The 43,712-nt window shown below is 40.1% G+C and carries 40 protein-coding genes, 3 pseudogenes and 1 other annotated feature; of the genes and pseudogenes, 11 read left to right on the forward strand and 32 right to left on the reverse strand.

Annotated elements, in window-relative coordinates:
* Both HT701_RS11200 and eno read right to left on the reverse strand, forming a co-directional pair.
* Window positions 1–540 (reverse strand): annotated as a pseudogene (locus HT701_RS11200) (reverse transcriptase domain-containing protein); the annotation flags it as partial.
* Between the two features lie 795 nt (window positions 541–1,335).
* The gene (gene eno / locus HT701_RS07200) at window positions 1,336–2,640 is read right to left on the reverse strand and encodes a surface-displayed alpha-enolase (RefSeq protein WP_000022821.1); all 1,305 of its coding nucleotides are present in this window, start codon (window positions 2,638–2,640) and stop codon (window positions 1,336–1,338) included.
* A gap of 163 nt (window positions 2,641–2,803) precedes the next feature.
* On the opposite strand from eno, the gene HT701_RS07205 reads away from it, so the two are divergent.
* Window positions 2,804–3,250, forward strand: coding sequence for a DUF1694 domain-containing protein (locus HT701_RS07205; RefSeq protein ID WP_023940144.1), 447 nt, complete (start codon window positions 2,804–2,806; stop codon window positions 3,248–3,250).
* Here the strand turns inward: HT701_RS07205 and HT701_RS07210 are convergent.
* From HT701_RS07210 to HT701_RS07280, 15 genes and pseudogenes are all read right to left on the reverse strand, one after another.
* Window positions 3,247–4,362 (reverse strand): annotated as a pseudogene (locus HT701_RS07210) (glycerate kinase). The gene HT701_RS07205 and the pseudogene HT701_RS07210 overlap by 4 nt on opposite strands.
* Before the next feature lie 8 nt (window positions 4,363–4,370).
* Window positions 4,371–4,700, reverse strand: coding sequence for an HAD hydrolase family protein (locus tag HT701_RS07215; RefSeq protein WP_001810206.1), 330 nt, complete (start codon window positions 4,698–4,700; stop codon window positions 4,371–4,373).
* On the reverse strand, window positions 4,645–5,016 hold the full coding sequence (locus tag HT701_RS07220; RefSeq protein ID WP_172931372.1) for an HAD-IB family phosphatase: 372 nt from the start codon (window positions 5,014–5,016) through the stop codon (window positions 4,645–4,647). Before HT701_RS07220 ends, HT701_RS07215 begins: the two co-directional genes overlap by 56 nt.
* Window positions 5,017–5,074: 58 nt before the next feature.
* A complete protein-coding gene (gene glgA / locus HT701_RS07225) occupies window positions 5,075–6,508 on the reverse strand; it encodes a glycogen synthase GlgA (RefSeq protein WP_172931373.1) in 1,434 nt (477 codons plus the stop codon).
* Window positions 6,505–7,644, reverse strand: coding sequence for a glucose-1-phosphate adenylyltransferase subunit GlgD (gene glgD / locus HT701_RS07230; protein WP_000687036.1), 1,140 nt, complete (start codon window positions 7,642–7,644; stop codon window positions 6,505–6,507). The genes glgA and glgD overlap by 4 nt, the downstream gene beginning before the upstream one ends.
* Window positions 7,634–8,776, reverse strand: a complete 1,143-nt coding sequence (locus HT701_RS07235) for a glucose-1-phosphate adenylyltransferase (protein WP_000787253.1) — start codon at window positions 8,774–8,776, stop codon at window positions 7,634–7,636. The genes glgD and HT701_RS07235 overlap by 11 nt, the downstream gene beginning before the upstream one ends.
* On the reverse strand, window positions 8,766–10,694 hold the full coding sequence (gene glgB, locus HT701_RS07240) for a 1,4-alpha-glucan branching protein GlgB (RefSeq protein ID WP_172931374.1): 1,929 nt from the start codon (window positions 10,692–10,694) through the stop codon (window positions 8,766–8,768). Before glgB ends, HT701_RS07235 begins: the two co-directional genes overlap by 11 nt.
* Window positions 10,695–11,075: 381 nt before the next feature.
* Complete coding sequence (gene pulA / locus HT701_RS07245) at window positions 11,076–13,355, reverse strand: type I pullulanase (RefSeq protein ID WP_138703537.1); 2,280 nt, start codon at window positions 13,353–13,355, stop codon at window positions 11,076–11,078.
* Window positions 13,356–13,377: 22 nt separating this feature from the next.
* Window positions 13,378–14,337: a diacylglycerol kinase family lipid kinase gene (locus HT701_RS07250; protein WP_000134182.1), complete on the reverse strand. Its 960-nt coding sequence runs from the start codon at window positions 14,335–14,337 to the stop codon at window positions 13,378–13,380.
* Between the two features lie 2 nt (window positions 14,338–14,339).
* Window positions 14,340–16,298 (reverse strand): NAD-dependent DNA ligase LigA, encoded by a 1,959-nt coding sequence (ligA, locus tag HT701_RS07255; RefSeq protein ID WP_172931375.1) that lies wholly within the window; start codon window positions 16,296–16,298, stop codon window positions 14,340–14,342.
* Window positions 16,299–16,390: 92 nt separating this feature from the next.
* Complete coding sequence (locus HT701_RS07260) at window positions 16,391–17,569, reverse strand: MFS transporter (RefSeq protein ID WP_172931376.1); 1,179 nt, start codon at window positions 17,567–17,569, stop codon at window positions 16,391–16,393.
* A 79-nt stretch (window positions 17,570–17,648) separates the two neighbouring features.
* The gene (locus tag HT701_RS07265; RefSeq protein ID WP_172931377.1) at window positions 17,649–18,512 is read right to left on the reverse strand and encodes a MutR family transcriptional regulator; all 864 of its coding nucleotides are present in this window, start codon (window positions 18,510–18,512) and stop codon (window positions 17,649–17,651) included.
* 2 nt (window positions 18,513–18,514) lie between these two features.
* On the reverse strand, window positions 18,515–20,416 hold the full coding sequence (locus HT701_RS07270) for an ABC-F family ATP-binding cassette domain-containing protein (protein ID WP_172931378.1): 1,902 nt from the start codon (window positions 20,414–20,416) through the stop codon (window positions 18,515–18,517).
* A gap of 422 nt (window positions 20,417–20,838) precedes the next feature.
* On the reverse strand, window positions 20,839–21,114 hold the full coding sequence (locus HT701_RS07275; protein ID WP_001284639.1) for an HU family DNA-binding protein: 276 nt from the start codon (window positions 21,112–21,114) through the stop codon (window positions 20,839–20,841).
* A 105-nt stretch (window positions 21,115–21,219) separates the two neighbouring features.
* Window positions 21,220–22,059 carry a DegV family protein gene (locus HT701_RS07280; protein ID WP_172931379.1) on the reverse strand — a complete coding sequence of 280 codons (840 nt, stop codon included), beginning with the start codon at window positions 22,057–22,059 and terminating at the stop codon, window positions 21,220–21,222.
* Between the two features lie 141 nt (window positions 22,060–22,200).
* On the opposite strand from HT701_RS07280, the gene HT701_RS07285 reads away from it, so the two are divergent.
* Window positions 22,201–23,049: a YitT family protein gene (locus tag HT701_RS07285; protein ID WP_000592055.1), complete on the forward strand. Its 849-nt coding sequence runs from the start codon at window positions 22,201–22,203 to the stop codon at window positions 23,047–23,049.
* Window positions 23,050–23,141: 92 nt separating this feature from the next.
* Here HT701_RS07285 and HT701_RS07290 read toward each other — a convergent pair whose 3' ends face one another.
* On the reverse strand, window positions 23,142–24,059 hold the full coding sequence (locus tag HT701_RS07290; RefSeq protein WP_172931380.1) for a bifunctional riboflavin kinase/FAD synthetase: 918 nt from the start codon (window positions 24,057–24,059) through the stop codon (window positions 23,142–23,144).
* Between the two features lie 478 nt (window positions 24,060–24,537).
* Here HT701_RS07290 and HT701_RS07295 point away from each other — a divergent pair.
* Window positions 24,538–24,678 (forward strand): annotated as a pseudogene (locus HT701_RS07295) (TIGR03943 family protein); the annotation flags it as partial.
* A gap of 138 nt (window positions 24,679–24,816) precedes the next feature.
* Here the strand turns inward: HT701_RS07295 and rpmA are convergent.
* From rpmA to HT701_RS07315, 4 genes are all read right to left on the reverse strand, one after another.
* Window positions 24,817–25,110: a 50S ribosomal protein L27 gene (gene rpmA, locus HT701_RS07300; protein ID WP_000916509.1), complete on the reverse strand. Its 294-nt coding sequence runs from the start codon at window positions 25,108–25,110 to the stop codon at window positions 24,817–24,819.
* Between the two features lie 16 nt (window positions 25,111–25,126).
* On the reverse strand, window positions 25,127–25,471 hold the full coding sequence (locus HT701_RS07305) for a ribosomal-processing cysteine protease Prp (protein WP_000613692.1): 345 nt from the start codon (window positions 25,469–25,471) through the stop codon (window positions 25,127–25,129).
* 15 nt (window positions 25,472–25,486) lie between these two features.
* Entirely contained in the window at window positions 25,487–25,801 is a 315-nt protein-coding gene (rplU, locus tag HT701_RS07310; protein WP_000109141.1) for a 50S ribosomal protein L21, read from the reverse strand.
* Window positions 25,802–25,836: 35 nt separating this feature from the next.
* Window positions 25,837–25,956, reverse strand: a sequence feature (ribosomal protein L21 leader region).
* Between the two features lie 64 nt (window positions 25,957–26,020).
* On the reverse strand, window positions 26,021–26,719 hold the full coding sequence (locus HT701_RS07315) for a YoaK family protein (protein WP_000509046.1): 699 nt from the start codon (window positions 26,717–26,719) through the stop codon (window positions 26,021–26,023).
* A gap of 396 nt (window positions 26,720–27,115) precedes the next feature.
* Between HT701_RS07315 and HT701_RS07320 the strand changes: the two genes are divergently transcribed.
* A complete protein-coding gene (locus HT701_RS07320) occupies window positions 27,116–27,415 on the forward strand; it encodes a YbaB/EbfC family nucleoid-associated protein (protein WP_023936829.1) in 300 nt (99 codons plus the stop codon).
* 341 nt (window positions 27,416–27,756) lie between these two features.
* On the opposite strand, the gene pta is transcribed toward HT701_RS07320, so the two are convergent.
* From pta to HT701_RS07340, 4 genes are read right to left on the reverse strand one after another with little or no spacing between them, the layout of a single operon-like run.
* Window positions 27,757–28,731, reverse strand: a complete 975-nt coding sequence (gene pta, locus HT701_RS07325) for a phosphate acetyltransferase (protein ID WP_000451580.1) — start codon at window positions 28,729–28,731, stop codon at window positions 27,757–27,759.
* 43 nt (window positions 28,732–28,774) lie between these two features.
* Complete coding sequence (locus tag HT701_RS07330; RefSeq protein ID WP_119919499.1) at window positions 28,775–29,671, reverse strand: RluA family pseudouridine synthase; 897 nt, start codon at window positions 29,669–29,671, stop codon at window positions 28,775–28,777.
* Window positions 29,668–30,486 (reverse strand): NAD kinase, encoded by an 819-nt coding sequence (locus HT701_RS07335; protein ID WP_050261575.1) that lies wholly within the window; start codon window positions 30,484–30,486, stop codon window positions 29,668–29,670. Before HT701_RS07335 ends, HT701_RS07330 begins: the two co-directional genes overlap by 4 nt.
* Window positions 30,470–31,141 carry a GTP pyrophosphokinase family protein gene (locus tag HT701_RS07340; protein WP_050390734.1) on the reverse strand — a complete coding sequence of 224 codons (672 nt, stop codon included), beginning with the start codon at window positions 31,139–31,141 and terminating at the stop codon, window positions 30,470–30,472. The genes HT701_RS07335 and HT701_RS07340 overlap by 17 nt, the downstream gene beginning before the upstream one ends.
* A 127-nt stretch (window positions 31,142–31,268) precedes the next feature.
* Between HT701_RS07340 and HT701_RS07345 the strand changes: the two genes are divergently transcribed.
* The 7 genes from HT701_RS07345 (at window position 31,269) to HT701_RS07375 (ending at window position 36,041) form a co-directional block, all read left to right on the forward strand.
* On the forward strand, window positions 31,269–31,838 hold the full coding sequence (locus HT701_RS07345; protein ID WP_000681274.1) for a CYTH domain-containing protein: 570 nt from the start codon (window positions 31,269–31,271) through the stop codon (window positions 31,836–31,838).
* Window positions 31,839–31,950: 112 nt separating this feature from the next.
* Window positions 31,951–32,910, forward strand: coding sequence for a ribose-phosphate diphosphokinase (locus HT701_RS07350; protein WP_172930650.1), 960 nt, complete (start codon window positions 31,951–31,953; stop codon window positions 32,908–32,910).
* 9 nt (window positions 32,911–32,919) lie between these two features.
* A complete protein-coding gene (locus tag HT701_RS07355; protein WP_172931381.1) occupies window positions 32,920–34,035 on the forward strand; it encodes a cysteine desulfurase family protein in 1,116 nt (371 codons plus the stop codon).
* A 4-nt stretch (window positions 34,036–34,039) separates the two neighbouring features.
* Window positions 34,040–34,387 carry a DUF1831 domain-containing protein gene (locus HT701_RS07360; protein WP_000863540.1) on the forward strand — a complete coding sequence of 116 codons (348 nt, stop codon included), beginning with the start codon at window positions 34,040–34,042 and terminating at the stop codon, window positions 34,385–34,387.
* Window positions 34,388–34,394: 7 nt separating this feature from the next.
* Window positions 34,395–34,610 carry a DUF4649 family protein gene (locus HT701_RS07365; protein ID WP_000462493.1) on the forward strand — a complete coding sequence of 72 codons (216 nt, stop codon included), beginning with the start codon at window positions 34,395–34,397 and terminating at the stop codon, window positions 34,608–34,610.
* 82 nt (window positions 34,611–34,692) lie between these two features.
* Entirely contained in the window at window positions 34,693–35,334 is a 642-nt protein-coding gene (locus HT701_RS07370; protein WP_000653403.1) for a redox-sensing transcriptional repressor Rex, read from the forward strand.
* Between the two features lie 17 nt (window positions 35,335–35,351).
* A complete protein-coding gene (locus tag HT701_RS07375) occupies window positions 35,352–36,041 on the forward strand; it encodes a gamma-glutamyl-gamma-aminobutyrate hydrolase family protein (protein ID WP_172931382.1) in 690 nt (229 codons plus the stop codon).
* Here the strand turns inward: HT701_RS07375 and radC are convergent.
* The 6 genes from radC to HT701_RS07405 all read right to left on the reverse strand — a co-directional run bounded on the left by radC (window position 36,038) and on the right by HT701_RS07405 (window position 43,541).
* The gene (gene radC, locus HT701_RS07380; protein WP_000286927.1) at window positions 36,038–36,718 is read right to left on the reverse strand and encodes a DNA repair protein RadC; all 681 of its coding nucleotides are present in this window, start codon (window positions 36,716–36,718) and stop codon (window positions 36,038–36,040) included. The two genes, HT701_RS07375 and radC, sit on opposite strands and share 4 nt — an antisense overlap.
* 42 nt (window positions 36,719–36,760) lie before the next feature.
* Window positions 36,761–39,052, reverse strand: a complete 2,292-nt coding sequence (gene pcrA / locus HT701_RS07385; RefSeq protein ID WP_000992883.1) for a DNA helicase PcrA — start codon at window positions 39,050–39,052, stop codon at window positions 36,761–36,763.
* Between the two features lie 516 nt (window positions 39,053–39,568).
* Complete coding sequence (locus tag HT701_RS07390; protein ID WP_000631540.1) at window positions 39,569–40,429, reverse strand: methionyl aminopeptidase; 861 nt, start codon at window positions 40,427–40,429, stop codon at window positions 39,569–39,571.
* Window positions 40,430–40,444: 15 nt separating this feature from the next.
* On the reverse strand, window positions 40,445–41,722 hold the full coding sequence (gene spxR / locus HT701_RS07395) for a CBS-HotDog domain-containing transcription factor SpxR (protein ID WP_000033818.1): 1,278 nt from the start codon (window positions 41,720–41,722) through the stop codon (window positions 40,445–40,447).
* The gene (locus HT701_RS07400; RefSeq protein ID WP_001028719.1) at window positions 41,715–42,266 is read right to left on the reverse strand and encodes a GNAT family N-acetyltransferase; all 552 of its coding nucleotides are present in this window, start codon (window positions 42,264–42,266) and stop codon (window positions 41,715–41,717) included. The genes spxR and HT701_RS07400 overlap by 8 nt, the downstream gene beginning before the upstream one ends.
* A 15-nt stretch (window positions 42,267–42,281) precedes the next feature.
* Window positions 42,282–43,541, reverse strand: coding sequence for a UDP-N-acetylglucosamine 1-carboxyvinyltransferase (locus tag HT701_RS07405; RefSeq protein WP_001227095.1), 1,260 nt, complete (start codon window positions 43,539–43,541; stop codon window positions 42,282–42,284).
* Between the last annotated feature and the right edge of the window lie 171 nt (window positions 43,542–43,712).

Here is a 43,712-nt window from a genome sequence, read left to right on the forward strand (position 1 = left end):
TCCAATTCATTAAGCATGATATTGGATAAGAGAGGAGATACATTTCCTCCCTGTGGTGTGCCAACTAGCGTTTTATGACGCTGACCATTAATGATAACACCTGAATGAAGATACTTACGAATCAAGGATTCCCTATCTCCGTCTTCGATAATGTTATGTACTAAGGACATCAATCTATCTTGAGGAACCCTATCGAAAAATTTCTCTAGGTCTATATCCACTATCCACTCATAGCCGTCATTTAAGTACTCTAAGAGCTTGGACAATGGCTTGTTGGATTATCCTATCCATCACTGTCGGAATCCCAAGCTGAAGGACACCTCCATTGGGTTGGGGGATTTCAACTCGCAGGACTGATTGAGGTTTGTATTTCCTCTGTTTTATCAGTTCTTTAGTCAGGCGCCAGTTTTGTCTGAGATAATTATCCATCTCTTCGATAGTCATTCCATCAATCCCAGCTGAGCCCTTATTGGATTTTCCTTGATTGTAGGCTTCCAGCATATTTTCGCGTGATACTATCTTATCTAGCAATTTTGACATGTGCCTATTCCTTTCTTGTTTTGGTGCCTGAGGGATATCTTATATTGGTGAACCTTCATCTAGTCAATACGTGACAGAGTCCAGTTCTATCAGACCGTTCGTTTTACAGACACAAGTAAAGTAGGATTACTTCGATCTGTCGTTTTCTCTTTCTAGCGACAGACCTCAAACAGTCTCTCCCCAGACTGTTTGAGTATTCACCCCTTCGCTCCACTTCCATTACAGAAGTTTCCTCACTACTATGGGCTCGGCTGACTTCTCATGATTCCTTGTTACTACGCTTTCAGCGCTCATGAGATCTCACGGGATAAGTCGTACATCTTTCCTCGTTTATACAAGATATGAGGACGTTAAAAGGTTAGAGTGGAAAAAGATAAATCTTAGTTCGAATTCAATTACTCTCGTGATTTACGCATATAGGTTACGACTACCTTTTTGGACTTTAGAGTTTCTGACCCCCTTATCCGCTATATACGCCTTACTATCACGTTCCTGTTCGTAGAGCCACGATTTCGCTATCCCTTCCTCTGACGATTCTTATTTCCAGTGTCAGACTTAAAACGGTCTATCCCCAGACCGTTTTAATCCGCTACCTCACGATAGTCAGGCTTGGGAATCGCTATTGGGTTCACCGGTAGCAGGTGCCCACCGAGGACTTACACCTCAGATGCACGACATGCCCGTCGTACCAAAAATAGCCCTTCGGATAAAATCCGAGGGGCTAGAAACGTTGTTAAATCAACGGCCGAACTTTTGAATTTCAAGGTTCGGGATAAAATAGTTTACTGAACTACTTTATTTTTTCAAGTTGTAGAATGATTTCAATCCACGGTATTCTGCTACTTCACCAAGTTGGTCTTCGATGCGAAGCAATTGGTTGTATTTAGCGATACGGTCTGTACGTGAAAGTGAACCAGTCTTGATTTGTCCTGCGTTAGTTGCAACTGCGATGTCAGCGATTGTTGAATCTTCAGTTTCACCTGAACGGTGTGATACAACGGCAGTGTAACCAGCTTCTTTTGCCATTTCGATAGCGTCGAATGTTTCAGTAAGAGTACCGATTTGGTTAACTTTGATAAGGATTGAGTTAGCAGCACCTTCTGCAATACCTTTTTCAAGGTAAGAAGTGTTTGTTACGAAGAAGTCATCACCAACCAATTGAACTTTACCACCAAGACGTTCAGTAAGAGCTTTCCAACCGTCCCAGTCATTTTCATCCATACCATCTTCGATAGTGATGATTGGGTATTTGTTTACCAATTCTTCAAGGTAGTCGATTTGTTCTGCAGCAGTACGTACAGCTGCTCCTTCACCTTCGAATTTAGTGTAGTCGTAAACTTTACGTTCTTTATCGTAGAATTCTGATGAAGCACAGTCAAATCCGATAAATACGTCTTTACCAGGAACATATCCAGCAGCTTCGATAGCAGCAAGGATAGTTTCAACTCCGTCTTCAGTTCCTTCGAAACGAGGAGCGAATCCACCTTCGTCACCTACGGCTGTTTCCAAACCACGAGATTTAAGGATTTTCTTAAGAGCATGGAAGATTTCAGCACCCCAACGAAGAGCTTCTTTGAATGATGGCGCACCAGCAGGTACAATCATGAATTCTTGGAAAGCGATTGGAGCGTCAGAGTGAGAACCACCGTTGATGATGTTCATCATTGGAGTTGGAAGAACTTTAGTGTTGAATCCACCAAGGTAGCTGTAAAGTGGGATTTCAAGGTAGTCAGCGGCAGCACGAGCTACAGCGATAGACACACCAAGGATTGCGTTTGCACCCAATTTACCTTTGTTAGGAGTACCGTCAAGAGCGATCATAGCACGGTCGATAGCTTGTTGATCACGTACATCGTAGCCAATGATCGCTTCAGCAATGATGTTGTTTACGTTGTCAACAGCTTTTTGTGTACCAAGACCACCGTAACGAGATTTGTCACCGTCGCGAAGTTCAACTGCTTCGTGTTCACCAGTAGAAGCTCCTGATGGAACCATACCACGTCCGAAAGCACCTGATTCAGTGTAAACTTCTACTTCAAGTGTTGGGTTACCGCGTGAGTCTAGGACTTCGCGAGCGTAAACATCAGTAATAATTGACATTTTTTACTCTCCTTATGAGTTAAATTTTTTACACCTCTATAATACCTTAAAAGCCCTCCTTTTTCAAGAAAAAACGTTATCTTTGTGCAAATTTTCCTTAACTTTATAAAGTAATCGCTTTCTTTTGTCTGTTTTATTCTAACTTTTATGATATACTGTTTTCATGACAGATTTATCAAAACAATTACTTGAAAAAGCTCATGGTGGAGCAAAATTAAATCCAGATGAGCAAAGACGCTATCTTGGTACCTTTGAGGAAAGAGTTCTTGGATATGCAGATATTGACACAGCAAATAGCCCTCAGTTAGAAAAAGGTTTTTTATCTATTTTAGAAAATCTTCAGGAAAAAGCAGAGCCACTATTTGTAAAGATTTCACCAACTATCGAATTTGACAAACAAGTTTTCTACTTAAAAGAAGCTAAAGAAACTGATAGTCAAGCTACCATAGTATCTGAAGAGCATACTACTTCTCCCTTCGGTCTGGTTATCCATAGCAATGCACCAGTACAAGTAGAAGAAAAGAACCTTCGACTTGCTTTTCCAAAACTTTGGGAAGGTAAAAAGGAAGAACCTGCCAAAACATCCATCTGGAAGAAATGGTTTAGCTAAATCTTACTCAGACTTAATAAACGCCCAATATTGGCAGCCGTGTGCTCCAAATAGAGACTGGCATTTTTCAAACTATCTTCTAGAGGTTCACTTTTCTCTAAAATAGAAAAAGCAGCTTGGATATTTTCAAATGGTAAGGGAGATAAATCCTCAGCAAGACTACCGCAAATAGCAATAACAGGAACTCCGACAGGGGTTCTTTTTGCAACACCTATAGGTGCTTTACCTGCTAAACTTTGACAATCTAGCCTTCCTTCTCCTACAACAACCAAGTCAGCATGTAAAACTTTCTTATCAAAGTTGATTAAGTTCAAGCAGGTATCAATTCCAGACACGATATTTGCCTGAGCAAAGGCACACAAACCGCCAGCAATGCCTCCACCAGCTCCTGCTCCTTTAATTTGCAATATTGCAGGTGAGACTTTTTCATAAAAGTCTTGGATTGCTTGATCTAGGACTGGAAACATAGTAAGATTTAGGCCTTTTTGCTTGCCAAAAGTGTAAGTCGCACCTTGATGACCACATAAGGGACTCACGACATCTGATAAAATATGAATTTGAACACCTTCAGGAATTTTATAGCGATTTTCTGTTGAAACAGAAGCTAAGTTTAATAAGGATTGACCGGAAGCAGGCAAGACATTTCCGTCCCTATCATAAAATTGATAACCTAAACCAGCAGCAATCCCCAGTCCTCCATCATTACTGGCCGTGCCACCAACACCGATATAAATATCTTTAATCCCTTTAGAAATGAGATGGAGAATCAACTCTCCGATACCACAAGTTTGGATTTGAAGTGGATTTCGTTTCTCTAGCGGAATTTTTCCAAGACTAACCAAGTCAGCTACTTCAAATAGTGCCAGTTCCTCTTTTTGAAAATAGCGCATGGCTTCTTTTTGTCCAAAAGGGTCTGTCACTTGGATCCATTTTTCTTTTAGGTCAAGAGAATGTCGGATAGCATCTACAGTACCTTCTCCCCCATCACCAACAGGGCAGAGGAGACATTCTACATCTGCTATCGATTACTGGAAGCCTCTTTTTATTGCTTCAGCTACCTGTTGAGCTGTCAAGCTTTCCTTAAACGAATCCGGTGCAATTACAATCTTCATATTTTCCCTCATTCTAAACAGTCAATCAAAGGAAGAACTTCTAAAAAATCCCTCTTGTCAACATGATGTGGTATTTCTTTTTTGAGCACTTCTTTGGCACAAAAGGCGATTCCTAACTCCGCCGACTTCAACATTAATAGATTATTGACCCCATCACCGATTGCCACCGTTCTTTCTTTAGAAAGTTTTAGTTTCTTTCTCCATTTTTCCAGAGTTTCTTTTTTGACCTGGGGACTTATAATTTGTCCAACTAATTTTCCTGTTAAAAGACCTTCTTTGACTTCAAGCTGGTTGGCAGTGAAATAGGCAATACCAAGGGATTTTGCTAATCTCTCCAACTATTGGTGTAAATCCACCAGACACCAGAGCAACTAGGATGCCATTCTTTTGGAGAATAGAGATGAACTCTGGGACATTTAGCGATAGATGATTTGAGTTGAAGACGTTATCAAAGACCAAAATAGGAAGACCTTCCAACAAGGACACTCTTTTTCTTAAACTGCTTTCAAAGACCAACTCTCCTCGCATTGCCCGACTTGTAATCTGCGAAATTTCCGCCTCATGACCTGCCTCTCTCCCTAAAAGATTAATCACTTCTTCTAGGATTAAGGTTCCATCTACATCCAAAACACACAAGCCTTTTACTTGAGACATCAGTTCTCCTCTCTAAATAGCCTAAAAATCGTATGAAGTCATCATACGATTTTATCTATTAATTAACTAAACTATGGTACAAGTCAAGGTATGACTTGCAGGCTGTATCCCATGAGAAGTCACTCTCCATAGCTTGTTTTTGTAGGTTTCTCCAAATGTCTGGATGGTTTCTATACAAGTCCAATGCTGTTTGGAAAGTCCAATTTAACCAATAAGGTGATAGATTGTCAAAGCTAAAGCCAGTACCGCTTCCTTCGATTGGATTAAATGCTTTAACGGTATCTCGCAAGCCTCCAACTTCATGGACCAATGGCAAGGTTCCGTAACGCATAGCCATCATTTGAGACAAGCCACATGGTTCAAAACGACTTGGCATGAGGAAGAGGTCACAAGCAGCGTAGATTTCTTGAGCAAGTTTGACATCAAAAGTGATATTTGCTGATAGCTTGTCTGGGTATATCTGAGCAAACCATGAGAAAGCTCCTTCAAAGCCTGGATCTCCAGTTCCCAAAAGAACAATCTGAACATCATTTTGCAAGATATGGTGAAGACTTTCGACCACCACATCAAAACCTTTTTGACGTGTCAAACGAGAAACAATTCCCACCAGTGGAACGTCAGCTCTAACTGGCAAGCCAACTCTTTCTTGCAATTTTGCCTTGTTTTTGGCTTTCCCAGACAAATCTTCCTGATTGAAATGATAGTCTAAAAGAGCATCCGTCTGAGGATTATAAAGATCAGCATCAATCCCATTCACGATACCAGATACTTTACCAGACTCCATTCTAAGAATCTGATCCAAGTTACATCCGAATTTACTGGTCATAATTTCCTGAGCATAACTAGGTGAGACGGTTGAAACACAATCCGCATAGAGAATACTTGCCTTCATCCAGTTCAGACAGTTGTTCCAGCGAAGGGTACCATCAGCATAACGTTCAAAGCCAACTCCAAACAAGTCCCATAACATTCCTTCTGAAAATTGTCCTTGGAATTCCAAATTATGAATGGTTAAAACAGTTTTTATTCCTTGATAGGCTTGAATCCAACGGTATTTTTCCTTTAACAAGAAAGGAATCATGGCTGTATGGTAATCATGAACATGGAGAAGGTCAGGAATAAAGTCAATCCTTTCCATAGCCTCAATGGCAGCAAGTTGGAAAAAGGCAAAGCGCTCTCCGTCGTCAAAATCACCGTAAACATGACCACGGAAGAAATAATATTGGCTGTCAACAAAGTAGAAGGTTACACCATTTAATACTGTTTTCTTAATTCCACAATACTGTCTGCGCCAACCGACGCTCACCTCAAAATGAAGAACATCTTCAATCTGATTTCCAAATTTAGCCTCTACCATGTCATAGTAGGGTAAAATCACTGCAACTTCATGTCCCGCTTTTACAAGTGATTTAGGAAGAGCGCCAATGACGTCTCCCAAACCACCTGTTTTTGAAAAGGGTGCACCCTCTGCTGCTACAAATAAAATTTTCATGAATGAATATCCTCTGTTACTTTGCTACCTTTCTTAACGACAACTGGATGTTCTGCAGTTCCTCGAATCACAACACCAGGCTCAACTTCAACACCCTTGTCCAAGATAGCATATTCTACCTGAGCTCCTTCTCCAATCACAACACGAGGGAAGAGTAGGCTATCTTTAACCAGGCTATCCTTATGGATATGAATATTACGTGATAGAACAGAATTAGCCACTTGACCTTCAATGATACTACCAGACGCAAACTGAGAAGTACTTACCTTAGATGTATTAGCATAGTAAGTTGGTTCTTCGTTCTTAACCTTTGTATAAATCTTTTGGTTTGGTGAGAAGAGAGAATAGAATTTCTGTGATTCAAGCATATCTTTATTAGCTTGGTAATAAGACTCTACAGAGTGAATATTGGCTAGGTAGCCTGTGTACTCGTAGGCGAAAGCTCCCTCTTTTGCAGCCAAATCACGTAAAACATAACGCAATTTCTCTGGATGTTCTTTTTTAGCTTCTTCTTCCAAGCGTTCAATCAACCACGGTGTATCAACGACAAAGATATCTGTAGACATATTGAACGTTTCAGCTGTTGACTTGCTATCAAAGAGTTTATGAGAAAGAACATGGTCTGTTTCATCCACTTCTAAGATTGCATTTACTTCTGAAATATCTTTCTTAGCTAGTTTTTTATAAACTACAGTGATAGGCCCTTTTGTTGTACTATGTAGATGGAAAACTTGGTTCAAATCAATGTTAATCAAGACATCGCAGTTGAGGGCAACCGTTTGGTTTGATCCAGAGCGTTTTAAATAAGTAAGAAGCTGTTGGTAGTATTCTTTTCCTACTGTGCTACTCTCCACACGAGTATTGTAAATACCTAGATAATAGTGACTGAGAAGGGTTGATAAGCCCCACTCGCGTCCTGAACGAATATGGTCAAAGACTGAGCTGATATTATCCTGCTGGAAAATACCAAAGACACTACGAACACCTGCATTAGCAAGGCTTGAAAGTGGGAAGTCAATCAAACGATATTTCCCACCAAATGGCAAACTTGCTACTGGACGGTGGTCTGTCAATGTCGACATATCGTGAAAACCAACTGTGTTTCCTAAAATGGCAGAATATTTATCAATCTTCATCTGTTGCTACCCCCACTACTTCATTATATCCTACAACTTGTACTTCATCTGTTCCATCAATTTCGACACCGTCAGAAATAATCGCACCTTCACCAATAATGGCACGTTTAATCTTAGCTCCTTGACCAATGATAGCTCCACTCATGATAACTGAATCAACAACTTCCGCTCCTTCGCGAACTTGCGCGCCTGTTGAAAGGATAGAATGTTTAACAGTTCCATCAACGAAACATCCGTCTACAACTAATGAGTCTTCCACATCAGCATTTGCTCCGAGGAAGTTTGGTGGTGAAATCAAGTTTCTTGAGTAAATCTTCCATTGACGGTTACGACTATCCAAGGCATTCTCTGGAGAAATGTACTCCATGTTCGCTTCCCAAAGAGACTCAATCGTACCAACATCTTTCCAGTAACCGCTAAATTCGTAAGCATAAACACTTTCACCTGACTCAAGGTAATTTGGAATGACATTTTTACCAAAATCTGACATATCTACATTGCTCTTTTCAGCAGCAACGAGCATATTGCGGAGACGTTGCCAATCAAAGATGTAAATACCCATAGAAGCCTTTGTAGATTTAGGTTGAGCTGGTTTTTCTTCAAATTCAACAATGCGATTATTGGCATCTGTGTTCATAATACCAAAACGGCTAGCTTCCTTTAGGGGAACATCAAGAACTGCGACTGTCAAACTAGCATTATTATCCTTGTGAGACTGGAGCATATCATCATAATCCATTTTGTAGATATGGTCCCCAGACAGAATCAAGACATACTCAGGATTGACACTGTCGATATAGTCGATATTTTGGTAAATAGCATGACTAGTCCCTTCGAACCAACGATTTCCTTCACTTGCAGAATAAGGTTGAAGAATAGAGACACCAGAATTGATACCGTCTAGTCCCCAGCTTGAACCATTCCCAATATGGTTATTGAGAGCAAGAGGTTGGTACTGTGTAATGACTCCAACATTGTGAATCCCTGAGTTGGCACAGTTTGAAAGAGCAAAGTCAATGATACGGTAGCGCCCACCAAATTGCACAGCTGGTTTTGCGATGCTTTGAGTGAGTTTACCGAGACGAGTTCCTTGCCCACCAGCAAGAATCAAAGCTAACATTTCATTCTTCATTTTCTACTCCTTTTTGGTTTTTACTTGTGACGGTTTTTGCAGATTTCAAGCGGCGTTTGATTTTCCAAACACTTGCTCCCATAGCCGGTAGGGTAAAGGTCAAGGTCTGCTCATAATCTTTCCATAGTCCTTCTTGCGTTTGAACAGTTTGATTATGTTCTTTCCAAACGCCTCCCCACTCTTCTAACTCAGTATTCCAGACTTCTTCATAAATCCCTGCAACAGGCAGACCGATTGTAAAATCTTTTCGTTCAACAGGTGCCATATTAAAGACGCAGACTAGCATGTCGCCCTTCTTACCCTTACGGATGAAGGAAAGAACACTCTGGTCTCGATTATCCGCATCAATGATTTCAATACCATCATAGCTGGTATCGATTTCCCACAGACAGCGATGATCTTTGTAAAACTGGTTTAGCTGAGAAGTGAAATACTTCATCTTAGCATTCATAGGGTCTTCTAGATTAGACCATTCCAACTGCTCTTCAGATCTCCATTCTAGGAATTGGCCGTATTCACTACCCATGAAGAGCAATTTCTTACCAGGGTGACAAATTTGGTACGTATAGAGATTGCGCAAGCCTGCGAATTGATTATAGCGATCTCCCCACATCTTGTGCATCATACTCTTCTTGCCATGAACAACTTCATCGTGTGAGAATGGTAGGAGATAATTCTCCTTGAAGACATACATAAAGCTGAAAGTCACTAGGTTAAAGTCGTATGTACGATAAATCGGATCTTCTTCATAGAAACGGAGAATATCATTCATCCAGCCCATATTCCATTTGTAGTCAAAGCCAAGACCATCTGAATCCTTTGTATCAGTAATCTGAGTAGCTGATGAACTTTCCTCAGCTATCATCATCACATCTGGATGAGCTAGTTTAATGACATCATTCAAGCGTTGAAGGAAATAATATCCTTCATAGTTGAGATTACCGCCATCTTTATTCGGTGTCCATGGGGCATCATCGTAATCTAGATAGAGCATGTTGCTAACCGCATCCACACGAATACCGTCCAAATGGTAAAAGTCAATCCAAAACTTAATGCTAGAAATCAAGAAGGACTGGACTTCATTCTTCCCAAGGTCGAAATTGAGTGCTCCCCAACCATAGTTATGAGCCTTATTATGGTCCTGATACTCAAAAGTCGGTGTCCCATCGTAATAGGCTAAGGCATCATCATTAATAGTGAAGTGACCAGGTACCCAGTCCACAATAATCCCAATATTGTTTAAGTGACATTCCTCAACAAAATCTTGAAACTCTTCAGGACGACCATAGGCATGCTCTAAAGCAAAGTAACCCATAAGCTGATAGCCCCAACTCAAACCGAGAGGGTGAGACATCAAGGGCATAAACTCAATGTGAGTATAGTTCATCTCAACTAGGTAAGGAATGAGTTCATCTTTCAATTGAGCAAAACTATAGGGACTACCGTCTGGATTTCTCTTCCAAGAGCCAGCATGAACCTCGTAAATATTGACAGGACGCTCTTCAAAGCTTAAGCGTTTTCTACGGGCTAGCCAGAGTCTATCCTTCCATTTTTTCTCTGGAATCTCTGTTAAAATCGCTCCAGTACCAGGTCGTGCCTCATACCGTACAGCCAAAGGATCAATCTTCATAAGCTGATGACCATTTGCACATGTGATATGGTACTTGTAAATTTGGCCTTCTTGAGCAAAACTGGTAAAGACTTCCCAGACTCCAAATTCATTCCGTTCCATCGGAATTTGATTTTCAACCCAATTGGTGAAATCCCCTACCAAGTGAACTGCCTGAGCATTGGGTGCCCAAACTCGGAAAGTATAGCCAGACTCACCATCTTTTTCTTCCCTATGCGCTCCCAGATAATGCTGGAGGTGAAAATTCTCACCTGTCATAAAGGTGCGCAATGCTTCTCTTCTATCCATATACTCCCTTTCTGCTGTAAGCGTTTTCTGTGTTTTTATTATACTACTTTTTTAGAGAAGATTCAAGTAAATTACTATACTTCTTTAAAATTATTTTGAAAATCTACAAAAAGTTCACTTAGTTGTTCAATTGTAAATTAATATTTTTTCAAAAAAATTGCGAAAATGCATTTCTTTTTCTACTACAATACCAAAAAGTTCGTATTTTTTCTATGATTATTATTATTTTATAGCAAAAAAATAAAACCAGGAAAACAATTTCCTGATTTTACACGTTTGATGAAAATATATATCAAATTTTCTATACGAGTGAGTTATCAACTAAGTTCTTTCTATTCGTTCACTTCCAATGATCTGTTAGAATAGCGAGATAGATGGTCTTTATAAAACACTCAAGACAGCTAGACTAATATCATCTAACACATTGTCTTCTTTTGAGCGACTGTTGGTTACCAACATAGCTAAATTTCCTGCATTTTCAAATGGATAGGGTTCTGATTTAGCATTCACAACAACCAAGAGGTGTTCTTTCCCATGAACTTCATAGATAAGGCAGCCGCTATGTTCAATCGCAGAATGCACAAAGACATGATGGTAAATTTCATCATAGCTAGAGTAAGAAAAGGCATCAGTTTTTGTCTTCAATCGGATGACTTGACGAATAAATTCAATACTGTCTTGACGCTCATTAATCGAGTCCCAGTTCACTTGGTTCACACTGTCTGGAGCATTATAGCTATTCATAGCACGCTCTCTATCATCATGGGTCAACTCACCATTTTCACCAGTCGCAACTAGTTTGGTCCGACCAAATTCTTGACCGATTTCCATAAAGGCCATCCCTTGCATGAGTAGGTTCATAGCTGTGGCTGTCTCGACCTTGCGCATGATTTGTTCTGAACTTTGGTCTGGATGTAGGGTTGCCAATAAATCGTGAAGATTGTAATTGTCATGGGCTTCCACATAGTTAAGCACTTGATTTGGATGTGTATAGGTTCCTAATTCACGACTGCCTAGGATTGCTTTAGCAAGAATTGGCTCTGTCGCAGCACCGCTGACAAAACCTGACTTGATAGCACCATAAACTTCTCCACCTTTGACAGCATCACGCTGATTGTCATTAAAGAAACCAATATTTGGCATTTCGTAGGCGTTGTCTTTCTTAGCCTTATCATAAGGTGCAAGACCTGTTCCCATGTCCCAACCTTCTCCATAGAGGATAATGTTAGGGTCGATTTCATCTAAGCTTTGACGAATCATCTGCATAGTCTTGACATCATGAATCCCCATTAAGTCAAAACGGAAGCCGTCAATATTGTATTCCTGAACCCAGTATAGAAGAGAATCAATCATATACTTGCGGAACATTTCGTGTTCACTGGCTGTTTCATTTCCAACGCCTGTTCCATTCTGGAAGGTACCGTCTGGATTCATACGATAATAGTAATCAGGGACAGTTGTTTGGAAAGGTGCATCAACAACTGAGAAGGTATGGTTATAGACCACATCCATAATAACACCAATACCCGCATCGTGGTAAGCTTGAACCATGGTCTTCAAATCACGAATAACCTGAGCTGGGTCGTCTGGATTAGTTGAAAAACTAGTTTCTGGCGCGTTATAGTTTTGTGGGTCATAACCCCAGTTGTAGGTTACATTCCCATCCTCATCGTATTCTTTGTGACGGTCTGCAATTGGTTGCAACTGAACATAATTGTAGCCCAGCTTCTTGATGTAATCAAAAGCAGTTGCTTGGCCGTACTGGTTAACTGTTCCAGTCTGTGCAGCACCTAAGAAAGTTCCTCGAAGATGTTCATCCACACCTGAGGTCGGTGATTTGGTCAAATCACGAATGTGCATTTCACAAATAACTGCCTTACATGGATTTGCCAAGCGCCAAGTAGCCTCTGAACCGTGCTTGACCTCGAAGTTTGCAACTTGCTTTTCTTCATGGCTCAGGATAGCTGAACGTTTGCCATCAGGACTGGTCGCGATGGTATAGGGATCGCGTGTCACTGTTTGGTGGTGAGGGAATTGGACTTGATACTGATAAGCCTTACCAGTCAAATCTTCCTCAACATCCAAACTCCAGACACCGATTGTATTGTCCTTGTGATTATAAGAGTAGCTATTGCCTCTCTCCATCTCAAAGGTCTTCCAAACAGGAGCATCATTAGCAGCTGATTCATAAACGACAACCTGCACTTCTGTCGCTGTTGGAGCCCAGAGAGCAAAACGAGCCTGATTGTCCTCTACACGGCAACCCAATTCCCCTTGGTAGCCCCAGTGGTGGTCGAAACTAGCGCTATTGATAGCCTTGTCAAAAGCAAAAGGATTTTGATTTTTATAGAAAGGACTTGCAATTGCAGGATTTTCAGAATAATAAATTCTATCATCGCCTTCCAAAATCCAGACCTCTGTTAAGAGGGGATAGTGATTAAAACGGATAGCATATTCTTTACTAGTTTGGCCTGTGTGAACCACAAAATTCAAGCTTTCTAAGGGATGAGCACTTGGGTGTTCAAAGCTAAATAAGGCTCCAAAATAATCTTCTTGGTAAGTTAGTAAATCAATTCGTTGATCCTTACTCTTTACAAAAGAGCAAGTGTCGTATTCACCATTCTTGCGATGGTAATGAATGCGCATAGGGTAGTTATACATTTTTATTTTTCCTTTTTACTTTTTAATTCGTTTCTATTTCACTAATAAATTCTTGACTAATCTCGTCTCGATTGACAAAAAATTCGATGTGATGATGGCAGACTTGAAGTTCAACTGGGGTATCTCCTCCATATTCCCCATCTAGGTTCAGCATAAATGGTTCTTGGTCATCTAAAACTTCTAAACGTAGTTTGCTAGTTTTAAGGTATTCGATATTGACGTCTGAGACATGCTGACCACCATTAATGGCCTGTATCAATAAGCCCAACATATCAAATAGCTTGTCTGTCTTGACCAAAATCAGAGTAAAATTACCATCGTCTAACTTGGTATCAGGCGCTAACTGCTCAAACCCTCCAATGGAATTGGTCAAGGCAACAAAAATCAAGGACACCTCTCCTTCAAAGACCCCCTGATCGTGTGTGATTCTCACTGGACGAACCTTGGTCTTTGGAAACATTTCAATGCCTTTAGCAACATAGGCAAAATAACCAAGACGCGTCTTGACTTCACTTGGAACACTGTAAGTCAATTCGGTTAAGGTTCCAGCAGCGGCAATATTAATAAAATATTTGTCGCCAAAAGCTCGTCCAATATCCATATGAATGGTCTCATTTTTAGCAATAATCTGAGCAGCCGCAACAGGATCACCCATTGGAATTTTTAGGGCACGCGCATAATCATTAGTCGTACCTGTTGGGATGATAGCAAGCCGAGGTCTCTTATCGAGCGAGGCAACCCCATTGACTACCTCATTAATTGTTCCATCACCACCTGCAGCAATAATCAAATCAAAACCAGCTTTGGCTGCTCTCTCAGCTTCTTTTTGTGCCGAAAGAGGTTCTGGAGTCGTTTGAAAGGCACTGGTTTCATAGCCAATATTTTCCAAAACATCCAGCACTTCTGCTATATTTTTCTTGATAATTTCCTGCCCTGAGGTTGGGTTATAAATTAAACGCGCACGTTTTCTTTCTTCTGTCATTGTTACAAACTTTCTAGCCAAGCTTCATCTCGAACCTCGATTCCAAGTTCTTGTGCCTTTTGAAGTTTACTTCCTGCATCCGCTCCTGCTACGACTAAATCTGTTTTCTTGGATACACTGCCTGTTACCTTAGCACCCAGACTTTCAAGTTTACTTTTAGCTTCTGAGCGCTTGATCCGTTCCAATTTTCCAGTCAATACCACTGTCAAACCTGACAAGGCTGCGTCTGCTACTACAGTCTGACCTTTATAAGTCAAATTGACCCCAGCTTCTTTTAATTCTCTTAGGAGAATTTCAGAGCCTTCTGTCGCAAAGTAAGTCTGAAGACTCTTGGCAATCACACCACCCAGACTTTCAATACTAGCCACTTCCTCTGGATCTGCCTGAGCCAGATTTTCAATCGAGTGGAAATGTCGAAGTAAAAGCTGACTGGCTTTGCTTCCGACATGACGAATTCCCAAACCAAACAAGAGTTTCTCGGCAGAATTTTCCTTAGATGCTTGAATGGCTTGATACAGTTTAGAAGCAGACTTTTCCTTGACCCCCTCTAAAAGGAGGAAATCCTCTTCTTGCAAACGATAAATATCCGCCACATCCTTGACTAAATTAGCAGCAAAGAGCTTCTCAACAATAGATGGACCAAGGCCTGTAATATTCATAGCATCACGAGAAGCAAAATGAATCAAACCTTCCATGATTTGGGCAGGACAACGTGGATTGATACAACGGAGGGCCACTTCATCTTCAAAGTGCAACAAGCCAGAGTCACAACTTGGACAGTTTGTAGGGATATCTAGTTTTTCTTCAGAAACCCGTTTGGACTCTACTACACGTAAAACGGCAGGGATGATGTCACCAGCCTTATAAACGATAACCGTATCATCTTTTCGGATATCTTTTTCAGCAATATAATCCACATTGTGCAGAGTCGCACGGCTAACAGTTGTACCAGCTAGTTGTACTGGTGTTAGATTCGCAGTTGGGGTTACAACACCCGTACGGCCAACTGTCCAATCAACTGATAAGAGTTGAGCTTCTTTTTCTTCAGCTGGGAACTTGTAGGCTACTGCCCACTTTGGAGCTTTAACGGTAAAGCCAAGTTCTTCTTGGCCTGCTAGGTCGTTGACCTTGATTACCACTCCATCAATATCGTAAGGCAGATTTTCTCGTTCTTGTCCAACTTCTTGGATAAAATTCCAGATTTCATCCATGCTTTCAGCCAGAATTCGCTTAGGATTAACCACAAAACCTAGTTGTTCTAGGTGCTTCAAAACCTTTTCTTGACTATCACGAGTTGACGGGCTGGCTTCTTGATAGAGGAAGGTAGCAAGATTGCGCTTGGCAACTACTGCTGTATCCAACTGTCGCAGGGTGCCTGCTGCCGCATTACGAGGATTGGCAAATTCAGGCTCTCCATTTTCTTGTCGTGCTTGGTTGACCTGGTCAAAAGAAGCGCGTGGCATATAACATTCCCCACGAACTGTGATATCTAGTTCTTCTGGCAAAGTCAAAGGAATGTCCTTAACACGTTTGAGATTTTCTGTGATATTTTCTCCAATAGAACCGTCTCCACGTGTTGCACCAACAACTAAAATCCCCTTTTCATAAGTCAGCGAGATAGATAAGCCATCGATTTTCAGCTCACAAATATAGGTCGGATAAGCCACTTCCTTACGAACACGCGCATCAAAAGCTTCAAGCTCCTCACGTGAAAAAGCATCCTGCAAACTATAAAGAGGATACTGATGACTGTATTTTTCAAAACCATCTAAGACTTTGCCACCAACACGATGGGTCGGACTGTCTGCTAATACTTGATCTGGATAGACAGCCTCCAACTCAACCAACTCTCGGTAAAGGCGGTCATACTCACTGTCTGAAACCGAGGGATTATCGCTGGTATAGTACTCAGCCGCATAGCGATTGAGCAAGGCGACTAACTCATTCATTCTTTTATTCATAAAACCATTTTACCATAAAACAAGCCCTCCTCACAAACGAGAAGGGCGGAAAAAACACTTAGATTGGAATTATTTTTAAAACTCAAGCAACCTTATATCAATTTTTCAAAATGAGTTCGAACATAAATAAACGATATACAAGACAAGATGATAACACCACTTCCAATTATCAGGAAAGAAGAGAGATGTACACTTGGCAGGACTGTCATAAATCCTTTTGCAATAGGCATAAATAGAATAGCTAAGGTAAAAATTGTACTTAGTACTCTCCCAAGAAATTCGCTCTCAACCTTGGTTTGTACTTGAGTAAAAAAGTGAATATTAAAAATCGTCATAAACAATTCACAAACTAAATTTCCAGAAAAGGAAAGAAAAGTTGGCAGTGGTAATCCCATCATAAAAACTCCGACACCTGTCAAAGCCAGTAAAATCAAAAGATTATAAACATTAGCTTTAATTTTACTAGCTAGAAGAGCCCCAATGATGGAACCAATAGCCCCCATAGTTAAAATACTTGCATAGGCTCCTTCTGACCCGTAAAGCTGATTCGAAAAGGGGAGGAGAAATTCAAAAGCTGCAAAAAAGAAATTAACGCTGGAAGCTACCAGCAAAAGGAAGAAAATTTCTTGCTGATGCCAGATATAGTGTAACCCATCCTTGATATCCGCAAAAATATCTTTCCCAGTAAAAGGTTTCTTATCTTGAACCATTGGTTCTTCTTTTGGAAGTAAGGCCACTAGAACAAATGCTATGAAAAAAGTCAGCGAGTCTAGCAGTAGCGTCATATGGAGACTTGCAAACTGTAAAACAAGGAAGGAAAGAACAGGAGAACTAACACCTACAATCTGCAAAACCAGCTCTAAGCGAGAGTTATAGATCACAATCTCATCTTTCTCAACAACCTCAGTTATAATGGCTTTATTGGCTGTACGAGAAAAGGCAAAAGCAATCGCCTGAACAATGTTGGCAACAATCAAAGCCCCAATCATCCAGCTATCATTCCTTATGAAAGAAATAGCCAGACAAAGAATCCCACAAACAAGGTCTGCCACCATTAAAATCTTACGACGAGAAAAACGGTCTGAAATGACTCCGCCAAATGGGTTGACGAGAATGGATGTGACGAGTTCAGAAATCTGATACATTCCTAAAACTGTCTGTCCGATAGTTCCCATGGAAGCCAACCAGACACTATTGCCATAATCATAGAGCATATTCCCTATCCTGTTAACAGCTCCACGGCTAATCAACTGTACTGCATAGCGATTCATATAAAAACTCCTCTCAAATTTTGAAACTATTGTATCAAAACCGAAAGGAGCTTTTTATTTTTTCCCTTATTTGGGAAAATTAATCTTTGACAAATTTTTCGTAGTGTTCCTGATAGTAGGCTACTTGCTCTGGAAGACCTAGCACATCAAAAATATGCATGGCCTCTTGCATTTGGCTACAACCTTCTTTACACTTTCCTTTTTGATATAAGGCAAAACCTTTTAAATAATGGAAAACATTACGCTCATAAAGCTTAATACCTTTACCAATAATCTTCTCTGTATAAGTCTCGAAATAGCTGGCATTATAAAAAGAAGAATGCTCTAAACAATGCTGGTAACAATTGAGGGCCAAAATCAACACTAATCTCTTATGGCGACCAATCTCTTGGTAAAATTCCTCCCTCTCCATGACTTCTCTACCAATCCGTGTGACATAGTCCACATCGTAGAAACTATAGAGGTTCCCGAAAAGAATCAACTCATACATGGTCCATTCTTCTGTTTTGAAGAGATAATCTGCTACCTTATCCAAATCATCCTGCTTCATATCATAACTCGCATCTCTTTGACAAATCAGACCTTGTAGCAAAATCCAGTTCAGCTCAAAATAAAGGGGAGTCGTCGAACTCTTAGCCTTTTCAAGTTGTTCTTCTTGAAGCTTTTGAAAACCTGCAATATCATTTGAGTAGTAAAGTGGGATAATCTGTGCCATCATAGCAACATGTTCATGATTTTGAAAATCCCTAGCCTTGTCCATGAAATTTTCAATGGTCACATGAATATTATCCAAAATTTCAAAAAAACGTGAGACTGCTAGGTCAGATTCCCCAAGCTCAAAGCGAGATAACTGAGAGGTTGAACAGGACTCGCCTGCTGCTTCCTTTAAAGAATAATTTCCACTTGTTCGAAATTCACGAAATACTTTTCCAAGATGTTCCATCTTTACACCTGCTCTGATAATTCTTCCCACTCAAGCATAGCTTCTTCCTGACGGTGGCTGATTTTGTCCAGCTCAGCCTGCAATTCCATCAGTTTGTCGGCATCGTTTGTTTCCAACATTTGTTCAGAAATGGCTTGGCTTTGACTTTCTAGCTCTTCAATTTCAGCTTCTAGACTTTCGATTTGTCGCATGAGCTTACGAACTTCTTTTTGACTTTCTTTCTGAGCTTGATAGTCATTGACTGGGCTTGCTTCTTTTGCTTGATTGCTGGTTGAAGCTTCCTCTGTCAGACCGACTTCCATTTCAGCCTTTTTATCGACATAATAATCGTAATCTCCCAAGTAAAGAGTCGAGCCATTCTCAGACAATTCCAGTACATGAGTTGCCACACGATTGATAAAGTAACGGTCGTGGCTGACGAAGAGAAGAGTTCCATCGAAGTCAATCAAGGCATTTTCCAACACTTCCTTGCTATCAATATCCAAGTGGTTGGTTGGCTCGTCCAGAATCAAGAAGTTGTTGTTTTCCAAAGACAATTTAGCCAAAAGCAAACGTGCTTTCTCGCCACCAGACAGCATGCCAACTGATTTTTTGACATCATCTCCTGAGAAAAGGAAGGCACCTAGACGGTTACGGATTTCAACTTCTGGTGTCAACTTAAAATCATTCCAGAGTTCATCCAGTACAGTATTACTTGGTGTCAGCTTGCTTTGGGTCTGGTCATAGTAACCAACCTCAACATTAGCGCCAAAGCGCTTTTCCCCCTTGATAAAAGGAATCTGGTCCACAATAGACTTGATAAAGGTTGACTTGCCGATACCATTTGGACCAACGATAGCGACAGCATTCATCTTACGAAGATCTAGGCTAATCGGTTGTGACAGGACTTCCCCATCATAGCCAATAGCTGCATTTTCAACAGTCAATACAACATTACCAGACGTTTTTTCAGACTGGAAGGTCATATTGGCTGATTTCTTGCCAGCTTCAGGCTTGTCCAAACGCTCCATTTTTTCTAGTTGTTTACGACGGGATTGGGCGCGTTTGGTCGTTGAAGCACGGACTAGATTGCGATTGACAAAGTCTTCCAGAGCAGCGATTTCCTTTTGTTGCTTTTCATAGTTTTTTGCTTCAGTAGCTAGCTTCTGCTCCTTCAACTCAACAAAACGAGAGTAATTCCCCACATAGCGATCCAAGGAATGCTTGGTCAAATCCAGCGTAATCGTCGCAACCTTATCCAAGAAATAACGGTCGTGGCTGACGATAATGAGGGCGCCGCTATAGTTTATCAAATAATTCTCTAGCCAGGCGATGGTTTCAATATCCAAGTGGTTGGTTGGCTCGTCCAAGACCAAGAGATTTGGCTTTTCAAGAAGCATTTTGGCCAGCGCCAGACGGGTATTTTGACCACCAGAAAGCTCAGCAATTTTCATCTGCCACATAGACTCGTCAAACTTGAATCCATTCAAAATCGCTCGAATATCAGCTTCATAAGTGAAACCACCTGCTTGGTGAAAATTTTCAGATAAGCGGTCGTAATCTGACATCAGTTTATCCAAATCCTCACCAGACTTTTCACCCATCTCCAGCTCCATCTGACGCAGTTGTTTCTCAGTCCGACGCAAATCATCAAAGACATGAAGCATTTCATCGTAGATAGTGTTTTCAGATTCAAAACGGCTATCTTGGGCTAGGTAAGACAGAGAAATATCTTTTTTCTTATTGATTTCTCCGCTAGTTAGCTCCTCTTCTCCAACTAAAATCTTCAAAAGAGTAGACTTACCTGCACCATTTTTCCCAACAAGGGCAATCCGATCTCGTTCATCAACTTGCAGGTTGATATTATCGAAAAGAACCTCTCCTGCAAAAGAACGTTCAATTTTATTAGCTTGTAAAATAATCATACAAGTAGTATAGCATGTTTCCCTAAGGCATTCAAGATAATGGTAAGTATTTTAGTGAAGGATTTGTAACATAAAGTAAATTATGTAAAATTTATGTTAGATTCCTTCGCTATCTTGTTGGACTTTCTAACCAGCTAATCTTGCTTCAAATAGTTATCGCACAAGTCTATTATTTAATTCTTTTCATTATATACGTACGTATAGCAAATTGAAATAAGATGAGAACAAATCGATTGGGAAAGTAAAATTAATTTCTATAAATGTTTTAGCAATTGTTTCGTACTATTTTAGATTCAGTCTACTATATATACAATATTTTCGGAACATTCAACTTTTTAACTCTATTTATTACTAGATTTCATAATTAAAAAGCCTACCGACCAAGCTAGAAAGCTTGATACAATAGGCTTTTTAAAGACTGATTATTTAACAGCGTCTTTAAGAGCTTTACCAGCTTTGAATGCTGGAACTTTAGAAGCTGCAATTGTCATTTCTTTACCAGTTTGTGGGTTGCGACCTTTACGTTCTGCACGCTCACGAACTTCAAAGTTACCAAAACCGATCAATTGAACTTTTTCACCAGCTGCAAGATAGTCAGCTACTGCTGCAAATACAGCTTCAACTGCTGCTGCTGAGTCTTTCTTAGTCAATTCTGTAGCTTCTGCTACTTTAGCGATCAAATCTTGTTTGTTTGCCATGTTAATGATTCCTCCAAATAATTTCTAATTAACAAATATAATCATATCCTAAAATCCCTTTTAGGTCAAGTTAAAAACGCTATTTCTTCCCATTTTATTTATTTTTTAGGAATGGTAACGTACCAAAATAGCCCACGCATTCTCACCCGTGTGAGTTTGAATAATGGAACCTGTTTCTAAAACAGAAATTGGCTTTTCAACATAAGCTTGTAAGCTTTCTTTCATCTCTTTTGCCCAATCAGCACTACCAGAATATGAAATTCCAATCTCTGCTACAGAACGTTCAGAGAGAGATGTTGTCAACTCATCTAACCATTTTTTAAAGGTTTTAGTTCCACGACCTTTAACCATTGGCTGCAATTCATGGTCTTTCATTTGCATGACAACACGGATATTGAGAAGGGAGCTCAACAATCCAGTTACACGGCCAATTCGTCCACCTTTGACAAGATTTTCCAAAGTTGAAACGCCAATATAAAGTTCTGTGTTGTTTTTAACCTCTTCTACATGAGATAAAATTGTCTCCATGTCTTTGCCTTCTTGTGCTAATTTAGCAGCTTCGACAACTTGGAATTTCAAGGCTTGGTCAGTGAAGGAACTATCGATAACTGTCACATCGGCAGTAGATAAACTAGCACCTTGGCGCGCTGCTTCTACAGTCCCCGAAAGAGCATGGGACATATGAATAGCAAGAATCTGGCTACCATCCTTGCATAGGTTTTCAAACACTTCAGCAAAGACACCTACAGGCGGCTGGCTTGTTTTCGGAAGATTCTTAGCTTCTTGCATCAACTGAAGGAATTTACCTTCTTCTTTCAAATCAGCATCAGAATAAACAACATTATCAATCATTACAGATAATGGAACAATTGTAATATCTAATTGCTTTACTAGTTCTGGTTCAATAGTAACAGATGAATCGGTTACAATCTTAATTTTTGTCATAGTATCAATCTTTCTATTTTAGGATTCAGATTGGTTTCCTTGCTTCTAATTATATCAAAAAAAAGATTAAAAATCCTAATGGAGTCAATCAAATTTTCTGTAAAATTTGATATAATCAACTTATAAGAAAAGAGGTGTCCTATGATTAAAAAAATTTACCCCATTTTTACCATTTTACTAGGTGCTGCTATTTATGCTTTTGGACTGACTTATTTTGTAGTTCCCCATCATCTCTTTGAAGGAGGGGCGACAGGCATTACCCTCATCACCTTTTATCTTTTTAAAATCCCTGTTTCCCTCATGAACCTGCTGATTAATATTCCCCTTTTCATCCTAGCTTGGAAGATTTTTGGAGCCAAATCCCTCTATTCTAGTTTACTAGGAACCTTAGCTTTGTCCGCCTGGTTAGCTTTTTTTGAGCATATTCCCCTTCATATTGATCTTCAAGGTGATTTACTAATCACAGCCCTTATAGCGGGAATCCTATTAGGAATTGGCCTTGGAATTATTTTTAATGCTGGAGGTACAACTGGCGGAACTGATATTCTAGCTCGTATTCTCAACAAATACACTCATATATCCATAGGAAAACTGCTCTTTATCTTAGATTTTTGTATTCTCATGTTGATTCTCCTAATCTTCAAGGATTTGAGATTGGTTTCCTACACGCTTTTGTTTGATTTTATTGTTTCTCGTGTTATTGATTTGATTGGTGAAGGAGGATATGCCGGCAAAGGCTTTATGATTATCACAAAACGTCCTGACCAACTTGCTAAGGCAATTAATGATGACCTCGGAAGAGGTGTTACTTTTATTTCTGGTCACGGCTACTATAGTAAAGAAAATTTGAAAATCATCTACTGTATTGTCGGTAGAAATGAGATTGTGAAAATGAAAGAAATGATTCATCGAATCGATCCTCAAGCCTTTATAACCATTACAGAAGCCCATGAAATCCTAGGAGAAGGATTCACCTTTGAAAAAGAATAAAAAGAGGTAGTGTAGTGATCTCAAAAGTTAGACTAAATCATCTATCTTTTGGGTTACAGACAACCTCTTTTTTGTTTTATTTACTCAAGCTCTTAAGACCAATTCCGAGTTACTTCTTCATCAGTCTTTAACTGATCCACTAATTGGTCAACTGAGTCAAATTTGGTCATATCTCGAATGCGATCAAGCCAATAAACCATGACGGTTTCCCCATAAATATCTTGATTAAAATCAAAAATATTGACTTCAAAACGTTCTTCTTCTCCATCAAAGGTCACATTTTTCCCGACACTAGCCATAGCACGATACTTCTGTCTTTGAATCTCAACATCAACGACATAAACGCCATCTGCTGGCATATAAGTACGGTCTAAAAGCACTAAATTCGCTGTCGGATAATCAATTGTACGACCACGAGCATTACCATGAACCACCATACCTCTTGATGGAAGCGGTGCCCCCAAAAGTTTTCCTGCTTCTTTCACATTTCCATCTAAAATAGCTTGACGGATACGAGTTGAACTAATCTTTCCTTTCTCATCTTCTACAGGTGGAACAATGATAACTTCTCCATCAAAGTAATCCTTTAAATCTTCTGCTGTTTTTTTGTCAGAACCAAATGTATAATCAAAACCTGCAACAATAATTTTGGCATTCATAGCCTTGATATAAGTTGCAAAAAATTCTTCTGCCGTGAGACTAGCGAATTGACTACTAAAATCAAGGAGATATAATTCTTCTACACCTTCGCGCTTTAATTTTCTTTCACGTTCAGCAGGGTTCAAAATATGCAAAAACAAATCTGGATGATAAGGCTCTAAAGCGATCTTTGGAGATTCATTAAAGGTCATAACGACGATAGGCAATAAATCCTTTCTCGCAGCCTTGTTGGCAACACGAAATAATTCTTGATGCCCCTTATGTATGCCATCAAAATAGCCGAGAACAACGACTGAATCAGATGGTGTGCCAATATCTTTTTGGTTTTTTATAGGAATAGTAATAATCATAAAATAATTATATCATAGCGATAGCTATTTCTGGAACAGAAAATCTGAAATGTCGTTTTTTTCACCTGAAGTGTAGCTATTTTCAAAAAGCACTTCACTCTATCATTGCTTAACTATGAACTTTGCAATATTCTTCTCAAAAACTTGTAGGACATCTTCAAAAGTTTGAAAGGAGTGATTAGACTTGTTCGGTAACCATAAAGTGTCATACTATGCTTATGTATGAAAAAGCAATGCAACTAACTCCTGAGAACTTTAAATTACTAATTGGTGCCGAAAAGGTAGAATTTAGAATCGAGGTACACCTATGGCTGTAAAATTTACAAAATGAGACAACTTGGGCAAGATGTTTGAAGAATTTCCTAAACTCCCTGATTTGAAGCAAGTCACTTTCCCTGATGACAAAGAAAAAGCCAAAGCAGCAAAGAAAAACTAGATGACTGCTTTCCAACAACTCCCATCTAATGTGCTTCAGACTGGGTTATTTTTCTCTCCATCTGTTATCTTGGATTCTCGCTAAAGAATATCTTTTTCCTTATCAGAAGGAACGGCTCAAGCCATTCAGACAAGTGAAGGGATGACAAGCCAATATTTGAAACCAGATACCAGTTCTTATTTCATTTTACTATATTAAAAAGTATGGGTACCAAACAAAAAACAGGCTCTCCGAAAACTCGGAAAGCCTTATTTAATGCTACTTCTAGCTTCCTCGCCTTTACAGTTCAAGGCGAGGGATAAAAAGGTTCACTGAACCTTTTTATTTAGCGATTGGGTAAACAGAAACTTGTTTTTTATCGCGTCCTTTACGTTCAAAGCGTACTACGCCTTCAACTTTAGCGAACAAAGTATCGTCTCCGCCACGACCAACGTTTACACCTGGATAGATGTGTGTACCACGTTGACGGTAAAGGATTGATCCACCTGTTACAGTTTGTCCGTCAGCTGCTTTAGCTCCAAGACGTTTTGCTTGTGAATCACGTCCGTTTGATGTAGAACCTCCACCTTTTTTGTGGGCGAAAAGTTGCAAGTTGTTAAGAGTCATTTTTAACATAATGTTTTCCTCCGTGTTAGTTTTCTGTGATAACTCTGGTTTGGACGAACTCAGACGAGTTCTCCGATAAGTTTGCCATACCTAAGAAAAATGATTCAAAGAATAACTGGGTCATTTCTCTCTGGTGTGAAGGAAGATCTTTTGGAATTTCAACCATCAGATAACCACCTTCATCTTCGTTTAATTCTAGGATTGGTTCATAGCCTGCAAATTTCTCAATAGAATTGATAAAGTTAATGGCAAGCGTAGAAACCGATGCACACACGACATCTAAGCCGCATTCGCCACTCTCGGCGTGTCCAGTAATTTCCGCATTCCTCAGCTCGCCATCTTCGGCTCTCTCAAAGACTGCTTGTATCATGTGTTCTCCTTAAAATTAAGCGTTGATTGCGTTGATGACAACTTTAGTATATGGTTGACGGTGACCTTGTTTACGGTGGCTACCTTTTTTAGGTTTGTACTTGTAAGTAACCACTTTCTTTTGTTTTCCTTGTTTTTCAACAGTTCCAACCACAGTAGCTCCAGCAACAAGTGGAGTTCCGACAACAGTGTTTTCACCACCAACAAGAACAACTTCGTTAAAAGTAACTTCTTGACCAGCTTCAACGTTCAATTTTTCAACGTAAACTGCTTGACCAACTTCAACTTTAACTTGTTTTCCGCCAGTTTTGATAATTGCGTATGTGCTCATTATGCACCTCCTATGATTTTTATGGGTTTCCCCGACTTTTTGTGAAGACTCGCCTAGCATCGTGGGACGAACCACTTAAAAGAAGAGCTCTATGTAGAACAAAGTTTAAATTTGTTCTACGACGAGCAACGATGTTCGTGCGGTTGCACAGGATTGTGCATAGTCAACTCTCTAAGTATAGCATATCTCCTATTTTCTTACAAGTAATAACACCTAAAATCAAGCTTTTTCTTTTACTTTTTTCCGCCACGAGGCAAAAAGCATGCTGATATAAAAAATGCTCATCATAATAGGAACACCAAGAATGGTCTTTTCATGATAGAAAATCGTCAAATAGGCTGAAAAGACAACGCCAAGGATAAAACTACTAAGCAGGCTAACAAATATGAACCCTTCACGCAAAAAAGGAGTGTGCTTAGTTCGGAAATAATTTCCAAAAGCTAGCATTGTTCGTTTGATATTCCCTGTCATAAAGGCATTATTATAAGCAATACCCGAAACCTCACCAAAGGCAGTTGTCACCAGTCCCATACAGAAGGCCAAGGGCGGCACTAGATAGATATTATCTACAGTTTGTGGCACAAAAGCAATAATTATTGATAAGATTACCAAAGGAATCAGTGACAGAATTGGCTTTTTCACAATTCTCAATTTTTCCCTATAAATGGTTAGTAAAAAAACTCCCAGCATAAACGCTATTAAGGTTAAAAGCTTATCCCTAACATCCGAAACATTATTCTGTATTAGCTCTACCGAAAGAAAGACAACATTTCCAGTTTGTCCAGCTACAAGGGTATTCCCGCGAACAATAAAAGTGTAAGCATCCACATATCCAGCACAAAACGTCAAAAAAAGTGCTAACCTTTTAGACTGACGTGATATTTTTCTTATAGGTAATAACCTCATTTTCCCTCCCATTGTATTTTCTCTTAGAAATATTGTACCATTTTCTTTCTAAAAAATCGTAGGCTACCATTTAGATTTTACTATTAGCATAATAATAGACAACTATTTATCCAAAAATAGATAGAGATAACATGTTTGTAAACAAAGCATACGAACCTTTAGTAAAATCATTTCCATGAAACTAGAATAGAGTCCCTCTTAGCAAAAATCATTATTTTAATTTATTTCTAATCACTCCTTGACATAAATAACTCTCACCAATAAAAGACTATGTCTTAAAAAAATGGTATAATAAAATCAATACTTGGGCTTGATGGCTATGCTACTAATAACAATTAGGAGAGAAAATCAGGCACTTGTTAACAACAAGGATTATCCCCTTGAGATGAAAGGAACTTTAGAAATCTTATGATGAACATGCAAAACATGATGCGTCAAGCACAAAAACTTCAAAAACAAATGGAACAAAGCCAGGCCGAACTTGCTGCCATGCAATTTGTTGGCAAATCTGCTCAAGACCTTGTCCAAGCGACCTTAACTGGAGATAAGAAAGTTATCAGCATTGATTTCAATCCAGCTATCGTTGACCCAGAGGACCTTGAAACTCTTTCTGATATGACCGTTCAAGCCATCAACTCTGCTCTTGAACAAATCGATGAAACTACCAAGAAAGAACTGGGTGCTTTCGCTGGGAAATTGCCATTCTAAAAACAAGGAGCTAGAACAATGCTTGTCGATAACAAAGGCTAAGAAAGGTGCAAAAATTATAAAAAACGCATAATAGCAGGTGTCAAAACACTCAATATTATGCGTTTTCTCATGAAAAAATTCTCTTTTCATACTCATTTAAAATCAAAAAGGGAATTTATCGTTTTACGGACATGTATATTACAGATTTCCATAGATCGTATACAGACAGGGTATCATCGCTTGGAAGTTGTCCTTTTTGACACCAACCAGTAATTTAGTTCTCAGGAGTTAATGGAAGTGCTTTTCGTACATAGTTTCATAACTACAGTACAGTATAGTATATCGCTTTATAGTTTTCACTATTGATGAACTGCTTGAGCTGCTGTGATAAGGGTCAACTTGTACACATCATCAGCATTACATCCACGAGAAAGGTCGTTAACTGGCTTGTTCAAACCTTGCAAAACAGGACCTACTGCCGCAAAACCACCAAGACGTTCAGCCATCTTGTAGCCGATATTTCCTGCCTCGATACCTGGGAAGATGAAGACATTTGCTTGACCAGCTACTGTACTTCCAGGAGCTTTCAAAGCTGCAGTTTCTGGAACAAAGGCTGCATCAAATTGCAACTCACCGTCGATTTCGAGGTCAGGACGCAAGTCGTGAGCAATTTTAGTTGCTTCAACAACCTTATCAACACTTTCACCAAAGCCTGAACCTTTAGTAGAATAACTTAGCATAGCAATTTTAGGCTCAATACCAAACATCTTAGCTGTGATTGCTGAGTTGATGGCAATTTCAGCCAAAGCTTCCGCGTCTGGATTGATGTTGATGGCACAGTCTCCAAACAGGTAACGTTCCGTACCACGAACCATGAGGAAGGCACCTGAAGTACGAGTCACATTTGGACGAGTTTTAATGATTTGTAGGGCTGGGCGAACTGTTGAAGCAGTTGAGTGAATCGCACCTGACACCATTCCATCAACCAAGCCCAAGTAAACCAACATCACACCAAAATAGTTGACATCTTCAACCAAAACCTTGCGTGCATCTTCTTCAGACATTTTGCCCTTACGACGCTCCACCAAGGCAGCAACCATTTCTTCAAATTGAGGATAATGTTGAGGGTCAATGACTTCATAACCATCCATGATCCCTTCAATTTCAAGATAAATTTTAATTTTTTCAGGATTTCCTAACAAAACAGGAATCACTTCTGTTTCTTTTACCAAACGTTTAGTCGCTTGAAGAATACGTGGCTCTTCCCCTTCAGGGAGAACGATACGAGCATTTTTACCAACAAGGTTGGCTTTGAGACTTTCAAAAACTTCCATGAGTTTTCTCCTTTAAGATAATAATTATACTCTGAAACAGTTTTTATAGAGTATTAGTTGATAACTGGGTAATAAGGTTGCTGAAATCATCCGGCAAGGGACTTTCTAACTGCAAATCTTGCTCTAAAAATGGATGATAAAAGGATAGGTAATGGCAATGCAGGGCCTGACGTTGGATGCCGTCGTCCAGACTACCACCGTACAAATCATCGCCCAACAAAGGAAAACCAATATGAGAAAAGTGGACTCGAATTTGGTGGGTTCGACCAGTGTGCAGCCGAATGTCGACCAAGTGGATATTTCCATAAGAAGCTACAATCTTGTAGGAAGTATGGGCATATTTTCCACCTTTAGCCACCCGTCTGGTAATAATGGAGTCTTCATCACGCGCAATCGGGGCAATAATTTCCCCCTCTGACTCCAAGTGTCCATCACCTTTAACCAAAGCAAAGTAGCGTTTTTCAATGGACTTCTTCTGCAACTGCTTGTCCAATCGTGCATGGGCATAGCCGTGCTTGGCAAAGAGCATCGAGCCAGAAGTATCCCTATCAAGCCTGGTCACAATGTGAACTTGCTGATTTTCGTAATTTTGCTTGACGTAGTAACCCTTGATAAAATTGGCAATGGTATTGGAGTGGTTAACACTAGGAATAGAGGCAACTCCATAGGGTTTATTCAAGACTAGAAAGTGGTCATCCTCATAGAGAATATCCAGTGGGCGCTCGATAGCTTCCAGAGTTTCAAAGCCTTCCTCAGCGGGAATATCGATAGTAACGCGGTCCCCAAGATTCAATAGATAGGTTGCATTTTGTGGTTGGTCATTGACCAGAATAGCCCCACCTCGAAACTTAATCTTGGCCAGAAGCCCCTTAGAAACCTCGTGCTTTTTTAAGAAGGTCTTAACCTTGACATGCTCATCTGCGATAAATTCAAACCTCATTCGTCCACCTCGCCGATAAAGGCATCCTTAACACGGTTCCAGAAACTAGTATGGCTAGGAGTCGCGACAAAGTGAATCTTATGATGATCGATTTGATACTCAATACGCTCAATATTACGGAAAGAATAAACGCTATTGTCAACCGAAATGGTATGGTAATCATTTCTCGTTGGAATGAGTTCAATCTTATCCTTCTTAGGAACGATAATGGAAGAGCCCAGCGTTCGATAGACACGATTATTGAGGCTGGCAATTTCCGTTAATTGCAAAGCTTCAATGGTAGGGTGTAAAACAGCACCGCCAAGAGACTTGTTATAGGCAGTACTACCAGTCGGTGTCGAAACTGTTAGCCCGTCTCCACGAAAACGTTCAAAGGGAACACCATTGATGACAATATCTGCTACCATGGTTCGATCAGACCTGCGGATGCTGGCTTCGTTGAGGGCACGAAAAATCTTGACCTCTCCATTTCCAAGAAAAACCTTCACATTTAGAACAGGGTAAGAAACCCTTGCTCCGGTATCTAGCTGCAAATTGGTCATTAACTTATCCAACTCAAAATCACGATAATCGGTATAAAAGCCCAGATGTCCTGTATGAAGACCGATAAAGCGTACCTTATCAAGTTGGTCTTCGTACTTATGAAAGGCCGACAAGAGCATACCATCCCCGCCAATGGAAATGACAATATCCGGATTGGTATCATTGAGTATAAACTGATTTCTCTTCAAACGATCTCGCAATTCATACAAAACCCTTTGACTCTGCGGTTTTCTATTGGCTATCAGATCAATTCGTTTACCTGTATTCTTCATCTGTATCGTCACTGTTTCCTACACCGTCATTTAATTTTCTACTCAAGGGATCAAAAAGAGCCTGAGCTTCTTGGATATCATCACGAATTTTACCCATTTCTTCATCCAACTGATGGGCGATTCTAGCTGTAATTTCCAGTCGCTTCTTAATCTCCTCTGGGAAATCCCCTTGGTACTTGTAGTTGAGAGAATGTTCTATCGTTGCCCAGAAATTCATGGCCAAGGTACGTATTTGAATTTCTGCCAAAATAGTCTTGGCTCCATTGATGGTATCAACCGTATATTCTACTACCACGTGATAGGAACGGTAGCCTGAAGCCTTTCGATGAGTAATGTAATCTCGCTCCTGTATGATTCGCATGTCCTGACGCTTGTGCAAAATCTCCACTACTTCCTTAACGTCATCTACAAACTGGACCATCACACGCAAACCAGCAATATCCTGCAAATCGTGCTCCAAGGTCGCATAAGTAATACCACGACGGGCCATTTTTTCTTTTATACTCTCAATTGGCTTGACTCGACCGGTCACAAATTCAATCGGAGAATGCTTATTTTGCTTACGATATTGCTTACGAATGCCACGAAGTTTAATCTTTAACTCACCAACAGCTTGAATGTAAGGATCTAGAAATTCTTCCCATTCTAAGGTCATATATTCTCCCTTATTCTCATATTATCCTTCAAAAATATCTTTGATTTTTTCTCCAGATTCATATACAATAAATACAATGCTTATTATACCATAATCCGCTTTCAACGATAAAGAAAAGGTAAGAAAAATGAAACATTTAGAAATTGAATTGAAAACACTATTGAAAAAAGATGAGTATGATCGTCTAAAAGACCAGTTCACAGGTGTCACTCCTGTTCTTCAAAAAAATTACTACATCGACACACCTGATTTTGAGCTGCGAGAAAAGAAAGTTGCTATGCGCATTCGAACTTTTGAAGACTGGGCAGAATTGACACTCAAAGTCCCGCAGAGTGTTGGAAACATGGAATACAATCAAAAATTGCAACTAAAAGATGCTGAAAACTATCTGAGCAAGAAAGAATTTCCTCAAGGGATAGTATTGGATGAATTGGCGAAACATGGTATCCAAACTAGTGAATGGCAGGTTCTTGGTTGTCTAACAACACTTCGCTATGAAATGCAAACAGCTATTGGCCTCATGGCACTGGATGAAAGTCAGTACTTTGATATGACAGATTATGAATTAGAGCTTGAAGTGGAAAATCATGAGCAAGGCAAACAGGATTTCCAGCAATTTTTAGAGGAAAATCAGAGTTCCTATCAAAAAGCTCCATCAAAATTGGTTCGATTTGTCAAAAGTATGAAAAATAGCTGAAATAATCTCCATTTTTTGGTAAAATAGAAAAGATAAAAATACACGAATCCCAGTTCATATATGTAAGGCAAATATCACTAGGATTTATAAAGTTTACAGAGGACGGTCTATAATGTCAGATAGAAAAAACATGAAACTTTTCGCACTCAACTCTAACCAAGAGATTGCACAGAAAATTGCTCAAGCTGTTGGTGTCCCACTTGGAAAACTATCATCACGTCAATTTTCAGACGGAGAAATCCAAGTGAATATTGAAGAAAGTGTCCGTGGTTATGATGTTTACATCATCCAATCAACAAGTTTCCCTGTCAACAACCACCTAATGGAATTGTTAATCATGGTCGACGCTTGTGTGCGCGCAAGTGCCCACAGTATCAACGTTGTCCTTCCATATTTTGGCTATGCACGTCAAGACCGCATTGCTTGTCCTCGTGAGCCACTTACAGCAAAACTAGTTGCCAATATGCTGGTTAAGGCTGGGGTTGATCGTATCCTGACTCTTGATTTGCATGCCGTTCAGGTTCAAGGTTTCTTTGATATTCCAGTGGATAATCTTTTCACTGTTCCCCTATTTGCAAAACATTACTGCGATAAGGGACTACTCGGTTCAGATGTTGTTGTCGTTAGCCCTAAAAATTCAGGTGTAAAGCGTGCTCGTAGCTTGGCTGAATATCTTGATGCTCCTATCGCCATTATCGACTACCCTCAGGATGATGCAACTCGCAACGAAGGTTATATTATCGGTGATGTTGAAGGTAAAAAAGCCATCTTGATTGATGATATTCTGAATACAGGACGTACCTTCTCTGAAGCTGCTAAAATCGTTGAACGTGAAGGGGCTACAGAAATTTATGCTGTTTCTAGCCACGCTCTCTTCGTCGAGGGAGCTGCTGAACTTCTTGACAATACTAAGATTAAAGAAATTCTTGTGACTGATTCAGTAGCAACAAAAGAAAAAACTCCTAAAAACGTATGCTACATCACTGCTAGTGAGTTAATTGGTGATGCTATCGTCCGTATCCACGAAAGAAAACCAGTCAGCCCACTCTTTACCTACAACAAAAAGAAATAAGGTGATTCTTTGATTTATTTGGACAATGCTGCGACAACTCCTATGTCAGCAGTTGCTATTTCAGCTATGACCAAGGTGATGCAAGAAACCCATGGAAATCCTTCTAGTATTCATGGGCATGGTCGTCAAGCTGGCAAACTCTTGCGAGAAGCCCGCCAGGAACTAGCTCAGTTACTGGGGACGAAACCTCAACATATCTTTTTCACTTCTGGTGGGACTGAGGGCAACAATACTGCTATCATTGGCTACTGCCTTCGTCACCAAGAACGAGGAAAACATATTATCACAACTGCCATCGAGCACCATGCTGTCCTTGAAACCATTGATTACTTGGTTCAACACTTTGGGTTTGAAGCAACCATTATCCAGCCAGAAAATCAAGAAATCACCGCCCAGCAAATTCAAGAGGCCTTACGTGACGATACGATTTTGATTTCTACCATGTTTGCCAATAATGAGACTGGAAACCTACTGCCCATTGCTGAAATCGGCCAAATACTCAAGCAACACCCAGCCGCCTATCATGTCGATGCAGTTCAGGCTATTGGTAAAATCCCTATTCATCCAGAAGAATTGGGCATTGATTTTCTCACTGCTTCTGCCCATAAATTCCATGGTCCTAAGGGAATCGGCTTTCTCTACGCATCTAGCATGGATTTTGATTCCTATCTACATGGTGGAGACCAAGAACAGAAAAAACGTGCAGGAACTGAAAATTTAGCTGCCATCGTGGGTATGGTTGCAGCCCTAAAAGAAGACCTAGAAAAACAGGAAGAACATTTCCAACATGTACAAAATCTAGAAACTGCCTTTCTTGCGGAGCTTGAGGGAGTTCAGTATTACCTGAATAGAGGACAAGATCATCTCCCTTATGTCCTCAATATTGGATTTCCTGATCAGAAAAATGACCTTTTACTCCTTCGGCTAGATTTGGCTGGAATTTCTATCTCTACTGGCTCAGCCTGTACGGCAGGCATTGTCCAATCCAGCCATGTTCTTGAAGCCATGTACGGGGCAAATTCAGAACGCTTGAAGGAATCCGTTCGTATCAGTTTGTCGCCACAAAATACTGTTGAAGACCTACAAACCCTCGCAAAAACCTTAAAAGAAATTATCGGAGGTTAGCCATATGGCATTTGAAAAAACCATTCAGTTAAAAAATTGTCGTTACGACTACACTCTTAGCCCTTCTGTTAAAAAATTCACCCTCAAAGATAACACCTTTTTTGAGACTAAGGTTGGTAACTATGAATTGACTCGCCTTTTGGAAAAAGTGCCAAACAGCGGTGAAGGCTTCCAACTCAAAATCATCATTAACAAGGAACTTACAGGGGCTAAAATCAATATCACTGACAAGTTTGGTCTTCGTCTAGTTGATATTTTCAAATCAGAAGACCACCACATTCATCAGGAAAAATTCTACTTCCTCATGGATAGCTTGGTAGAACGTGGTGTCTTTACAAAATCAGAAAGATAGGTCCCATATGTTTGAATTGACCTATAAGGACAGCTATCATGTAGAGCGTACACTCAAGTATGAGGATTATGAAGCTCTCATGCTGGCTTTGTCAGGATGTGTGACCCTGCCAGATACACTTTATGTAACTTCTCTGACTTTTAATAGCCAGAAAATTTATCAGGGTCTGGTCGGAGACCTCTACCGTTTTCTATCACATACAGATTTTTTACATCAAAACTAAGATTTTTCTTAGTTTTTTCTTGTTTTTGTTGATTTTTTCACAATGTTTCTATAAAATAGAAGAATAGAAAGGTTGTGATTTTGTGAAAGATAAACAGTTTGCTATTCCAAAAGCTACAGCGAAAAGACTCTCTCTCTACTATCGAATTTTTAAGAGATTTCATGCAGAAAAGATTGAACGTGCCAACTCTAAACAAATTGCAGAGGCTATCGGTATTGATTCAGCGACCGTACGTCGTGATTTTTCCTATTTTGGTGAACTTGGTCGTCGTGGTTTTGGCTATGATGTCAAAAAACTGATGACATTTTTTGCCGATTTGCTCAATGATAACTCTATTACCAATGTCATGCTGGTTGGTATTGGAAATATGGGCCATGCCCTTCTCCACTACCGCTTTCATGAGCGTAACAAGATGAAGATTATCATGGCATTTGACCTGGATGACCATCCTGAAGTCGGTACCCAAACTCCTGACGGGATTCCCATTTACGGAATTTCTCAAATCAAGGATAAAATCAAGGATGCCGATGTCAAGACTGCTATCCTGACCGTTCCCAGTGTTAAGTCACAAGAGGTTGCTAATCTCTTGGTAGATGCTGGTGTGAAAGGAATTCTTAGTTTTTCACCAGTCCATCTGCATTTACCAAAAGATGTGGTCGTTCAGTATGTCGATTTGACAAGTGAACTCCAAACCCTCCTCTACTTCATGCGAAAAGAGGATTAGAAAGCGAAAATCATTTTATGAAAAAACCAGTTATTGGGATAACAGGAAACGAAAAAACTCATCCGGATGATGACATCATGATGATCTACGCAGCAAAAGGCTTTGTGGAAGGCGTTAAAGACGCTGGAGGGATTCCCATCATCCTACCGATTGGTGATCAAGAAATGGCCTGCCACTATATCAGTATGATTGACAAGCTCATCTTGACAGGTGGGCAAAATGTTGATCCAAAATTCTATGGTGAACCAAAAACCATTGATAGCGATGACTACCACCTTCAAAGAGATATCTTCGAACTGGCCCTCATCAAGGAAGCTATCAAACAGAAAAAGCCTATTTTCTCCGTCTGTCGTGGGACTCAGCTTTTTAACGTTGCCATGGGCGGAACTCTGTACCAAGATATCGAAGATCATTGGCAGAATTGTTCTGCCGAGTACACAACTCAACGCTTGGTGACAGAACCTGATACTGTTCTCCGAGAAATCTATGGAGAAATCTCCCATATCAACTCCTTCCATCACCAGAGTATCAAGGATTTAGCACCAAATTTAAAGATTGCGGCTCATGATCCTAAAGATGGTATTATTGAAGCTGTCATGAGTACGGATGATGTTGCCTTTCTCGGTGTCCAATGGCACCCAGAATTTCTATTTGAAAATCGCCCCAAAGATAAAAACCTCTTTGACTATGTTGTTAATGAACTTTAGATTAAATCTGTCTTTTCACGGTAACTAAAGTAACTAGATTGTGAGACAATCAAATGGTCCAAGAGGACAATCCCCATCAGGTCGCAGGCTTCTTTAACAATTTTAGTGACATGATCATCATTTCGGCTAGGGGCTACCGCTCCCGAAGGGTGATTGTGGACCAAGATGAGTGAAGTCGCCATATGCTTGATAGCATAGTGAAGAATCTCTCGCGGCTCAGCGATACTACGAGTTGCAGAACCGATAAAAATGGTCTGTTGATGAATGATTTGATTTTGAGTATTGAGATAGAGCGCCACCAGGTGCTCTTGTTTTTTGTCCCCCAATTCCTGTTGCATCTTCTTGGCCAACTTTTGACTGCTGAGAATACTTTCCATCTCAAGAGTCTCGTGTTTGTGAATACGATGGCCCAGTTCAATCATAGCTTGTAATTCTATGGCCTTAACACGGCCGATACCAGACAGACTCTGCAATTCCTGCAGGGTCATTTTTTTCAAATCCGTTAGGCTTGAAAGATTGCTCAAGACTTTCTGGGCAATTTCAAAAACGCTAGCTTGACGTGTTCCTGTCCTGAGTAAAATAGCTAGCAACTCTTGATTACTGAGCGCTTCAACTCCTTCCTTGGCCAGTCTTTCTCTTGGTAATAGTGAATCTTCTTGGAATGAAATACTGTACATAAAAATCCTCCTCACTTTATTATTCGTGAGAAGGATGAAAAATTAGATTTTTTTCTCAATTGGGGCCACACTAGCCAAAAGTTTTTTCAAACCTACTTCTGGGAAATTGATTTTCAATTCCTGCGTAGCACCGCTACCTGAAACTTCCACAACAGTTCCCTCTCCCCACTTCTTGTGGAGGGCAATGTCACCAATGGACCAATTTGCCTCGCTAGAAGCTGATTTTGCTCCAGCTGTAAATTGACCAAATGGGAGACCGCTTGACTGGATAGATTTTGGGGCAGCACTGCGTTTACGGTCTTGAAGAGCCTGGGCAAGACTCATACCTTGACCGAAGGCAACCCCACCACTGCTATAAGATGCCTTAAAGCTTGTATTTGCTGGACGAGCCAGACCTTGATACTCAAGTAAGTCCGAGCTGATTTCGTTAATAAAACGAGTGGGACGGTTGTAGTTGGTACGACCAAAAAGCAGGCGCGAGTTGGCATTTGTTAGATAGAGGATTTTCTCTGCACGCGTGATACCTACATAGGCTAGACGGCGCTCTTCTTCTAATTCATCTGGATCTTCAGCCGCACGACTAAGTGGAAAGACATTTTCTTCCATCCCAATCAAAAAGACAACTGGAAACTCGAGACCTTTGGCAGCATGCAGGGTCATCAAGGTCACTTCTGATGTCTCCTGACTACCTGAATCTGTGTCCGCAATCAAGGCCAAGTCATTTAAGAAACGACTTAGTTTATCCAAACCAGTTTCTTCTTCTGGCCCATCAGAGGTGTCATCAAAGTTTTTCGTCACAGAAAGGAACTCTTCAATATTTTCAACCCGAGCCTTGCTTTCTAAAGTCGCTTGAGCATTTAGAATATCGACGTAACCTGTTTTTTCTAGGACGGCCTCAACCAACTCAGTAATGCTTAACTGGTCCAGTTGCTCCCGCAAATCCAGAATCATATTGGCAAAATCCCAGATAGATTGGGCTGCTTTCCCCTTGATACCAGACAACATGATATTAGCAGAAGAATCCAGCATAGACATGTTTTGCACATTCGCAAAGTCACGAATTTTCTCAACCGTTCCTGGCCCAATTCCTCGTTTCGGTTCGTTGATAATGCGCTCAAAACTGATATTGTCACTCAAATTGGCAATGAGGTTAAGGTAAGCGATAATATCGCGGATTTCCTTACGGCTGTAGAACTTGGTTCCACCAACCATGGTATAAGGAATATTGGACTTAAGCAAGGCTTCCTCAATAGTACGGGACTGCGCATTAGTCCGATAGAGAACTGCAAAATCCTTGTGAAGGAAGTTTTGACTCCGACCAAGTTCATCGATGGTTTTGGCTACAAATACAGCCTCATCTAGTTCATCATTGGCACGATAGTAAACGATTTGTTCCCCATCAGCATTTTGGGTCCAGAGATTCTTAGGACGGCGGTTTTTGTTGTTTTTAATGACCTCGTTGGCCGCTTGAAGAATAGTCTTCGTAGAGCGATAATTTTCTTCTAACAAAACAACCTTGGCTTGGGGATAATCTTTCTCGAAATCCAAAATATTCTGCATATCAGCACCACGCCAACCGTAGATGGACTGATCCGCATCCCCAACCACACAGATATTTTTAAAGCGTGAAGCCAAGAGTTTGACCAATTGATACTGAGCGTGGTTGGTATCTTGGTACTCATCAACATGGATGTACTGAAACTTCTGCTGATAGTAGGTCAAGACATCAGGATTTTGATCAAAGAGACGCAGGGTCAGCATAATCAAATCATCAAAGTCAACCGACTCCGACTGACGCAGTTCTTTCTGATAAGCTGTATAACACTGGGACACGATTTGCGTATACATATCGCCAGCTTGGGCAGCATAAGCTACATCATCAATCAGATCATTCTTAGCATTGGAAATGGTTCCCAAAATAGTTCGTTCATTCCATTTTTTAGGATCCAAGTTCAACTGCTTGAGAATGCGTTTCATGAGAGTTCGCTGCTCCCCTGGATCTACAATAGTAAAATTGCGATTGTAACCAATATGGTCCGCATCGCGACGCAGAATACGCACACACATGGAGTGAAAGGTCGCAATCAGACAGTCCTGAGTAGCTGGATTAAGGCTATAAGCACGCTCTTTCATCTCACGCGCAGCCTTGTTAGTGAAGGTAATAGCCAAGATATTCCAAGGATTGACCAGCTTTTCATCGATTAAATAAGCGATACGGTGGGTCAAAACTCGGGTCTTTCCAGAGCCAGCCCCCGCCATAATCAACAAGGGACCTTCTGTCGTTTGCACCGCCTCAGCCTGACGGTCATTCATTCCATTTAATAATGCGTTCATCTTCTCTTCCTTACTCTTGAAGTCAATATTTCTATTATATCAGAAATCAGGGAAAATAGAAACTTTACGGGGAGTAGCAAAATATAGCGGATTGAAACTAGAATACTACACTGTAGGTTTCTAAAACACTCGACTTTTTCACTTAATTTTTTCATGAACTAGCTCAATACATCAATATAAAAAAGGTAAATTTAAGATTGGCAATACGAACGTTAAACAGAATTCCATTTCTCTTTTTAAAACCAAAACAACGATATCGTAAAACCTCTACAGGAACAATAGATTGCGACACTAAAATATTCTCCCCTAGTTTTGCTTTACTAATAGTATATAGGAGGAGAGCCCTGAATCCTAGACCCTCTGTTATGATGTGGTTACAAACAGAGTTGGAAAAAATCTTAAAGTCAGAAAAACGCATGATATCAGCCCCTAACACTTGATACAATGCGTTTTATTATGAAAAGATCTACTGGATTTTTTATCAAAATAAACTTCCAGTAGTCTTTTCAATTTTTATTAATAAGTTCCTTCTTCACCTTGGCTAGTCAAGATAACAGGTCCATCTTTCGTAATGACAAATTGGTGTTCATACTGACATGACAATCCACCGTCAATGGTCTTATGCGCCCAACCGGTTTTCATATCTGTATCGATTTCCCAGTCACCTGTATTAATCATTGGTTCAATAGTCAAGACCATTCCTTCACGGAGACGAAGTCCACGACCAGCAATACCATAGTTAGGAACCATTGGTTCTTCGTGCATGGTTGGGCCAACACCATGACCAACCAAATCACGCACTACACCGTAACCACGACTTTCAGCGTATTCTTGAATGGCTGCACCAATATCACCAATACGGTTCCCAATAACAGCTTGCTCAATCCCCTTATACATTGCTTCTTTAGTTACATCCATCAAGTTTTTCACTTCTTCGGACGGTGTACCTACAGCATAAGCCCAACAAGAGTCTGCTAAACCACCAGAATAGCTCTGAGTGTATTTCTTCATTTGCTCAACATTGTTGAAGTTTAATTTTGAGACATTCAAATCAGACTTAGCAATTGGACCTCCCAAAACCATGTCAACCTTGAGCAAATCACCATCTTTCAAGATATAGTGACGAGGGAAAGCATGAGCTACTTCATCATTAAGAGAGCAACAGGTAGCATAAGGATAGTCCATCATGGCACCGTCAACTCCAATCTGAAGCGGAAGGAAATTTTCTTCCTTACAACGACGGCGAACGTATTCTTCAACTTCCCACATATCTACGCCAGGCTTAATCAAATCACGCAAGCCAATATGGATACTTGCTAAAAAATCACCGGCCTTATCCATAGCTTCGATTTCACGAGCTGATTTTAATGTTATCATTTTTTCTCCTAGTTTCTAATTAATTTTAACGGTTACATTTGCTTTTGAAACAATCTGATGACCATGATAAATATCGTAATCAATAATAGCTGACCGTCTAGTATGGTGGATAATGCGTGCTTGAATGCGCAGTGTATCATCTATCTGAACAGCCTGCAAAAAGTAGATGAGCATCTGCTCGATAATGAGATTGCGACCACTATTCACAACTAAATCTTGGGTCATGTGAGTCAGTATCTCCGCTAATACACCATTAGCCAAAACACCGTTTTTCTCAAGCATAAAGGGTTCCACTGTAATGACGACTTCATCATGGTGATAAGCGAGTTTTTGACCAATCTGCTCAGAAAAAGTTGGTAGAGCAGAAACTTGGGAACGACTCATCTTCTCCATGACATCTCGTCGTGTCACAACTCCAAGCAAGGTTTGATTATTCCGAACAACCGGTACCATTTCAAAGTCTTCAGCAATCATCCGTTGACTCACATTGGCAATATTTGTCGATAATCCAACTAAAAATAAACTACGAGACATGACCTTGTCAATTGTGGTACTTGGTGACTTATCACCAGCATCTCTCATGGTTACAATGCCAACAACAACCTGATGTTGATTGATAACAGGAAAACGACTGCTACGATTCTTGCGTACCAAGTACAAATAATCTTTAACGGTGTCTGTCTCTCTCAGAAAACCATACTCATGACTTGGACGATAAAGCTTCTCAACTGTCAAAATATCAGTCTTGATTTGGACATTTGACAAGGCTTTATTGATCATAGTCGCAACAGTGAAAGTGTCATGCTTGCTTCTTAGAACAGGAATCCCTTTTTGATTTGCCAGTTTAAGCACATCATCATGAACATGAAAACCACCTGTAACCAAAACGGCATTTTCATTTTCCAGCGCTAGTAATTGGATACGGGTCCGGTCTCCGACAATCAAGAGTCCCCCATCATGAAGGTAGGATAGGATGTTTTGTTCAGTCATGGCACCGATAGAGAACTTACTAAATTCTCTCTCTAAACCTTCTTTCCCAGCCAGAACCTCAGAAGAAGTCACCTCTGCAATTTCAGCAAACGCTAATCTCTCTATAGCAACTTTCTGGGATTTAACACGAATTGTTCCACTTCTAGGACGGGTCTCCACAATTCCACGGTTTTCAGCTTCTTTAATAGCCCGATAGGCTGTTCCATCACTAACTCCTAGATGATTGGAAATACTACGAACACTGACTCTTTTACCTACTGGTAATTCCTCCAAATAGCTTAGAATTTCCTGATGCTTACTCATTGAACTCTCCTTTTACATACCGAAATTCAAGATAATCCCGCATTTTTCTTGTGTAACGATCACTTCCTTTAAACTGACGAATCAATCGAAATCCAGACTTAAGGGCAACCCGTTGACTTGCTTCATTTTCGAGATGGGTAATAATAGATAATTGTTTTAAATCAAATTCTTCAAAAGAAAGCTGACAAATTTTTCTAACAACCTCTGTCATAAATCCTTGCGACCAAGCATCTTTTCTCAAAAAATAGCCAAGCTCAGCTTCTTTTTTGATTTCATCTAACTTCTCAAATTTAATAGAACCAATCATTTGTTGATTTTTCTGGTCACAAATTGCCCACACTCCCAAAGGGGACTTCATAAAGTAATTGGCAAGTGCATACTGACTTTCTTCCAGACTTGCCTGCGTTGGGAAAATAAATTGAAGATTTTCTGGATTTGAAGCTACCTCGTGGAAGTCCTGATTATCACTAAAAAAGAAAGGACGCAAATACAAGCGATCCGTTTCAAAAAAAGAAAACATTGCTAATTTGGTCCAAATATTCATAAACACCTCTACGGTTTAATACTCAACAAGTCTAATATCCGCTCCTAGATTACGTAATTTTTCGATAATATCAGAATAACCACGTAAGATAAACTCGACATTGATAATTTCAGTTTGTCCCTCGGCCATCAAACCAGCAATAACTAAAGCTGCACCTGCTCTCAGGTCAGTTGCTTTAACACTGGCTCCACGTAAACTACGTCCACCCGTGTACAAAATATGACCATTTGTTGTCGAAATGTTCGCATCCATCTTTACTAGTTCAAAAACATGATTTACACGTTTTTCGTAAATCGTATCGACAATTGTACCACGACCATTCGCTCTTAGTAAAAGTGGGGTAATCGGTTGTTGCAAATCAGTTGCAAAGCTTGGGTAAGGAGCCGTCTTAATATTGATTGCTTTCAAATTAGACTGTTCCTCGACAAAAATGCTGTCTTCAGATACAGTCATTCTCACTCCCATTTCTTCCAACTTAGCAATAAATCCTTCTAGGTGTTCGTAAAGAACATTATTGATACGAATTCCTTTACCAACTGCAGCAGCTAAGGAAATATATGTTCCAGCTTCAATGCGGTCTGGAATCACCTGATGACGGGTCCCATGTAATCTTTCGACACCATCAATAATGATGATATTGGTTCCTGCCCCACGGATATGGGCACCCATATTATTCAAGAGGGTAGCTACATCAATAATTTCAGGTTCACGGGCTGCATTTTCAATAATAGTACGACCATTTGCTTTAACCGCAGCAATCATCGTATTAATCGTTGCTCCTACACTAATCGTATCCATGTAAATACTTGTACCATGAAGTCCTGTATCTTTAGCAGATAACTTCATGTTATCTCCCTCGTAGCTAACAGTGGCACCCATAGCTTCAAAAGCCTTAAGGTGTAGGTCAATCGGACGAGGACCAAGGTCACATCCTCCAGGCAAGCCAACTGTGGCTTCACCAAAGCGACCTAAAAGACTTCCATAAAAATAATAAGATGCACGAAGACTATTGATTTTCCCATAAGGCATTGGAATATTTTGAACACCTCTTGGATCAATCTCCAAGACATCGTCATAACGCTTAACAGTAGCTCCCATCAATTCCATAATTTCGACAAGACTGGCTACATCCGAAATATCTGGAACGCAATCCAAAGTCACCACATCATCAGCCAAGATAATAGCCGGAATTAAGGCCACAACACTATTTTTAGCACCACTAATAGTGATTTCACCTTGTAGTGGTAATCCACCATTGATAACAATTTTTCTCATTCTAAGTTTTCAATACTCTCTCAAGATTTCTAATAAGGTCTTTAAAATAAATTATATCATAAATGCAACCTTTTTTCCATCCTTTTCAATTTTATTGGATAAATCAGAGTTGATGAGTTAGTCACTGATACTCAATGAAAACCAAAGAGCAGATTAGGAAGCTAGCCGCAG

Source organism: Streptococcus sp. 10824, from assembly GCF_013276595.1.
Taxonomy (GTDB): Bacteria; Bacillota; Bacilli; order Lactobacillales; family Streptococcaceae; genus Streptococcus; species Streptococcus pseudopneumoniae.

Coding starts and splice junctions, on each gene's coding strand:
- eno (WP_000022821.1), bottom strand. CDS start 2,640: ATGTCAATTATTACTGATGTTTACGCTCGCGAAGTCCTAGACTCACGC.
- HT701_RS07205 (WP_023940144.1), top strand. CDS start 2,804: ATGACAGATTTATCAAAACAATTACTTGAAAAAGCTCATGGTGGAGCA.
- HT701_RS07220 (WP_172931372.1), bottom strand. CDS start 5,016: ATGTCTCAAGTAAAAGGCTTGTGTGTTTTGGATGTAGATGGAACCTTA.
- glgA (WP_172931373.1), bottom strand. CDS start 6,508: ATGAAAATTTTATTTGTAGCAGCAGAGGGTGCACCCTTTTCAAAAACA.
- glgD (WP_000687036.1), bottom strand. CDS start 7,644: ATGAAGATTGATAAATATTCTGCCATTTTAGGAAACACAGTTGGTTTT.
- HT701_RS07235 (WP_000787253.1), bottom strand. CDS start 8,776: ATGAAGAATGAAATGTTAGCTTTGATTCTTGCTGGTGGGCAAGGAACT.
- glgB (WP_172931374.1), bottom strand. CDS start 10,694: ATGGATAGAAGAGAAGCATTGCGCACCTTTATGACAGGTGAGAATTTT.
- pulA (WP_138703537.1), bottom strand. CDS start 13,355: ATGTATAACTACCCTATGCGCATTCATTACCATCGCAAGAATGGTGAA.
- HT701_RS07250 (WP_000134182.1), bottom strand. CDS start 14,337: ATGACAGAAGAAAGAAAACGTGCGCGTTTAATTTATAACCCAACCTCA.
- ligA (WP_172931375.1), bottom strand. CDS start 16,298: ATGAATAAAAGAATGAATGAGTTAGTCGCCTTGCTCAATCGCTATGCG.
- HT701_RS07260 (WP_172931376.1), bottom strand. CDS start 17,569: ATGAATCGCTATGCAGTACAGTTGATTAGCCGTGGAGCTGTTAACAGG.
- HT701_RS07265 (WP_172931377.1), bottom strand. CDS start 18,512: ATGGAACATCTTGGAAAAGTATTTCGTGAATTTCGAACAAGTGGAAAT.
- HT701_RS07270 (WP_172931378.1), bottom strand. CDS start 20,416: ATGATTATTTTACAAGCTAATAAAATTGAACGTTCTTTTGCAGGAGAG.
- HT701_RS07275 (WP_001284639.1), bottom strand. CDS start 21,114: ATGGCAAACAAACAAGATTTGATCGCTAAAGTAGCAGAAGCTACAGAA.
- HT701_RS07280 (WP_172931379.1), bottom strand. CDS start 22,059: ATGACAAAAATTAAGATTGTAACCGATTCATCTGTTACTATTGAACCA.
- HT701_RS07285 (WP_000592055.1), top strand. CDS start 22,201: ATGATTAAAAAAATTTACCCCATTTTTACCATTTTACTAGGTGCTGCT.
- HT701_RS07290 (WP_172931380.1), bottom strand. CDS start 24,059: ATGATTATTACTATTCCTATAAAAAACCAAAAAGATATTGGCACACCA.
- rpmA (WP_000916509.1), bottom strand. CDS start 25,110: ATGTTAAAAATGACTCTTAACAACTTGCAACTTTTCGCCCACAAAAAA.
- HT701_RS07305 (WP_000613692.1), bottom strand. CDS start 25,471: ATGATACAAGCAGTCTTTGAGAGAGCCGAAGATGGCGAGCTGAGGAAT.
- rplU (WP_000109141.1), bottom strand. CDS start 25,801: ATGAGCACATACGCAATTATCAAAACTGGCGGAAAACAAGTTAAAGTT.
- HT701_RS07315 (WP_000509046.1), bottom strand. CDS start 26,719: ATGGGAGGGAAAATGAGGTTATTACCTATAAGAAAAATATCACGTCAG.
- HT701_RS07320 (WP_023936829.1), top strand. CDS start 27,116: ATGATGAACATGCAAAACATGATGCGTCAAGCACAAAAACTTCAAAAA.
- pta (WP_000451580.1), bottom strand. CDS start 28,731: ATGGAAGTTTTTGAAAGTCTCAAAGCCAACCTTGTTGGTAAAAATGCT.
- HT701_RS07330 (WP_119919499.1), bottom strand. CDS start 29,671: ATGAGGTTTGAATTTATCGCAGATGAGCATGTCAAGGTTAAGACCTTC.
- HT701_RS07335 (WP_050261575.1), bottom strand. CDS start 30,486: ATGAAGAATACAGGTAAACGAATTGATCTGATAGCCAATAGAAAACCG.
- HT701_RS07340 (WP_050390734.1), bottom strand. CDS start 31,141: ATGACCTTAGAATGGGAAGAATTTCTAGATCCTTACATTCAAGCTGTT.
- HT701_RS07345 (WP_000681274.1), top strand. CDS start 31,269: ATGAAACATTTAGAAATTGAATTGAAAACACTATTGAAAAAAGATGAG.
- HT701_RS07350 (WP_172930650.1), top strand. CDS start 31,951: ATGTCAGATAGAAAAAACATGAAACTTTTCGCACTCAACTCTAACCAA.
- HT701_RS07360 (WP_000863540.1), top strand. CDS start 34,040: ATGGCATTTGAAAAAACCATTCAGTTAAAAAATTGTCGTTACGACTAC.
- HT701_RS07365 (WP_000462493.1), top strand. CDS start 34,395: ATGTTTGAATTGACCTATAAGGACAGCTATCATGTAGAGCGTACACTC.
- HT701_RS07375 (WP_172931382.1), top strand. CDS start 35,352: ATGAAAAAACCAGTTATTGGGATAACAGGAAACGAAAAAACTCATCCG.
- radC (WP_000286927.1), bottom strand. CDS start 36,718: ATGTACAGTATTTCATTCCAAGAAGATTCACTATTACCAAGAGAAAGA.
- pcrA (WP_000992883.1), bottom strand. CDS start 39,052: ATGAACGCATTATTAAATGGAATGAATGACCGTCAGGCTGAGGCGGTG.
- HT701_RS07390 (WP_000631540.1), bottom strand. CDS start 40,429: ATGATAACATTAAAATCAGCTCGTGAAATCGAAGCTATGGATAAGGCC.
- spxR (WP_000033818.1), bottom strand. CDS start 41,722: ATGAGTAAGCATCAGGAAATTCTAAGCTATTTGGAGGAATTACCAGTA.
- HT701_RS07400 (WP_001028719.1), bottom strand. CDS start 42,266: ATGAATATTTGGACCAAATTAGCAATGTTTTCTTTTTTTGAAACGGAT.
- HT701_RS07405 (WP_001227095.1), bottom strand. CDS start 43,541: ATGAGAAAAATTGTTATCAATGGTGGATTACCACTACAAGGTGAAATC.